The organism is Halopenitus salinus (assembly GCF_042662125.1).
Classification (GTDB): Archaea; Halobacteriota; Halobacteria; order Halobacteriales; family Haloferacaceae; genus Halopenitus; species Halopenitus salinus.
Genome location: NZ_JBHSXL010000009.1, coordinates 704,174 through 761,095 on the forward strand (window position 1 = coordinate 704,174; position 56,922 = coordinate 761,095).

Here is a 56,922-nt window from a genome sequence, read left to right on the forward strand (position 1 = left end):
GGTTGAGCCCGTCCGATCCGCCCCGCACGGAGAGCACGGGGAACTCCGGTCTGAAGTTGCCGACGGAGCCGCTTGCGCTCGATCGATCGTCCGACTGCACCTCGACGCCGGCCACCACGTCGATCCCGTACTCCTCGCGGAGCGCCTCGAGGTCGCTCGAGACGTTCGATCCCGGATCGCTCGTCGCCGCCCGCGTGCGAACGACGATCCCGTCGTATCCCATACGCGCCGCCGTTTCGGCGAACCGGGCGACGGTCGAGTCGCCGTCGGGATACGCGTGGACCGCCTCGTACATGCCCGCGGATTCGCCGGCGGGGGATTTGGGGGTTGCGCTTGTCGCCGCGTCGGAGGCGATGGATGGATAGATCGTTCCCGGAGAGGCCTCACCCCTCGAGTTCGTCCGGATCGCGTGCGGCCTCGACGACGTCGACCGCGGCGCGGTTCTCGGCCACGTCGTGGACGCGCACGACGTCGGCGCCGCGTTCGACCGCGACCGCCGTCCCGGCGACGGTCGCGTGTTCGCGATCGTCGGGTTCGTAGCCGGCCGCGCCGTACATCGACTTGTGGGAGTGGCCGACCAGGATCGGACAGCCGAGCGCCGCGAACTCGTCCGTCCGTCCGAGCAGCTCGAAGTTCTCCGCCGCGGACTTGCCGAACCCGAGGCCCGGATCGACGATGACGTCCTCGCGGTCGATCCCCGCGGCCTGCGCGCGCAGGATTCGTTCCCCGAGGTCGTCTATCACGTCCTCGACGACGTCGTCGTACTCGACGTCGGTCCCCGGATCGACCGGCGTCTCCACGCTGTGCATGATCACGACCGGACAGCCGGCCGCCGCGACCACCTCCCGCATCTCCGGGTCCTCGAGGCCGGTCACGTCGTTTATCAGGTCCGCTCCCGCCTCCAGGGCCGCCGCCGCGACGTCGGGTTTTCGCGTGTCGACGGAGAGTGCCACCTCCCCCGCCGCGACCGACGGAAGCGACTGCAGCGCCTCGACGACCGGGACGACGCGGTCGACCTCCACCTCGACCGAAACCGGATCCGCGCCCGGCCGCGTCGATTCGCCGCCGATGTCGATGACGCTCGCGCCGTCCTCGATCATCCGGCGGGCGGCCTCGACGGCCGCCTCCGGCGAGTCGTGCTCGCCCCCGTCGTGAAACGAGTCGGGCGTGACGTTGAGGATGCCCATCACGACCGGCCCCTCCTCCCAGGGACGGTCGCGGCCGTCCCCCCCGGCTTTCGAATCGGTCTCCGGTTCGATCCGGGCGCGGATCGAGTTCGCGATCCCCGAGAACTCCGGTCCGGTGGCCGCGAGCGACTCGATCGTCTCCCGAAGCTGCGCGAGGGTGCCCGAGAGGACCACGTCGATGAGCTCGCCGTCCGCGCCGCCGGAGACCGCACACGACCCGCCGGCGGCGATCACCTCACGACGAACGGTCTCCACGCGGGAGCTGGCGAGCCGAAGCGTCACGACGCGGTGTGGAATCTCGCCGCGGCGTCGGTCCCGTTCCGTCGTCGGCACGTTCGCGTCCTCGAGGACCGCCTCGGCGTCCGAAAGGGACGCGACGCGTTTGGGTACGGCGTGTCCGGTGTAGCCGGATCTGGCCTCCGCCACGGCGAAAAGCGATCCGGTGAGGAGCACGCAGTCGTCAGTATCGGCGCGGTGCCGTGCGGCCGCGAGCGCGGCCTCGACCGACTCGACGGCCTCGACCGACCCCGCACCGACGTCCGAGAACGCCGCTGCGAGCACCTCCGGGTCCTCCGCCCGCGGCACGTCCGGCGCGCAGGTGTGAACCGAGGTCGCCTCCGGCAACGCGTTCGCGATCCCCCGGTGGTCCTTCTCGTGCATCGCCGCGAGAACGATGTGGAGGTCCTCGTAGTCGTACTCCGCGAGCGTCCCGGCCAGTCGCCCACATGCGTCCGGGTTGTGCGCCCCGTCGAGGACGACCAGGGGGTCCGTCCCCACGACCTCGAACCGACCGGGCCAGTCGGCGCGCGCGAGCCCCTCCAGAACGTGCTCGTCGGTGAGTGTGACTTCGTGATCGCCCGATTGCTCCGCATCGAGTGCCTCCCCATGTCCCGGTTCGATCCGATCGACCGTCTCGTGGGCGAGCGCGGCGGCGATAGCCGCGTTCGTCGCCTGCGCCCTCCCGACGAGCGGGATTCGGGCGTCGTAGTCCCACTCGTCGCAGCGGATCTCGATCCGGGCGTCCGTCGGGCTTTTCGCTCCCGTACGGGTTTCGAACCTGCCGTGGTAGACGGCCGTAACGTCGGCACGTTCGTCGGGGATCGAGCCGTCGCTCACCGACTCACCCGCCGTCGAGTTGCGTCCCGCATCGGCCACGGTCGTCACCGTTCCGCCGGCGTCGGCGACCACCTCCCGGACGACGGCGAGCGCCTCGCCGTCGCAGGCGGTGACGAGCGGAACCCCCTCGGCGGCGATCCGCGCCTTCGTGCGGGCGATCTCCTCGATCGTGTCGCCGAGGACGTCGGTGTGTTCGAGCGAGACGTTCGTCACCGCCGTCGTTATCGGGTCGACCGCGCTCGTCGCGTCGTGTTCGCCGCCGAGGCCGACCTCGAGGACGGCGACGTCGACGTCCCGGCGTGCGAAGTCCCAGATCGCCATCGCCGTGACCACCTCGAAGAAGGTGAGCGGGTCGCCGTCGGCGGCACGATCGACGAGCCACTCGCGCGTCTCGGAGATGAACGCGGCGACGGCCGCCTCGCTCATCGTGCGGCCGTCGACGCGCACGCGCTCCGTGAGGTCCTCGAGGTGCGGCGAGGTGTACAGCCCCACGGAGAGGCCGCTTCGTCGGAGGATCGACTCCGCGATCCGCGCCGTGCTTCCCTTCCCGTTCGACCCGGCTATCTGGACGAACGCCAGGTCGTCCTCGGGGTTCCCGAGGTGATCCAGGAGCGCTCGAACCGACGCCGTCCCGGGATCGACGGAGAAACGGCGGAGGCCGAACAGGAAGTTCGATGCCTCGTGGTAGTCCATACGTCCGGGGTGGCCCGGGGTTCGCTTGAGGGTGACGGTGTGGGATCGTCACCGTCGCCAGAACCCGCCGGTGAAGACGACGAGGGCGGGCAGGATCTCCAGGCGGCCCACCCACATCAAAAAGACCATCCACAGCTTGGTCGTCGCCGGGAGCGCCAGATAGGACCCGAACGGACCGAGCCGGCCGAACGCCGGACCGATGTTCCCGATGGCGGCGAGGCTCGCGCCGATCGCCTCGAGGGCGGTCAACTCGAGCCCCACGCGGGCGGCGTCCAGCGCGATCACGAGGACGCCGAGCGCGAACAGGACGATATAAAGCAGGGTGAAGCCGATCACGCCGCGGATCGCGTCCTCGTCGACGACGTGGCCGCCGAGGCGGATCGGCTGGACGACGTCCGGGTGCGCGGTCTCCAAGAGCTCGCGGCGAAGCACCTTGAAGACGATGAGCCATCGGACGATCTTGATCCCGCCGCCCGTCGACCCGGCGGACCCGCCGACGAACATGGCGAAAAGCAACGTCAGCTGTCCGTAGGTACCCCACTGGGCGAAGTCGCTCGTCGCGAACCCGGTGGAGTTCAAAAGCGAGCCGATCTGGAAGGCGGCGTGTCGAAGTGCGGGCTCCGCCGTCCCCTCGGTGGTGCCGCCGATCTCGAGCGGCGGCGCGACGCCCGCGTACAGCAGGCCGAAGACGACCGCGACGAACGTCGCGACCGCGCCGGCGTAGGTCCGAAGCTCCGTGTCGCGCATCAGATCGCGCGTGTCGCCCGCGAGCACGTGCCAGAACAGCGCGAAGTTGACCCCCGCGACGACCATGAACGGGATGATCGCCCACTGGACCGCGGCCGAGAAGGCCGCGATGCTCTCGGACTGCGGGGAGAACCCGCCGGTCGGCATCGTCGAGAAGGCGTGGGCGACGGCGTTGAAGAGGTCCATCTCCGGCGCGAACCCGAGGAGGTGGAGCCCGTACAACACGACCGCGAGCCCGACGGTGAACGCGAAGTAGACCTTCCAGAGGACCCGCGCCGTCTCCTGGATGTGCGGGGTGAGCTTCTGGAGCTGCGGTCCCGGCGCCTCGGCCTGGATCAGGTCGGCCCCGTTGACCGCGAGCTCCGGAAGGATCGCGACCATGAGGACGATGATCCCCATGCCGCCGAGCCACTGGGTGAGCTGGCGCCACATCAACAGCGCGTGCGAGTGGCGGTCGGTCGAGATCTCGCCCATCACCGTCGCGCCCGTCGTCGTGAACCCGGAGGTCGACTCGAAGAGCGCGTTGACGGGATGTGCGAGCGTCGATTCCGTTCCGTAGCCGGCGAGCAGGTAGGGGATCGTGCCGACGACCGCGACCGCGAGCCACGCGAGCGCGACGAGCAACAGCGCCTCCCTCGGGCCCAGATCCGGGTCCGGATCGAGCCGTTCGAGCAGGGCGCCGGCGGCGAGGGTACAGAAGATCGACGCGCCGAAGACGAGGAGGTCCTCGCCGTAGACGAGCGCGACGACGAGCGGGATCGCCATCGCCACCGCCGTGTACTTGACGACGGTCCCCGTGACCGCCACGCTCGTCCGCCACTCGACCTTCAGCGACGCGGACATACGTCCCTCCGCCAACGATGGTCGTTCCGGCGACCGCGATCGGCGTTCGACTCCCCGCTCATACCCCATCCGACCGAAGGAACGGGCAAGAATCCATCGGGTCGCGATCGACGCCGTCTAGCCGGGAGCGGCTGGCGACGGCGTCTCAAGAGCGCCAGTAGCCGGGGGTCAACAGCACGAAGACGGGAATGATCTCGATCCGACCGACCCACATCAACGCGATCATCGCGAGCTTCGTGAGGTCCGAGAAGGGGTGATAGCTGCCGAACGGTCCGGCGATCCCGAACGCCGGACCGATGTTGAAGAAGGTCGCGGCGGCCGCGCTCATCGCCTCGAACTCCGTCAACTCGAGTCCCGTTCTGGCGCCATCCACGGCGATGAACGCCGTGAGCCCGAAGAAGATCACGATCGACACGAGCGTGTAGGCGTAGACGTCCCGGACGGTCTCCTCCTCGACGACCCGGTCGCCGAGTCGGATCGGACGGATGGCCGAGGGGTGGGCGGCCGTAAAGAGGTCCCGGCGAAACCCCTTGAGGACGATGATCCATCGCAGGAGCTTGATCGAACAGGTCGTCGATCCGGCCATCCCGCCGAGGAACATCAACAGGAACAGGACGTGTTTGGAGGCCGCCGACCAGCCGTTGAAATCGATCGTCGCGAACCCCGTGGTGGTGAGGATGGAGACGACCTGGAAGCTCGCGTGGCGGATCTTCGCCTCGATCGGCAGCGACGTCTCGGGATCGACGAGCAGGAGCAGCGCCAAAAGGACCGTCGTCCCGATCACGACGCCGACGTAATAGCGGAACTCCTCGTTTCGAACCGGACGCAGCCAGTCGCCGCGAACGAAGTGGTAGATGAGGATGAAGTTCGTCGCCCCGATGAACATGAACGGAATGATCGTCCACTGGGCGGCCCGCGAGAACGCTCCGACGCTTCCGGGGTCCGGCGAGAACCCCGCGGTCGCCACGGCGGTGAGCGCGTGGGCGAGCGCGTTGTACGGCGTCATGTTCGGCGCGACGCCGAGGTGGGAAAGCGCGTAGAGCGTGCCCGCACACGCGAGGGTGATCCCGGCGTAAAGCGACCACAACATTCGCGCCGTCTCCTCGATGTGCGGGGAGAGCTTCTGGACGTCCTGGGTCTGCGTCTCCGTCTCCATCAGCTGGGTGCCACCGATGGAGAGCTGGGAGAGCACGGAGATGGCGAGCACGAGGATCCCCAGCCCGCCGAGCCACTGGATGAGTTGCCGCCACATCAGGATCGATCGGTCGTGGACCGAGAAGTCGACGAGCACCGTCGCGCCGGTGGTCGTGATGCCCGACATCGACTCGAAGAGCGCGTCGATCGGGTGGGCGATGACGCCGTTCCCGGCGACGAGAAAGGGGATCGCACCGATCAGCCCGACCGCGAGCCACGCGAGCGCGACCATGAGGAACGCCTCCCGGCCGCCGATGTCCGCGTCCCCGGAGAGTCCCTGGAGGCCCCGTCCGACGACGAGGGTGACGGCGATCGCCGCGAGAAACGGACGCAGCGGCTCGCCGTAATACGCCGCGAGCAAAAGCGGGAACGCGAGGGGCGCCGCGAGCCACAGGAGGATGCTCCCGACCACGCCGAGGCTGGCGCGCCAGTTGACCCTGACCGGGCGGCGTCGAAAGCGGGCGATCCGGCCGAGAGGGTCGGGCATCTACAGCTTCTCCGTCGCCTCCTCGAGCACCGACGTCTCGATGAACGCGACGACGTGGTCGCCGGGGTGGATCTCGGTGTCGCCCCGGGGAACGACGAACTCGCGATCCCGTGTGATGGCGCCGATGACGACGCCATCGGGGAGGTCCGCGACCGCGTCGCGGATCGCCTTGCCGGCGAGCGCGCTCGAGTCGTCGATCTCCACCTCGATCACCTCGGCCTTGTCCGACTCGATGAACGCGATGTTCTCGGCGGATCCCGACTGGGTGAACCGGGTGATCTCCTCCGCGACGACCTCCCGCGGGGAGATGCCGACGTCGACCCCGACGGTCTCGAAGAGGTCGACGTAGGAGCCCCGATCGACGACGGCGACGGTTCGTTCGACGCCGAGGCGACTCGCGAGCAGACACTCGAGGAGGTTCTTCTCGTCGGAGTCGAGCGTGGAGACGAGGATGTCGGCGTCGCCGACGTGCTCGCGCTCGAGAAAGCCCATGTCGGTCGCGTCGGACTCCATCACCACGGTCCCCGGCAGCTCCTCGGCGAGCGTCCGCGCGCGGTCGTGATCCTGCTCGACCAGCCTGGGGGACAGCCCGCGCTCCTCCAGGAGCCGACAGACGTGATAGCCGATCTCCGATCCGCCGATGACGACCACCTCCGCCGACTTCTCTGGCGATTCCTTCGGGGCGATCTCACGCGCGAACGTCTGGACGCTGCGCGGCGAGCCGATGACGACGACCCGGTCGCCCGCGAGGATGCACGCGTCGCCGCGCGGCACCTCCACGTCGCCGTTCCGAAGGATGGCGGCGAAGGTGAGCGAGTCGAACCGGTCGGCCTCCTCGACGGTCTGGTCGACGATCGGCGACTCCTCGTCGATCTGGAACTCCGCCATCTGGACGCGCCCGCCGGCGAAGACGTCGGCGTCCCGCGCCGCCGGCAGGCCGACCACGCGGACGATCGACTCGGCGGTGAGGAGGTTCGTACACACCATGAGGTCGATGCCGAACGCCCCCTCGTCGTGCTTCCAGGTGCGGAGGTACTTCGTGTGTTTGATACGCGCGATCGTGAACGCCTTCTCACAGAGCGCCTTCGCCGTCGAGCAGGCGACGATGTTCGTCTCGTCGTCGTCCGTGGTCGCAAGAACCATGTCGGCCTCCCCGACGTCCGCCTCCTCCAGCGTCTCCACCTCAGTCCCGTCGCCGGTGATCGTCAACACGTCGAGCGAGTAGGTCAACTCGTCGGCACGCTCGTCGCGGCTCTCGACGACGACGACGTCGTGGTCGTGTTGCAGATCGGCCGCGATGCTCTCGCCGACCTGGCCCGCGCCGATGATGACTACGTGCACGGACCGGTCCCCTCGGGTCTCATGCGCCGGCGTTCTCGCGGAGGGGGTAAATGGGTTACCTTCGCGAATCACGCCGTCGCGGCGCTCCTCGTCTTCGATCCCCCCCGATCACTCGCAGTTCGGACACTCGAGATGCTGGACGCCGTCGACGTCGAGCGTCCACTCCAGGGTCGCACCACACTCCGAACACGTCTTCGAGTCGTCCCGATTCGCCTCGGCGGCCTCGGACCGCTCGTCGTCCGCTCCGGGTGCGGGTTGCATACGTGAAATCGGCGGCGGCTCGCGGAAAAGGCTGGCGGCGATCCACGTCGAGGGTTCGGAGGCGGCGGTCCGAAGGGAGCGGTTCGACGTCGACGGTTCGATGCCGACGATTGGACACGCTTAAGAGTGCCCACGAGGAGGATACGGTGGGAACAGCACAGCCGTAACTCCGACTCGCCGAGGTCGCCACGCGACCCACGGCTCGGGATTGCGGCAGTGCACCGCCGGCTCCCACGGCGCGATCACCGGTTCGACGCTCGCGGTCGTCGCGAGCACCGATCGCCGGTCCGCCGCCGGGAGTCGCGGTCACGCTTTTGCGGTTGTGCCGTTCCAAGGACAAACGATGGCACGAATACACACACGACGCCGCGGCTCGTCCGGTTCGGACAAGCCCGTGGCAGACGACCCGCCGGAGTGGAGCGACGTCGACGCCGACGCGATCGAATCCCGCGTCGTCGAGCTGGCCGACCAGGGATACGACCCGAGCCAGATCGGCATGAAACTGCGCGACGAGGGCGTGAAAGGGACCTCGATCCCGGACGTCAAGCTCGCGACCGGAAAGAAGATCACGGAGATCCTCGAGGAGAACGACGCCGCCGGCGAGGTGCCGGAGGACTTCTACAACCTCCTCGAGCGCGCGGTCCGCCTCCGCGAGCACATGGACGAGAACCCGCAGGACCACCAGAACAAGCGGGCGCTCCAGAACACCGAATCGAAGATCCGCCGTCTCGCCGACTACTACCGCGGCGACAAGCTCGACGAGGAGTTCAACTACACCTACGAGACCGCGGCCGAGATCGTCGAGGACTAAAGACGCGTCCCGAGCGCGACTCCCCGTGACCACGACAATGCCCGGAACCACCGCCGCCGAAACCACGACTGGGACGCTCGCCGACGCCGTCGGTGACGCGCCGTTCGTTCGGCTCGTCGCCAGCGACGACGGCGACGCGCTGGCAGCGGCGGCGCTGCTCGCCCGGGTCGCACGCGCTATCGACGTTCCCTACCAGGTCCGCGTGAACGCGGACCCGATCCGCGCGCTCCGTTCGGTCGCGACCGAGGGATCCGAGGCCGAGTCGGCGGACGTCTCGATCGCGATCGGCTCCGGCGCACGAACGGCGGACGTCGACGTGGGATCCGACTCCGGGATCCGCGCCATTTCCGGGACCGACTCCGCAGCGAGCGCGAGCGCGTTCGCGGTCGCACGGAAACTGGGACTCGATCCGGACCCCGTCCTCGCGCTCGCCGGCGTCGTCGCCTCGGACGGCCCCTCCGACTCCGACGAGGTCGGGGACGTCCTCGAGGCCGGCGAACGGCGTGACCTGGTCGAGCGACGACCGGGAGTCGCGCTGCCGTCCCTCGAGTCCGTCGAGGGGATGGCGACGGGACTGGCCGCCTCGACCCTGATCTTGGCGCCCACCTCCGGCGATCCGGAGGCCGCGCGAGAGGTCATCTCGGAGGCCGGGATCGACGAGACGACGGCGTCGGGATCGATGCCAGTCGACGATCACAGGCGGCTCGCCTCGTTGCTCGCGGTCGACGTCTGCGGCGCGCCGAGCGCGAGCGACCGTTCGGCGACCGCACTCGATCGCGTGCTTCGTCCCTACGCGATCGCCGGCTCCGCTCCGTTCGCGACCGTCGGCGGCTACGCCGACGTGCTTCGAGCGCTCGCTCGGGAGGCCCCCGGAACGGGAATCGCGCTCGCCATCTCCGAGAGCGACCCCGACGAGGGGCTTCGCTCGGCCGCGCTCGAGACGTGGCGGTCACACGGCATGGCGGTCCACCGCGCGCTCGACGGCGGGACGGCGAACCGCTACGACGGGGTCTACGAGGTCCGCCTCGAGGCCCCGGACGGCGTCCTCGCGACCGCCGCCGAGGTGGTTCGCGATTTCCGCTCGCCGGAACCGATCGCGATCGCGGCGGACGTCGACGGCGGCCGGATCGCCGTCGCGGCGACGCGATCCGACGGCGTCGGGAACACGCTCCGCTCCGTGGCCGACGAGTTCGACGCCGCGGGTTGGGGCGGCCCGGCGCGCGGCGGCGTTCGAGCGACGGACGCCACCGACGTGGCGCCCGCGGAATTGCTCGAGGCGACCAGGGAGGCGCTCCGCGGATGAGCGAGCCGACCGATTCACACGACACGTCGGACGAGCCGCGACGGACGGCGACGGTCAGAACCCGCCACGACGACCCCACGGTCGTCGACGCCGCGGTCGCCCCGGACGACACCGAGTCGATGGACGGAACCGTCGACGGCGACGCCACGGTCGTCCGCCGGGTGGACCGCGAGACGACCGGCGGCCTGCAGTCGACGGTGGACGACTACCTCCGGAACCTGCACGTCGCCGATCGCGTCGCGGAACGCGGTCGTTCCCACGCGAGCGCATCCGACGGGACGGACGGCGGCCGGAACGCGGACGGGGGAGGCGCGGACGCGGTGGCGAACAGACACGCAGACGAACACGACACCACACCAACACACGACACATGAGCGAACGATCCGTATCCAGACAGAAACAGGGGAAGCGATGGTACTCGGTGCTCGCGCCCGAGCAGTTCGACAGGGCCGAGATCGGCGAGACCCTCGCCGAGGAGCCCGAGCAGGTCGTCGGCCGGACGATCACGACCACGCTCGGCGAACTGAACCAGGACAGCGGCGCGAACAACACGAAGCTGACGTTCAAGATCACGGACGTCGGCAGCGACACGGCCTACACCGAGTTCGTGAAGTACGAGCTGACGCGCGATTACCTGCGCTCGCTCGTCCGTCGCGGCTCCTCGAAGGTCGAGGCGTCCATCACCGTGTTGACGACGGACGACTACCGCGTCCGCCTCCAGCCCGTCTCCTTCACGACGAAGAAGGCCGACCGCTCCCAGGAGCAGGCCATCCGCCGCGTGATGATCGACCAGGTCCACGAGGCCGCCGCCGAGCGGACCTTCGAGGACCTCGTCGACTCCGTGGTCGAGGGACGGCTCTCCTCTGCGATCTACGGCGACGCGAAGACGATCTATCCGCTTCGCCGCGTCGAGGTCCAGAAACTCACCCTCGAGGCGCGTCCCGAGGAGGTCGCCGCCGAGGAGGAGGCCGCGGTCGACGTGGACTCCGAGGACGTCGCCGTCGACGAGTAGGCGACGACCGCACCGCGACCCGATTCTCGTTTTTTTTTCGGCTCGATAGCTACGCCGGCGCGACCGCCGCCGTCGATCGCCGACCCGGAGACGAAACGTTGAAACGCCGCTCCGGCCTACCCCAGGCCATGGAACTGCGGGTCATCGACAAGAGCGAGCAGGAACTCCGCATCGAGATCGCCGGCGAGGACCACACGTTCATGAACGTCCTGAAGGGCGCGCTGTTGGAGACCGAGGAGGTCACCGCGGCGACCTACGACGTCAACCCCGAGCAGTCGGGCGGCCAGACGGATCCGGTTCTCACGGTCAAGACCGATGGCGCCGACCCGCTCGACGCCGTCGCGGACGCCGCCGGGTCGATCACGGACCAGACGACCGCGCTCGCGGACGCGGTGCGGGCCGCCTGAAGCCGGCGCCCCACCTGAAGCCGCGGAGCGCCTGAGGCCGCGATCCCCTCATAGCTACGGCCCGTCCGACCGTCCGGATCCGAGTGCTGCCCGACGCTCGCGGCGGATTCGATTCGGCTCGACTCGCGGACCGCTTCTCGCGAGATCGTGGTCCCCATCTACAGTCGAACCGGGACGCCCCGCTCGTCGAGATACTGTTTGACCTCCTCGATCGTGTACTCGCCGAAGTGGAATATCGACGCCGCCAGCGCCGCGTCCGCGTCGGCCTCCGTGAACACCTCGTAGGCGTCTTCCGGGCCCCCACACCCGGAGGAGGCGATCACGGGCGTCGAGACGCTCTCGGTGACGGCGCGCATGAGCGGGACGTCGTAGCCGTCCTTCGTCCCGTCCCTGTCGATCGAGTTGATGAACAGCTCGCCGGCGCCGCGCGATTCGGCCTCCCTCGCCCACTCGATCGCGTCGATGCCGGTCCCCTCTCTGCCGCCCTTCTTCGTACACTCGAACCAGACCGACTCGCCGTCGACCTCGACGTAGTGTTCGCCCCCGTCGTCGTGGCGGCGGCGGGCGTCGATGGAGATGACGATGCACTGCGAGCCGAAGGCGGCCGCCCCCTCGTCGATGAGTTCCGGCCGCTCGAGGGCGCCGGTCGTGATGGAGACCTTGTCGGCGCCGGCGCGCAGGGTCTCCTTGATGTCCTCCGTCGTCCGGATGCCGCCGCCGACCGTGAGCGGGATGAAACACTCGTCGGCGACGCCGCGGACGACGTCGAGCATGGTCTCCCTGCCGTCCGCCGAGGCCGTGATGTCGAGGAAGACGAACTCGTCGGCGCCCGACTCGTTGTACTTGCGCGCCAGCTCGACGGGGTCGCCCGTGTACTCCAGGTTCTCGAAGTTGACCCCGGTGTAGACGGCCGCGTTCCCGTCCTCGTCGAGGTCGACGTCGATGCAGGGGATGATCCGTTTCGTGAGTCCCATTCGTTGCCGACACTACCCGCCGGATGGGTTAAAAGGGTCCGGGGTCGGCGGGCTGGAGCGAACGGACGGCGGTCCCGACTCGACGGGGAGTGACGGTCAAAGCTCGACGCCGGAGGGGATGAGGCTCTCGCCGCGGAGCAGGTTGCCGTCGGGGTCGTAGACGAGGAACGTGCGCTTGTCGTACGTGACGAGCACCTCGCCGTCGATCGCGATCTCGACGCGGTAGCGTCCCTCCTCGTCGTCGTCAGTGGCCCGCCCGTACTCGCGGGCGGCCCGAATGAACCCGAGGACGTCCTCGGCCGCCTCGTTCAACTCGAGGACGAACTCGCCGGTGACGCGGTTCGTCACGGCGACGACGCCCGTCGCGGACTCATCCTCGATCGGCTCGCGAAGCCGAAAGGCGACGTCCGTCTCCTCGGCCGCGAGCAGATCGCCGTCGGGACCGGTGAGCCGGTCCGTCAACAGTCCCTCGGGGCCGTGAAAGTCGATCCGCACGAACGGCTTTCGCGGATCGCCGTCGCCGCCGTCGCGCTCGACGCCCTCGACCGTCAGTTCGAAGTGGTCCCGCCGCATTTCCCGTTCGACGGTTGGCGGTCTGTGGGTATGAACGTAACGCCCGACGGGTTCGACGCCCGACCGGTTCGACGCGCACCCACCGGTCGTTTTAACCTCCCCTCCGCGTTCGGTAGGGACATGGTCTGGGTCCGCTCGGAATACGTCGGGGAGCTCGCGGTCGTCTCCGCGTGGCTGGCCGCGTTGGTCCCCTGGAACGTGACGTACGCCTCGATCCCGGGGTACGGGAACGCGCTGTTCCTCCGGTATCCGTTCCTCGAGGTGCAGTACCTGATCGGCTGGACGATCGAGGAGCGGTCGTTCTTCCTGCGTCCCATCGGTCGAGCCATCCGCACGCAGGCGGGAGAGGTCGTCTACGACGCCTACATTGCGTGGGCGATCGGCTCCGCGCTGATAGCGCTCGCCGTGTTCGTCTCGATCCTCTATTACCTCGAGGAGGAGCGTCTCGAGGCCGGCCCGGTCGACCCCGCGAAGGTCATCGGCGCCGCGTTGCTCGCCGCCGGTATCGTCCTCGGCGTGACGAACTACCTCCTCGTCGCCCTCGGCGTGCCGGGGATCCCGATCCCAGTTGGGACGGTCCTCGTCATCGGCCTCGGAGGCACGTTGCTGCTGGCCGAACGACGCGAGGAGTGATCCGTCCGACGGATCTCCGGCGGTCCGGTGGTGGATTCTCGGCCGTCTGGCTGCGGGTTCTCGGCGTGCTATCGGCGCCTTCCCGCCCGCGCCCGATCGACGGGACGCCTTTATGGTCCCGGATGGAGTACGCCACACGCACGAAGGATGTCGGGGGAAACGCTCGCCGGCGGGATCGAGGGGCGCATCGAGACGCTTCGCCGCCGCGCGAGGTACACCTGGGAGCTGCTTCGCGGCGTCGACGTCGCGGTGCGTCCGTTTCGACCGGGCGAGGACGGCCCCCTCGGGTCGTTCTCACCGCCGGCGGACGAAACCGAAGTGGACCGCTACTGGGTGAACGCGCCGTTCGCCTACGTCGTCATCACCCACGACGACGAGGAGAGCGAGTACCGGTATCACGCCGTCGAGCCCGACCTCGACGAGTTCGCGGCCTCGCTGCTCGAGCGCATCGTCGAGGACATCCGCGATCCGCTGTTGTACCGCTCGGGAACCGACGCCGCCGAGGAGGAGACGCTCCGCGAGGAGCTCGAGTCGCTGCTCGAACAGTACGGCACCAACGTCGACATGGCCACGTTTCACGCCCTGTTTTATTACCTCTACCGCGACTTCCGGGCGTTCGGAAAGGTCGACCCCCTCCTGAACGACGCCCACATCGAGGACGTCTCCTGTGACGGCTACGACCTGCCGATATTCGTCTATCACGACGACTACACCGACCTCGAGACGAACGTCACGTACGGTCGCAAGGAGCTCGACAACTACGTGATCCGCCTCGCCCAGCAGTCCGGCAAACACATCTCGGTCGGCGAGCCGATCGTTGAGACGACGCTGCCGGACGGCTCGCGGGCCGAGCTCGCGCTCGGCGAGGAGGTCACCCCGCGCGGGTCCGCGTTCACCATCCGCCAGTACGCCGAGGAGCCGTTCACGCCGATCGACCTGATCGACTACGGGACCTTCTCGATCGAGCAGATGGCCTACTTCTGGCTGTGTATCGAACACAACAAGTCGCTCATCTTCGCGGGCGGGACCGCGTCCGGAAAGACCACCTCGATGAACGCGGTCTCGATGTTCATCCCGCCGCGAGCGAAGGTGCTCACGATCGAGGACACCCGCGAGCTCTCCTTGTACCACGACAACTGGCTCTCCTCCGTGACCCGCGAGCGGCTCCACGAGGGGACCGACATCGACATGTACGACCTGCTCCGGTCGGCGCTGCGTCACCGCCCGGAGTACATCCTCGTCGGCGAGGTCCGCGGCGAGGAGGCGGTGACGCTGTTTCAGGCGATGAACACGGGCCACACCACGTTCTCGACGATGCACGCGGACTCGATCGAGACGGTCATCAACCGCCTCGAGAACGACCCGATCAACGTCCCGCGGGCGATGGTCCAGTCGCTCGACATGTTGTCGGTTCAGACGCTCGTCCGGTCGGACGACGAGCGCGTTCGGCGGGCGAAGGTGATAGGCGAGATCGGCGGCATCGACCAGCGGACCGGCGAGCTGGACTACTCGTCCGCCTTCGAGTGGCGGCCGGGAAGCGACGCGTTCGTCGCCAACGACTCCGAGCTCCTCTCGGAGATCCAGGAGGAACGGGGCTGGAACCGCGGGTCCCTCCTCTCGGAGATCCGCCGCCGGGAGCGGTTCCTGGAGATCCTGGTGGATCTGGAGATAACCGGATACAAGCGTTTCACGGCGCTCGTAAACGAGTACTACGCGAACCCCGATCGGGTGATGAACCGCCTCGAAACGGAACTCGAGGGTGCGGACGCATGAGAACGCCGCCGTGATCTGGACCGTCCCCCTCCTCGTGACCGTGGCCGTCCTCGGCGTGCTCGCGCTCTCGTTCGTCCACCGGCGGGTGAACCTGTTCGTCTCGCGGATCGCGCTTTCGGCCTTCGGCGACTACGTCGTCGACTCTCCACGCTCGAACCGGCAGCGCGACCGCATGCGTGCGGCCCACGCGGGCGGGACACATCGGGTGTACGCCGCCCGAACGCTGTTTTACGCCGCGGTTCTCGGCGTCTCCGGGAGCGTTCTCGGGATCTATCTCGCGGCCGGAACGCTCGTGTTCATGGACGTCAACGCCGAAACGATCCGGGGGACGCTACCGGAGCCGCTCTCCTTTTTGGGCGAACTCGCCCGGTTGTCGGCCATCGAACCGCTCGAGCTGTTCGGTCTCCTCCTCCTCTCGTCGGCGACGATCGGCTCCGGGCTGGCGATCGGCGTCTACGTCCTTCGATGGGGCCTCCTGTCGGAACGCGCGAGCTCCCGCGCGGCGGCGATCGACGCCACGCTGCCGCGGACGGTCGCGTTCGTCTACGCCCTTTCGCGGTCCGGGATGGCCTTCCCGACCGTGATGCGGACGCTCGCGGAGAACGAGGACGTCTACGGCGAGGCCGCGACCGAACTCGCCGTCGCGGTCCGTGACATGAACACCTTCGGGACGGACGTGTTGACCGCGCTGCGGCGGACCGCACGCCATACGCCGAGCGAGAACCTCGAGGAGTTCGCGGAGAACCTCGCGTCGGTGCTCGGCTCCGGGCGGTCGCTACCGGAGTACCTCCACGACCAGTACGAGCGGTACCAGGAGGAGTCGGAGTCGAGACAGGAGCAGTACCTCGAGCTGCTCTCGACGTTCGCGGAGGCGTACGTGACGGTCCTCGTCGCCGGACCGCTCTTTTTCATCACCATCCTCGTCGTCGTCGGCCTCGTCCTCCAGGACACGATCCCGATCCTGCGTGTGATCGTCTACGCCGGCCTCCCCCTTGCCACCGCCGGCTTCGTCGTCTACGTCGACAGCGTCACACGCACGATCGGGACCGACCGAACGTCCCTCTCGGACGCGACGGACGCGATCGTCCCGGGGCGATTTACCGCTCTCGGGGCGATCCGTGGCGGTTCCGGCTCGAACGTGGGCGCGACCGACGGAGGAGTCGAGGACTCACGGACCGGCGGCGAACGACGAGCGCACGACCACCAGCGCGAACGGCTCGAACAGTACGACCGCCTCCGACGGACGTTGGGATGGGCACGGCGGCCGGGGGAGCTACTCCTGCGGCGGCCGATCCTCTCGCTCGCGTTGACGCTCCCGGTCGCGGGCGTGTGGATCTGGACGTCCACGACGCCGCTTTCCGCCACGTCCCCGATCGGCGTCGTCCGGGCCGTCGACGACGCGGTCGTTCAGTCGACGATCCTCGTCGGGCTCGTCTACGCGGCGCTCTATGAGGTACAAAAGCGGCGGACGCGTCGCATGGAGTCGGCCGTCCCCGACTTCCTTGATCGCCTCGCGTCGGTCAACGACGCCGGGATGACCGTCGTCGAGAGCCTCGAACGCGTGGCCGACTCCGACCTGGACGAGCTGACGCCGGAACTCGAGCGGACCTGGCGTGACGTCCAGTGGGGTTCGGACGTCGAATCGGCGCTCTACCGGCTCGAGCGACGCGTTCGATCCCCGCTCGTCTCCCGATCCGTCGCGCTGATCGTCAACGCGATGAGCGCGAGCGGCGACGTGGCGCCGGTGCTTTCGATCGCGGCCGACGAGACCCGAGCCGCCCGGCGGCTCAGACGGGAGCGCCGGCAGGTGATGTTGACCTACCTGATCGTGATCTACATCTCGTTTCTCGTCTTCCTCGGGATCATCGCCTCGCTCACGCTCGCGTTCATTCCCGCGATCGAACAGGCCGCGGGATCCGGGGTGGGCGAGGGCATAAGCGGCGGAACCCCCGGCGGAGTCGGCGGCGTCGGCAACATCGCGGAGGGATTCGGGGACGTCGACATCGCGGGCTACGAGCTGATCTTCTATCACGCCGCCATCATCCAGGGGATCTGCTCGGGAGCCGTCGCCGGACAGCTCGGCGAGGGCGACCTCCGGGATGGCGTCAAACACGCCGTCATCCTCCTCGTGTTGACCTTCGTGTCGGTCGTCGCGATGGGCCTCGCGTGATCGGCGGCGGTTCCCGTTTCGTCGCTACCACTTATGCACGTCCGGGCCGTCACTCGATCCGTGGTCCACCTCACCCGTGATCTGTTGGCCGTCCTCCTCGAACACGCGGCGGAGGCGGAGCCGACGTCGACGAACGTTCTCCTCTCCGCGACGCCCGCGGAGGAGCTGATCGGGGAGACGGACGATGTCGACCCGGGAACCCCGGTCTTGACGCACTTCACGCTGCCGGACGTCGGGAGCTCCGTGAACTCGGTCTTCGGGATGGATCTCTCGACGCCCTCCGAACGCGGCCGTGCCCGCTTCCTGTCGCACCCGGCCGGCGGGCTCCGGATCGACGAGACCGACGATCTGTCGGCGGTCGTGATCGTGGCGGTGCCGCCGTGGGAGGCGGACTGCGTCGCGGCGTTCGATCGGGCCGGTCGAAAGCTCCCGTTGACGATCGTCGATGCGGTCCCGCCCGAGGAGTCGATCCCGGAGTGAGACCCGTGGGGACGGCTCGTCCGGACGGTCGCTCCGGGACGAGTCGCCTGGATTTTTGAGGCAACGGATCGAACGGGGACACAATGGCTGTCCGGCCCCCAGGAAACGACGACGAGACGCCGGAGGCGATCGAGTTCGGGATCGCGGCGCTCGACGCCCGCCTCGAGGAGTCGGACCTCTCGTTCCCGGCGACGAGCGAGGAGGTCCTCCGGGGCATCCCGGCTCGTGAGATCCCCTACGACGCGTCCGGACATACCCTCGATCTTGGTGACGCGCTCGAGCGTGCGGGTCCCGAACGGTTCGAGACGAAGAGCGAACTGATGAACGCGTTACACCCGATCTTCGAGGAGCGTCGCCGCCGGGGCGGCGGGTCGATCCTCGAGCGGCTCCGCGACGCCTTGCCCTTCTAACTCTGAGACGTGGTGGACGCGGTCTGCTCGCTCACTCCGATCGACGGTCACGTCCCTCGATCTCCTCGCGGTGAAGCGTGAGGATCATGTCCGCGAGCACGCCGAACATCAGAAGCTGAATCCCGAGTAGGATGCCGGCCGCCGAGACCACGGCGAGGATCTCGTGGCCCACGCTCCGAGTGATCCACTCGTAGAGGACGTAGGCCGCCACGAGCGCTCCCGAGAGCGTCGCCGCCAGACCGACGCTGCCGAAGTAGAAAAGCGGGTTGTTCGTCTTCGCCTTCCGGTAGAGCTCCAGGAAGATGATCCCGCCGTCGCGGACCGGACGCAGGTTCGTGTCCGACCCCTCGGGACGCGGCCGGTAGGTGATGTCGACGACGGCGACCGAGACGTCGTGTTTGACGCACTCGACGGCCATCTCGGTCTCGATCCCGAACCCCTCCGCGGTGAGGTGGAGGCGCTCGAAGGACTCGCGGGTGAACGCGCGGTAGCCCGAGAGGATGTCCCGGTAGTCGGTCCCGTGGATCCGGGCGAACGCCCGGTTGATGATCCGGTTTCCGATCCGGTTGAGCCGGGTCATCGCGCCCGGCTTCATGTCGGCGAACCGATCGCCGATGACGTGTTCGGCCCGCCCGGAGCGGAGCGGCTCGAGCATCGTCTCCGCGTCTTCGGCGTCGTACGTCGCATCCGCGTCCGCGAGCAGGACGAACTCCGCGTCGACGTGATCGCGGACCGCCTCCCGGACGGCCTGTCCCTTTCCCTCGCCCGACTGTTCGACCACGCGCGCGCCGGCGTCCGCAGCGAGGTCCGGGGTCCCGTCGGTGGAGCCGCCGTCGATCACGAGCACGTTCTCGAAGCCACACTCGCGGTACTCGCGGACGACGTCGGCGATGGTGGCGGCCTCGTCCATCGTCGGGAGAAGCACGCACACGTCCGGGGACCCCGTCATCGTCGAATCGTGGTCCGTGTGGGTGGTTAAGTATGCGGGTTCCTCGTCGACGGTCCCCGAACGGGGGTCCCGTTTTCACCGCCGGAGCCGCGGTCCCTCGTCGTTCACGCCTCGATGAAGTCCGGCTCGGTGCGCTTCTCCTCGCGCTCGCTCCGGAGGTGCTCGATGAAGTCGTCGAGGTCGACGTCGCCGCGCTCGTTCTCGAAGCGGTCGCGCACCGAGATGGTTCCGGCCTCCGCCTCGTCGCCGCCGACGACGATCATGTACGGGAGCCGGTCGTCGTGCGCCTGGCGGATCTTGCGACCGACCGTCCAGTCGCGGTCCTCGACGGAGACCCGGAAGTCGGCGTCGTCGATCGCGTTCTTCACGCGGTGGGCGTACCCGAGCGCGTCGTCCGAGACGGGGAGCACGCGGACCTGCTCGGGCGCCAGCCAAAGCGGGAAGTTGCCCTTGAAGTGCTCGATCGTCACGCCCATGAACCGCTCGATGCTGCCGAGCAGCGCCCGGTGGATCATCACGGGGTGGTGTTCCTCGTTGTCCTCGCCGGCGTAGGTGAGATCGAGGCGTTGCGGAATGTTGAAGTCGACCTGGACGGTGCCGATCGTCCACTCGCGGCCGATCGCATCGCGGGCGTCGAGGCCGATCTTGGGGCCGTAGAAGGCGGCCTCGCCCGCCTCGACGTCGTACTCGAGCCCCTTCGACTCCAGGGCGTTCCGGAGCGCGTCCGTGGCGTTCTCCCAGATCTCGTCGCTCCCGACCGAGTTCTCGCCCTGCGTCTCCAGCTTGTAGATGATCTCCAGATCGAACTGCGCGTAGACGTCCTCGATCACGCCGATCGTCCGGCGGATCTCGTCTTCGATCTGGTCGGGTCGGACGAACGCGTGGCCGTCGTCCTGGGTGAGCCCCCGGACCCGGAGCAGCCCCGAGAGCTCGCCCGACTGCTCGTTGCGGTAGACGGTTCCGAACTCGGAGTAGCGAAGCGGGAGGTCGCGGTAGGAGTGCTGGGAGTCGTCGAAGACGTGCGCGTGGTTCGCGCAGTTCATCGGCTTGAGGCCGTACTCCGTGTCGTCCTGCTCCCACGCGAACATCTCGCCCTCCTCCTTGAACGCGTCGTAGTGGCCGGTCGGCTTCCACAGTTCGGCCTTGTTCAACTCGGGCGTCCAGACCTCCTCGTAGCCCAGCTCGTCGTTCTTCTCGCGGATGTACTCCTCGAGCTCGCGGCGGATCCGCATCCCGTTGGGATGGTAGTGGGCACACCCGGGCGAGTGGTCGGGGATGGAAAAGAGATCCATCTCCCGGCCGATCTTCCGGTGGTCGCGCTCCTCGGCCTCGGCGCGCATCTCGATGAACTCCTCGAGGTCCGACTCCGACTCGAAGGCGGTCCCGTAGACGCGCGTGAGGCTCTCGTTGTCCTCGTCGCCGCGCCAGTAGGCCGAGGAGATGTTGAGGAGGGTGACGGCGCCGATCTCGCCGGTCGAGTCGACGTGTGGCCCCTGACACAGGTCCTGCCAGTCGTCCTGGACGTAGAAGCTGACCGTCTCCTCGCCGGCGGCCTCGGTCTCGAGGATCTCGCGTTTGAACGGGTTGTCGGCGTAGATCTCGAAGGCCTCCTCGCGGTCGCGTTCGACGCGATCGATGTCGTAGTCGGCCTCGAGTATCGCCTCCATCTCCGCTTCGATCGCCTCGAGGTCGTCCTCGTCGAGGTCGACGCCGGTGACGTCGTAGTAGAACCCGTCGTCGGTCGGCGGGCCGATCGTGAGCTTCGCGTCCGGATACAGCCGCTGGAGCGCCTGCGCGAAGACGTGGGCCGCCGAGTGGCGCAGGACCGTGAGGTACTCGTCCGAGTCCTCGGTCACGATCTCGATCTCCGCGCCGTCGTGGACCGGGTCGTGTTTGCTCGCGAGTTCGCCGTCGATCTTCCCCGCCACGGTGTCGCGACCGAGCCCGGGGCCGATCTCGTAGGCGACGTCCTCGAGTGTCGACCCGTCCGGCACGGTCAACCGCGATCCGTCCGGAAGGACGACCGTCACGTCGGCCTGCGCATCGGTCTCGCTCATACGTTCGGGAAGCCGGAGGATCGGGATAAGTGTTGTTGGATGGCGGGACGCCGACGAATTCGCGGACCGGAGGTCGACCGCCACGCCCTCGATTTTCGATCGCGCCTCGGTTCCGCAGTCGCTGGGACCTACTTACGCCTCGGCGCCGTAGTCGGCCGGCAGGCCGTCCTCGGGGACGACGCCGTCCTCCCAGCCGCGGGCGTCGTAGTACTCGTCGATCGCCGCCTCGAGATCGGGGATGTCGTAGGGGAGCGTGTCGTCCTCGCCGTCGACGCCGCGCCGGTTGTTGAAGTGACGCTCGAGGGTCACGATTCGGGCGCCGACCGCGAGGAGATCATCGAAGTCCTCGCCGAAGAGCGCCTCGTACCGCTCGGGGTTCATGTAGTCGCGAGAGAACTTGCAGACGACGCCGGCGTCGTTGAGCGCCATCAGGTTCTCGCGTTCGACGAGCCGGCCGGCCTTCCCGAGGGTCCCCTCGGGATCGAGGGCGTCCTCCTCGGGGACGAGCGGGTACTCCACGGAGTAGAAGGTCGCGTACATGTGGTCCGCGCCGCGGTTCGAGACCGCATACGAGAGCCCCTGTCCGTGCAGGACGCGGCCCTCGTGGGCGGCGAAGTCCATTCCCTTGACCGACCAGTTCTCGACGCCGAGCTCGTCGTGACACCGGTCGATCCCCTCCGCGAGCAGATCGCCGATCCCCTCCCGACGAGCGATCCTCTCGACGGTCTCGTGGATCAACTCGACGTCGCCGAAGGCGTCCTCGCTCGCGAGGTAGGCAGCCACCGTGTTGCCCGCGGAGATGGCGTCCAGGCCGTACTCGTCACACAGCCGGTTCGACTCCATCACGTCGACGATGTCGTCGACACCGGAGTTCGACCCGAACGCCATCGCGACCTCGAACTCGGGGCCCTCGGTCTCGACGCCGCGCTCCTCGTCGCGGGTCGGCAGCTTGCAGGCGAACGCGCAGGCCGAGCAGGTCCCCTTCTTGTACTTCTTCTTCTCGACGGCGTCGCCGTTTATCCCCTCGACGCCCGCGAACTCCCGCTCGGAGAAGTAGTAGGAGGGAAGCCCCTCCATCGCGTTCGCGAGGTCCATCACGGCGACGGTTCCCTGCCGTTTCATGATGTTGTCGTCGGTGGCGGCCTCGCGGTGGATCTCCGACTGGGCCGCGGGGATCTCGATCTCCGGGGCCGAGTCGCCGTCGAAGGTGATCGCCTTGACGTTCTTCGCGCCGAGGACCGCGCCGAGCCCGCCGCGGCCGAACGCGCGCTCCTTCGTGGTCATGATCGACGCGAACCGGACCCGATTTTCCCCGGCCGGGCCGATGATCGCGGTCTGATCGGGCGAGATCCCGCGCTCCTCCTCGAGGTGATCCGCCGTCTCGCTCACGGTCGCGCCGGCCAGATCGGGGATCGCCTCGAACTCGACGCCGTCGTCGCGGACGTGGATCGCGAGCAGCTCGTCGCTCTCGCCGGCGATCTCGACGGCTCCGTAGCCCGTCGCCGCGAAGTTCCGCGACATGAACCCGCCGGCGTTGCTCGAGAGCAGGCCGTCGGTGAGCGGCGAGACGCCGGTGCAGTTCATCCGGCCGGTGAAGCTCATCGTCGACGCCTGCATCGGGCCGGTGGCGAACACGATCCGGTTTTCCGGGCCGAAGGGGTCGACGTCGAAGGGGATCCGCTCGTGGGCGAGCCGGGTGCAGACGCCGCGCCCCCCGATGTAGCGCTCGTGGATCCCGTCGATGTCCGTCTCCTCAGTCGACTGATCCCCGACGTCGACCGTCAACAGCGGACCGCGATTGTGGAGCATGGATCGATCTTGCCCCGGATCCATCAAGAAGTCACCGGACGGAGGGGACGCGTCACCCCGGCCAGGTGGCGCCTCAGCTGCCGCGAACGATCCACGTCAGGTGTCGCGATCACTCCGAGAGCAGTCGTCCGGCGATCGTGTTCTTCAGGACCTCGGAGGTCCCCTCGTAGATCTCGTTGAGCTTGGCGTCGCGGTAGTATCGCTCCATCGGGAACTCGGTCGTGTAGCCGTAGCCGCCGTGGATCTGGATCCCCGCGTTCGCGACCTCCCGGGAGATCTCGGAGGCGTACAGCTTCGCCTGGGCGGCCGCCTTGACGTACGACTCGCCGCGCTCCTTGCGGTCGGCGGCCTCGTGCATGAGAAGCCTCGCCGCCTGCACCTTCGTGTCCATCTCCGCGAGCTCGTGTTGGATGGCCTGGAAGTCCGAGATCGGTCGGTCGAACTGCTCGCGATCCTGCGAGTACTCGAGGGCGTCCTCCAGCGCCGCGCGGGCGATCCCGACTGACCGGGCCGCGATCGTGATCCGGCCCGCGTTGAGCGTTTTGAGGGCGTGCCGGAATCCCTCCCCCTCCGCGCCGATCAGTCGGTCCTCGGGGACGTACATGTCCTCGAAGCGCAGCTCGGCCGTCGGACAGCCCTTGTCGCCGAGCTTCGATTCAGTTCCCTCGACGTGGAACCCCTCGTCCGTATCCGGCCGCACGAGGAACGTGGAGATGCCCTCCCGGTCCGCGTCGGGATCCGTCTTCGCGAAGACGACGATCGAGTCGGCCACCGAGCCGTTCGAGATCCACACCTTCCCCCCGTCGATGACGTAGCCGTCACCGTCGCGCTCCGCGGTGGTCGACATCGCGGGAACGTCGGAGCCGGCCTCGGGCTCCGAGAGCGCGAACGCGCCGAGGTCCTCCCCGCGATTCAACGGCGGGAGGTACTCCTCGCGGACGGACTCGTCCGCGAACTCGAAGACCACGTTGCCGGCGAGACTCGTGTGGGCGGCCACCACCGTCGCGAGCCCGCCCGATCCACGGGCGATCTCACAGAGCGCCAGCGCGTAGGCGTGGTAATCCAGTCCGGCGCCGTCGTACTCCTCGGGAAACGGCATGCCGAGGAACCCGAGTTCGCCCATGCGATCGACGAGGTCGGCGGGGAACTCGTCCGTCTCGTCGATGTCGGCCGCTCGCGGGACGATCTCGTCGTCGACGAACTCCGAGACGGCCTCCCGCATCCGCTGCTGTTCCGCGGAAAGGGACAGATCCATGTCCACCCATCGACGAGCCGGGACTTAGTGGTTTTGCGCTTCCGCGCGTTCGCCTTCTTGACAGTTCGTTGAATAGTCCCGCGTCTGGGAGCCGCGAAGTCGGGCGAGCAACCCCACGAGACTTTTTATCCTCCGTTTCATAGAGGAGGACAGTTGAATGAGCGGACGTGATCCATCTACCGGCGAGGCCGACCTCGAGTGGTGCTACGAGGCGGTCCAGGGCGTCTCCCGCACCTTCGCGTTGACCGTCGACGTGCTCGACGAGCCGATGTCGAGCCACATCTGTCTCGGCTACCTGCTCTGTCGGGTCGCCGATACGGTCGAGGACGCCGGACACGTGCCGCCTGCGGCCCAGACCGAGCTGCTTTCGACCTACGATGCGGTCCTCGACCCGGAGGACTCAACCGAGGTCGAGGAGTTCCGGGCCGCCGTCGACGAGTGGATCCCGGAGGAGTCGGAGCGGAACGCGGACTGGGAGGTCGTCGCCCGCTCGCCGACGGTCATCGCGACCTTCCTGTCCCTCCCCGAGGACGTTCGCCGGGCCATCGTCCCGCCCGTCCGCGAGATGGTGGACGGGATGGCGATGTTCGTCGAGCGGCACGCCGACGCCGGCGGCCTCCGGATCGACGACCGCGCGGAGCTCGAACAGTACTGTTACTACGCGGCCGGGACGGTCGGCAACCTGATCACGAACCTGTTGACCCGCGCCGACGTCGACGACGAGCGGGTCCGTCGCCTCTACGATACCGCCGAGGAGTTCGGGTTGCTCCTCCAGCTCGTGAACGTCTCGAAGGACGTCTACGACGACTACGAGGCGGAGAACAACGTCTACATCCCCGCGGAGTGGCTCGACGACGAGGGCGTCGACCAGGACGCGATCGTCGACCCGGAGAACCGCGAGTCCTCCGCTCGCGTGGTCGACCGGACCGCCGAACACGCACACTCGTTCCTCGACGATGCCCAGGCGTACCTCGAGACGATGCCGCTCGAACACGGAAACACGATGGCCGCCTGGAGCGTGCCGTACCTCCTCGCGGTCGGGACGCTGCGGGAGCTCCGATCGCAGCCCGAGGACGCGCTCACCGAGACGGGCGTGAAGGTGTCCAGACAGGAGGTCTTCGCCGTGATGTCGGCCGCCAGCGAGACGGGCCGCGACTCGCTCGCCGAGCTTCGCGAGACGATCGCGAAAAAGCCGTTCCACCGCGTCTCCGGCGTCGCGGAGTAGGCCGAGGTGACTGCCGCCCGATCGTGTAACTGACGCCCAAGCCACCGGTCCGGATCCGCGTCCTTTTACCTGCGCCGTTGATACCGACGGACATGAGCTTCGAGAAAGACGACCGCGTCGTGTTCCGCGACGAACACAGCGAACACGACGGCGAGGTCGGCACGGTGACCCAGAAGATGGAGACGATGTTCGGCGAGGCCACCTACACGATCAGCTTCGAGGACGGCCAGGAGACCGGCATCGCCGCGGACGCGTTGGAGGAGGCCGACGAGGACGACGTCGACGCTGCGGACGCCGACGCCGAGTAACCGCCGGGTCGATCCGGAGCGACCGCCCGCACGAGACCGGCGAATCGATCAACTCGCGACGAGCCGAACCGCACGCCGACCGAACCCCGATCCCAGAGAGGAAACCGAACCGCATGGCCAGGGTCCCGCTGCACTACGTCGACCTCCGCACGTTCAGCTACGCCACCGAGGACGAGAAACGCGTCAGGCAGGCGCTCGAGACGTTTCTGCCGGAGGACGCGTCGATCGATCGCGCGGAGAGCGTCGGCCACCACGGCGACCGGATCGTCGTCCTCTCGGCGCGCGTCGAGAACGCCGACGACATGCGACACGTCCTCGATCGGTTCGGCGAGCTCGACGATCTCGATCGCGTGATCGAGGAGCTCGACGATCGGGTGGACGACAACTGTTCGTTCTTCTGCCGGCTCGACAAGCAGGCGGCCTTCCGCGGTGACGTCCGGCTCGGCCCCGGCATCACGCTACGCGCGAAGGTGGAGGCCTACCCGGCCAAGAAGTCGGCCGCGGTGGAGAACGCGCGGGAGTTGCTCTCGCGACACGACGCCGATTCGGGCGACGCGACCGACGCCGAGACGCGATGACGTCGGAATCGGGACGGCCGGTCGGCCTGCCGCCCGATCACCGCCTCCGCCCTATGAATCGCCCGGCCACTTGATCGAACAGCCTCTGGAGGGCCGATCCGGAATCTCGACGTCCTCCCCCGCGAGCACCGACTCGATGGCGTCGCGGACGTGGATCGTCGTCGGTTCCGCGTCGGGGTTCAACGCGTCGTCGAGGCGGCCGTGGTACGCGAGCGTCCAGGCGTCGCCCTCGTGGGAGAGCAGGAACGGGTCGGGCGTACAGACCGCGCCGTAGGCGTCCGCGACCGCGGCGGACTCGTCGCGCAGGTAGGCGTCGTAGGCGATGGTGCCGTCCTCGACGAGCTCGCGCATTCGATCGAAGGAGTCGTCCGGATACTCCTCCGCGTCGTTGGGGTTGACTCCGACGACGGCGACCTCGTCGTAGTCGGCCGCGAGCTCGTTGAGGAGGTCGAACTTCGCCTGCGCGTACGGACAGTGGTTACAGGTGAACACGAGCAGGATCGCCTCCGCGTCGAAGGAGTCGAGCGAGTACGTCCCCCCGTCGACGCCGGGGAGTTCGAAGTCGGGAACCGTCTCGCCGCGGGCCAGCTCGGAGTCGGATTCCATGGCGACCATGCCCGACGGTTGACTCGCCAGGAGCAAAAGCGACCGGGTGGCGTCGAGATCGTTCCACGACGCCCCCGAGTCGGGGATCGCCGGCGGACGCGGTGATCGCGAGTCGTCGTCTTTATGTGTGTTCTGGCGACACACACCGTCAATCGCCCGCAGGCCGCGGGCGGGATCACCAATGAGCGCAGACACCACGGACACGACGACTGACGGGGGGACGAGCGCCACGCCGGAGGGCGGCCGGGCCGGCGAGCGCGAGGCCGCCTCGTTCGTCGAGTACGGGATCGAGGACCGCCCGCCGGCCGGGGAATCGTTCTTCCTCGGGATCCAACACTACCTGACGATGGTCGGCGCGAACATCGCCGTGCCGCTCGTGCTCGTCAACGCGATGGGCGCGAGCGACGCCCAGGCGACGACGCTCATCGGGACGTTCTTCGTCGTCTCCGGCGTTGCGACCCTGCTCCAGACGACGGTCGGGAACCGATACCCGCTCGTACAGGGCGCCTCCTTCGCGCTTTTGGCGCCCGCGGTCACGATCGTCGCGGCGGTCGGCGGCCCCTTCGAACTCGCGATGCGCGAGCTACAGGGGGCGATCATCGCCGCCGCCGCGGTCCAGGTGCTCGTCGGCTACTCCGGGCTCATGGGCCGGATCAAGCGGTACCTCTCGCCGGTCGTCGTCGCGCCGGTGATCGTGTTGATCGGCCTCTCGCTCTTCAACGTCCCGCAGATCGTCACCACCGAGCAGAACTGGTGGTTGCTCGGGTTCACCCTCGTCTCCATCGTCGTCTTCTCGCAGTACCTCGAGTCCTACACCCGCTACGCGCGGCTGTTTCCGGTCCTGCTCGGCGTGATCGCGGCGTACCTCCTCGCCCTCGTGTTGTCCCTCGCGGGGATCTACGGGCCAGAGCAGGTCGGCTTCGTCGATCCGACCACCGCGGCGGACGCGCCGCTGGTGTTGTCGATCACCCCGCTGCAGTGGGGAACCCCCTCGTTCACCGGCGCGTTCATCGTCGGCATGTTCGCCGGCGTCGTCGCCTCGATGATCGAGAGCTACGGCGACTACTTCGCCGTCGCCCGCCTCGCCGGCGTCGGGGCCCCCTCGAAAAAGCGCATCGACCACGGCATCGGCATGGAGGGGATCGGCAACGTCTTCGCCGGGATCATGGGCACCGGCAACGGCTCGACCTCCTACTCGGAGAACATCGGCGCGATCGGCATCACCGGCGTCGCCTCCCGGTACGTCGTCCAGGTGGGCGCGGTCGTGATGTTGATCGTCGGCTTCTTCGGTCCGTTCAGCCAGCTCATCGCGACGATTCCACAGCCCATCATCGGCGGCCTGTTCATCGCGATGTTCGGCCAGATCGCGGCGGTCGGGCTCTCGAACCTGAAGTACGTCGACCTCGACTCCCAGCGCAACGTGTTCACGATCGGCCTCGCGCTCTTCGCCGGGCTCGCGATCCCGGCGTACTTCGGCGCGGTCGACGCGGCGGGCGGCATCCAGGGCTTCCGCGAGGGAATGGCCGGTGTCGCGGTCATCGGCCCCGTTCTCGGGAACCAGATCGTCGCCGACACCGTCTTCGTGATCGGCTCGACCGGAATGGCCGTCGGCGGCATCATCGCGTTGATCCTCGACAACACGATCCCGGGCACCCGCGAGGAGCGCGGGCTCGACCAGTGGGAGGCGATCTCCGAGGAGGAACACGAGTTCCAGACCGCCCTCGAGCGGTACTCCGAGTGAGGGTGACGGGACGAGACGTCGACGCGAATTCGTCGGAAGGGGATTCGTGGGAGGAGGACTCGCCGGACGAGGATTTATCGGATACAGATTCGCCGGACGCGGGTTCGCCCGATTCCGTCGAACATCGCGACGCCGGCCGTCTCGGTGGCAGCCTCCGGGTGAGCGACGGTCGGATCGTCGTCGACCCGGCGGGAACCGATCCGATCCTCGTCGATCCGTCGACGGTCTCGGAGGTCACCCATCGATCGATCGCGTGGTTTCAGCTGGTCATGGGCGTCGGGATCGTCGCGTTCGGTCTCCTCTCCGTCTCCCGGCACCTCCTCGGCGCGTTCGCGTTCGTCCTCGCGGGGGCCGCGGTCCTCCTCGTCACCTGGCGGCGACGCGATCGCGTCCGGATCCACGTTCACGGGCGGGCGAAGCCGCTTTCGGTGTATCCCGAGGAGCCGGAGACGTTCCTGTCGGCGGTCGAGGAGGCGTTGGAGGAGGCCTCACCTACGGAGGAGCCCTCCGGGGATTCACCGCCCGCGGAGACCCGGTCTCCGGAGGAGTTGTGACCCCGTTGGGTCGATCACGCGCGGACGGGCGTCAGATCACGCGTCGACGGGCGTCAACTCGCCCGCCTTCGAGCGCGCCTTCGAGACGATGGCGGGCTTCGCCTCGAACTCGACGGTGACCTGATCGCCCGCGTACGACTCCGTCTCGACGTGGCCGTGATCGTGGATCCACGAGACCACGCTCATGGTCTCATCGGTCATGGGCAACACGAGCCGCTCGCGCTCCCAGTCCGGAAGTTCCGCCTCGACGCGCTCGCGGAGGGCGTCGATCCCGGTTCCCTCCGTCGCGGAGACGGCGATCGGGTTCGGAGCCAGCGTCGACAGCGCCGAGCGCTTCTCGGCGAGTTCGCCCTCATCCAGGCGGTCGACCTTGTTGAACACGGTGCAGATCGGCGCCCGGTTGCGCTCGTGGAGCGTGTCGTGGCAGGTCACGAGCTTCTCGCGCATCTCCCGGACCGGCTCGCTGGCGTCGACGACGAGCAACACGAGGTCGGCCCGATAGACCGAATCGAGCGTCGACTCGAAGGACTCGACGAGCCAGTGGGGGAGATCGGAGATGAACCCGACGGTGTCGGTCAAGAGGACGTCCCGCCTGTCGAGTTCGGCCCGCCGGGTGGTGGTTCCGAGCGTCGTAAACAGCATGTCCTCGGACTCCGCCGTCGTCCCGAGGTCCGGGTGGCGGTCCGCGTTCTCCTCGACGTCGAGTTCCGCGGCGAGCCGCCGCATCAGGGTCGACTTGCCGGCGTTCGTATAGCCCGCGAGCGCGACGAGATCGAACCCCGAGGCCCGACGTTCCTCGCGGCGGGCCCGCTCCGTCTTCGCGATCGACGACAGCTCCTCGCGGATGTCGGAGATCCGCCGTTTGATGTCGCGCTCGACGCTCTCGTCGTACTCGCCGAGACCCATGAACCCGGGGCGCTCGTCGCGTTTCGCGAGGCTCGCCTTCGCCTCCGCTCGCGGCAGCTCGTAGCGGAGTTCGGCCAGTTCGACCTGTAGCTGCGCCTTCCGTGTCCGGGCCCGCTCGGCGAAGATCTCCAGGATGAGGGTGAACCGATCGACGACCTCGACGCCCTCCGGGAGCTTCTTCCCCACGTTGAACGTCTGGTAGGGACCCATGTCGTTGTCGACGACGACGTGGGTCGCGTCGGTCCGCGAGACGAGCTCGGCGAGCTCCTCGACTTTCCCCTCGCCGAGGAGATAGGCCGCGTCCTCCTCGCGGGTCTGTGTGATCCGCCCGGCGATCTCGTAGCCTGCCGCCGCGGCCAGCTGTTCGATCTCCTCCAGGTCGGCCGTTCCGGCGTCGACGCGCTTCGCGAGGACGGCGCGTCGGTTCGCGTTCGTCTCCCGTCCGTTCGGACGGTCCGCGTGCTCGCCGCTCATCGTCGAAGGAGCTCGCGAGCGGCGTACGCGGCGTGGTGTGCTGCCTGCACTGTTTCGCGTTCGCCTATGGTCTCGACGTATTTAAACTCCTCCTGGAAGTGTAGCCCGACGGTTCCCTCCGGCTCCTCGTAGAACTCGCCGCGCTCGGAGACGACCGGTCCGGACGGAACCTCCGGGAGGGACCCGACCGCACGCGCGACGAGATCGAGGACCGCATCGAGGGTCGGCCCCTCGCGAACGCTCGCGAGCCCCATCCCCTCGATCGAGACGATCCGCGTCGAATCGATCCGGGCGTGGACCGCCGCCGCGACCATCTGGTACTCGCCGTCCTCCTCGTGGCGACCGCTGACGTCGACGCCGACGATCTCGGGGATGGATCGGTCACCTCCGTTGGCGGCCGGTCTCCACGACCTCGATCGACGTCACGGCTCGATCTCCGAGGTGAACTCCGGCGTGCCATCGACGCCGGGATCGAGGCGGAACAGCGCGCCGGCGTGTTCGTCCTCCGGATCGGCGTCGATCGCGGCGCTCGTCACGTACATGTCCGCGAGCGACTCGCCGCCGAAGGTGGGCGCTGTCACGAACTCGGCCGGGATCTCGAACCGCTCTGCGATCCCGCCGTCCTCGTCGTGTCGCACGACGGCGTTTCCCTCCCAAAGCGCCGACCAGACGCGTCCCTCCGAATCGACCGTGAGCCCGTCGTACATGCCCTCCCCGTCCGGAAGCTCGGCGAACGTCTCGGGGTCGGAGATCTCGCCCGTCTCCTCGTCGTAGTCGTAGCGGTGGATAACGTTCGCGTTCGATTCGGTCAGGTACAGCCCGCTTCGATCCGGAGTGAACCCCATGCCGTTCGGCAGCTCGAGCGACTCGACGACCTCCGTGATCGTCCCGTCGGGGTCGATCCGGTAGAGGCGTCCGACCGAGAAGTCGTCCATGTCCATCGTCCCTGCGAAGACGCGTCCCTGCGGGTCCGCGATGACGTCGTTGAAACGCATCCCCTCCTCGCCGGCGATGCCGTCGATCACGGTCTCCATATCACCGTTGCGAAGGACCGCGACGTGGCCCTCGGTCAGAAACAACGCCAGCGACCCGTCCGACTGGATCGTGAACCCGCCGACGGACTCGCCCTCGTAGAACCGCTCTACGTCGCCGGTTTCCGGATCGTACCGGTGGAGGTGTCCCGCCGGAATGTCCGTCCAGTAGAGGCGCTCGTCGGCGACGTGCCAGAGCGGTCCCTCTCCGATCTCGAAGCGTCCGTCGACGACCGCCGTCGCGTCCGTTGGCATGCGCTCACGTATCACCGGGGGCGGCATAATACATGCGGGTCCACACGCTCGACGTCCCGTTCATCGTGGTTTTGTCTCTCCCGTCCATCGCGGTCCTGCTTCTCCCGTTTTGTCCTTCCCTTCATCGCGTTTCGTGCGCGTCGCGGTCGTCCGCCGTGAGCCGCCAGAGCGCGCGCCGGACCGTCCAGGGATCGCGGTCGGTCCCCTCGGCGATCGACAGACATGCGGACAGGTACTCGCGATATTCCTCGACCGTCGGAGGATCGGGATAGGAACGATCGAGGTAGCCGGCCTGCCGAAGCGCCTCCCACTCGCGGGCGCCGCAGACGACGCATCCGTCTGGATCCATGAACGCGAGGAACGCGGTGGCGACCGGGACGTCCACGCCGTCGAGGGCCGTGAGCCGATCGATCGCCGCCTCGAGGTCGCGATCATCCGCGTCCCCGGGGGCGGTCGTGTCCGCGTCCCCGGTGTCGCTCGTGACCGCGTCCTCTGCCGCCGCAGTGATCGCCTCGAGGACGTCCCCGAAGGGGTTGTCGGCGAACCGCTCCTCGATCACCCGCCGCTCGGCGTGCGACTGTTCCCCGAGGTGCCGCCGGAAGTACCACCGGACGACCCACTCCGCGTCCCGTCTCCCGAACTCACCGCGCCGGAGGACCCTCGGCAGGGTCTCCTGCTGTTCGCGTTCGACGGGATAGAACGGCTCCCGCTCGCGATATTCCTCGGCCAGTTCGTCGACGTCCGCGGGCGTGAGAACCATCCCTGTCGGAGGATCGAACTCCGGACGCAGAACGGTTCCGGTCCGCTCGACTCCCCCACGCCACCTACCAACGTCTTCGTCAATCACCAACACACTCATACGCGGAGAGCGAGATGATTCGGGCATATGCACTCGTTCCCGGAGGGGTCCTCGGATGTCCAGTGAGGACGCGGAGCCGACGAAGACCATCTGTCCGTACTGCGGCGTCGGATGCGGGATCGCGATCGACCGCGAGGCGGGCGGCGACGACGTGCAGTTCCGACCGTGGGGTGACGCCCCCGTCAACGAGGGACGGATCTGCATCAAGGGCGGCGCGGCGACGCAGGTCGTCAACCACGAGGACCGGCTGACCGACCCGCTGATAAAGGAGGACGGCGAGTTCCGCGAGGCAAGCTGGGAGGAGGCGCTCGGACGTGTCGTCGAGGAGCTCTCGCGGATCCGCGAGGAACACGGCCCCGACGCCATGGGGTTTTACGGCTCCTCGAAGACGATGAACGAGGAGAACTACCTCCTCCAGAAGCTCGCGCGGCGGTACGGCACCAACAACGTCGACAACTGCACCCGGATGTGTCACGCCTCGACGGTCTACGCGCTGCGGACGAGCCTCGGCACGGGCGCGATGACGAACAGCATGGCCGACCTGGCCGAGGAGACCGACGTCTTCTGGATCCAGGGGGCCAACCCCGGCGAGCAGCACCCGATCGCCAACAGCCAGTACTTCCGCCAGGCGGTCCTTGAGGGCGCCACCGTCATCCAGGTCGATCCACACGCGAACAAGACGACCCGGTCGTTCGAGATCGACGAGACCGACCGGCACATGCACCTCCAGCTGGAGCCAGGGACGGACATCCCGCTCCTCAACGTGGTCCTCAAGACCGTCCTCGAGCGCCACGAGGAGGAGCCCGAGGCAGGCTGGATCGACGAGGCGTTCATCGAGGAGCGCACGGAGGGGTTCGACCACCTGACGGAGACGCTCGCCGACTTCGATAAGGAGGCCGCCGCCGAAGAGTGCGGCGTCCCCCTCGAGGACATCGAGCTTGCGGCCGAGAAGTACGCGAGGGCGGACAACGCCGCCATCTTCACCGGAATGGGGATGAGCCAGCACACCTGCGGCGTCGACAACGTCCAAAACGAGATCAACCTCGCGCTCGTCACCGGCAACCTCGGCAGGCCGGGCACCGGCGTCAACCCGCTTCGCGGCCAGAACAACGTCCAGGGGACCTCCGACGTCGGCGCGATGCCGAACGTCCTGCCCGGCTACCAGCTCGTCGACGACGACGAGGCCCGCGAGAGCGTCGAGGACGTCTGGGGCTTCGAGGTCCCCGACGAACCGGGACTCACCAACGTCGAGATCTCCCACGAGGCGGGAAAGTCCGTCCACGGGCTATACGTCATGGGCGAAAACCCCGTGATGTCCGAGCCGGACGCCAACCGCGTCGCGGAACGCCTCGAGCGACTCGATTTCATGGTCGTCCAGGACATCTTCATGACCGAGACCGCGGAGTACGCCGACGTGATCCTGCCGGCGACGACCTGGGCCGAACGCGGCGGCACCGTCACCAACACCGACCGGCGCGTCCAGCGGATGCGCGGGGTCGGAAAGATCCACGAGAACACGAGACACGACCTGGAGATCGTCTCGGAGGTCGCCACGCGCCTGTTCGGCGAGGACGCCGGATTCGACTTCGAGGACCCCGAGGCGGTCTTCGAGGAGCTTCGGGAGGTCTGTCCGATCTACCACGGGATGACCTACGACGGCCTCGGCGAGGTGGGCCTCCACTGGCCCTGCTACGAGGAGGGCGACGAGGGCGACCCCTATCTGTACGCGGACACCTTCGACACCGAGAGCAGCCTCGGACGGATCGAGGGCGTCCGCCACCAGCCGCCCAAGGAGACGCCCGACGAGGAGTACCCACTGATCCTCACGACCGCGCGGCTGGAGGAGCACTACAACACGGGGACGATGAGCCGGCGCTCCCCGCGGCTCAACGACCGACACCCGGAGAACTTCGTCGACGTCCACCCGAACGACGCCGAGCGGTACGGGATCGAGGACGGCGACTACGTGCGGATCACCTCCCGACGCGGCGAGATCGAGGTGAAAGCGCAGGTGACGGAGGACATCAAGGAGGGCGTCATCTGGACGACGCCGCACTTCGCGGCCGCCTCCGGAAACGTCCTCACGAACGACGTGCTCGACGAGCGGGCGAAGATCCCCGAGTACAAGGCGGCCGCCGCGGAGATCGAGGTCGCCGTCGGACCCGGGTCGAACGAGGAGAACGCGGAAGACGCCGAACCCGCCGACGACTGATCGGCTGGCCTGTCACTGAACAGCCGTTTTCTCCTTGTCGCGGACCTCGACGCCGGCGATCCGCGTGTCGGGGTACTGTCCGTCGTCGTCCTTCTCCGCGGCCTTCACCATGTCCCAGACGACGTTGAGGCCGGTTGTGACGCCCTCCAGCGCCTCCATCTCACAGCCCGTCTTGCCGGTCGTCTCGACGGCGACGGTGAGCGTGACCCGATCGCCCGCGACCTCGAAGTCCGTCTCGACGTTCGTGATCGGTATCTGGTGACACATCGGGATCGTCTCCCAGGTGTGTTTGACCGCCTGGACCGCTCCGATCCGGGCGGTCGCGAGCACGTCGCCCTTCCCGATCGCGTCGGCCTCGATCGCCTCGATCGTCGAGGGGGTGAGACGTATCTCGCCGCGAGCGACCGCGCGCCGCTTCGTGTCCGGCTTGTCCCCGACGTCGACCATCTGGACGTCGCCGTCATCTGTCGTGTGTGTCAACTCGTCGGTCGCCTCGGAGTCCGCCGGGCCCTCACTCATCGGTACGAAGGGCCTCCGGGAGCCGGTCGATTAAGTCCGTCGCCACCAGTCCGTACCCCCGCTCGTCGACGACCAAGTCCCCCGCTCGACCGTTCGCGTAGGCGCCGATCGCCGCGGCCTGAAGCGGCGACTGGGTACACGCGAGCGCGCCGACCGCGCCGGCGAGCACGTCGCCGGTCCCGCCGACGGTCATGCCGGGATTCCCGGTTCGGTTGACGCGAAGGGCCTCGCCGTCGGTGATGACGTCGTAGGCCCCCTTCACGAGGACGGCGTGTCCGAGGTCGGCGGCGAACGACCGGACGAGGTCCGCACGCTCGCGCCAGTCCTCTGCGCTCGGCCCGCCCATCCTCCGGAGTTCGCCCTGGTGTGGGGTACACACCAGCGTCGCGTCCGTCTCGACCTCGGGAACGACCTGTAGCGCGTCGGCGTCGACCACGGCGCGTCCGTCGTAGGCTCCGAGGAAGCGCTCGACGAACTCGAGGGTCGCGTCGGCGTCGCCGAGTCCCGGTCCGAAGACGACGACGTCCCTGCCCTCGGCGAGTTCGGAGATGCCATCGAGGTGGGACGGAGCCAGCGTCTCGCCCGCGAAGCCGTGAACGATCAGGTTCTCCGAGAAGCCCTGCACCTCTCGGGCGACCGACTCGGGGCAGGCGACCCGAACGAGGTCGGCGCCGGCACGTAGGGCGGATCGCGCGGCGAGCGTCGGCGCGCCGGTGTAGGGACCGCCGCCGACCACGAGCACCTCGCCGTGGTCGCCCTTATGGCTCTCCGGCTCGCGTCCGAGCGCGAGCAGGTCGCCCGGCCCGGTGAACAGCTCCGCCGCCTCCGGGATCCCGATGTCCGCGACCGTCACGGGGACGCCGAGAGTTGCCAGTCCGGGCTTGCCGTCGTGGAACGTGACGACGCGATCCGCCTCCACCGCGAGACGCTCGCCGTCCGGACCGGGTTCGACCTCGCCGGTATCGGCGTCGACGCCGGAGGGGACGTCCACGGCGACGACGGTCGGCGCGCGCGCGTCGGCGTGGGACCCGCTCGTACTCGCGTCAGCATCCGATCCGCGACCGCCGCCGACCTCGTTGATCCGTCGGATCACGGTACGCTCGGGCTCGCGCACGGCGCCGGTGACGCCCGTTCCGAGCATCGCGTCGACGATCACGTCCGATCCCTCGAGATCGAGCGACGCGGGCTCGGCGGCCGGCGCGGCGACCGCCCGTGCGTCGATCTCGGCGGCCGAAAGCGCATCCCAGTTCTCGCGGGCGATCCCGGTCGAGACCGATTCGCGACGGCCGAGCAGGCGCACGCGAACCTCGAAGTCGGACAGGAAGCGAGCGGCGACGAGGGCGTCGCCGCCGTTGTTTCCGCGTCCGCACACGAGCGTCACGGTCGATCCCGGATCGGCGATCGAACGGATCTCGCGAGCGATGGCGTTGCCCGCCGACTCCATCAGCTTCGCGCGGGGGACGCCGAGGGCGGCGGCGTTGGCGTCGACCGAGGCCATTCGCTGTGCGGTGATCATTCAGGGTTCGCTTCGGCGGCATCCGAATTAAACGTGGGGTGTCCACCCTCCGGTCCGCAACCACTCCGTTCCCCGCTGCTCCGCTCCGCACACAATCTTTTCCCCGGTGCCCTCGCGAAGAGGGATCATGGGACCATCGCGTCCGATATCGCCGTGGATCCGCGAGTTCTGGGGATGGACGGGCGCGACCCTGTTCGTTTTGATCACCCTCGATCTGCTCACCACGATCTACGCCGTCGCCGTGGTGGGGATCGAACACGAGTCGAACCCGGTCATGGCGTGGCTGCTCTCGCGTTCGCTCGTCGTTCTCGTCGGGGTTCACCTGCTCGCCGTCGTGCTGCTCGCCGTGTTGTTCTACGGTCTCGCCGAACTCGTCCGGGAGACCCCGGAACCGTATCGGCGTGGATTGAAGCGCGCGATCGAGGCCTTTCTCGGGATCCTGCTCGCGATCGGCCTGTTCGTGTTCGCGAACAACCTCGCCGTGATCGTCCACGGTCGTAGCCTGCTTTGAGGGCCACTTCCTGGATTGCCGGCCGCCGTCGGTTCGGTCCGACCGCCGTGCCATCGATCGCCGTCCCGTTCCGCGAGGGTTTAAACCGGAAACCGAACAAGCCTCTCCCAGTGAGCACCGACGCACCCTGGTCGGACGTCTTCGGCCACGAGACGCCCTACCCCGAACAGGCGGAGGGGATCGACGCCGCGATCGAGGCGGCACGGGACGGCGGGTTTCTCGCGTTGGAGGGCGCCTGCGGCACGGGCAAGACGATGCTCGCGTTGACGGCGGGGATCGACCGGGTTCGGGATCCGGACTCCCCGTTCGAGCGCGTGTTCGTCCTCACGAGCGTCAAACAACAGTTGCGACAGTTCGAGGACGACCTCGAGACGATCAACGCGAACCTGCCCGACGACTACCGACCGGTCTCGGGACTGACGCTCGTCGGGAAGGCCGACGTCTGTCCGTACGCCCGCGAAAACCGCGGCGGGATCGACCGCGAGAACGTCTACGACCGGTGTGAGGGGCTACGTGAACGAACGCGGAACCTCGTCGGCGACGGCGGAACGACCACGGCCGGCGCGTTGGCCTCGGAGGCCCGAAGCCAGCAGGTGGGGCTGGCCGATTCCGGCGCGAGCTCCGGCGGTGCCGGAACGGATTTCCTCGAGGTGGACGGCGAGGCGACCCCGTATCGACCCGACACGGAGGAACACGAGGGGACCGAATTCTGCCCGTTCTACGCCGGGTTCCTCGAGGACCTCCCGGAGGACGGCGACCCGGTCGAGGCGGTGCCCTTCGATCTGACGTCGCGCGGTCACGTCGACCCCGGGGAACTGGTCCGACTCGCCGCCGGCGCGGGGTCGTGTCCCCACTCCGTCATGGGCGCGCTCGTTCCCGCGGTCGAGGTCGTCATCGGCAACTACTACCACGCCTTCGATCCCACGACGACGGGGACGTTCACCGGCGCCCTGCTCGAGGAGTCGACGTTCGTCGTCTGTGACGAGGCGCACATGCTCGAGCCGCGGGTTCGGGATCTGGTGAGCGACGCCGTCGCCGATCGAAGCCTCCGGGACGCGACCAACGAGCTCACCCGCGTCGTCCAGCCCGTCCGGTTCGACGAGGAGGGGAGGCACAACGACGACGCCGAGGTCGTTCGCGCGGAACTCGCCGACAGCGACGTCTCGATCGAGGAGGTCGAGCGAGTTCGGGAGTTCTACGAGGATCTGCGCGGGGAGCTCGACCGCCGCGTGACGGCCCACCTCGACCGGGAGCGTCCGGACTGGAGAGCGGATCCGAACCGGCTCGAGGACGCGGAGATCCCGCTTCGCGATCCCGAGTCGCCGGGCGTCGACGAGATCTCCGAATGGGCGAGCGAGGAGGGATACGGCGACCGCGTGTGGTCCCGCGCTCCGGCGGTCGGGGCGGTCGCGGAGCGCATCCTCCAGGAGCTGGAGGGCGAGGACCAACAGCGGGCCGCGCCGGGGGTCGGACGCACCGTCTCCGCGTGGTACCGGGAGGACCACGAGACGTTCTTTCGGGCGATAGATCTCGAGCGGACCTGGGACGAGACCGAGCCTCCAGACAGCTGGCGGCGCGCGTACAACGCGCGGTACGCGCTGTTCAACTGCCTGCCGAGTCGAGCGATCGGCGATCGGCTCGACGAGTTCGGCGGCGGCGTGTTGATGAGTGCGACCCTCGAGCCGATGGACGTCTTTCGGGAGGTGACCGGACTCGAACACCTCGCCGAGTCCGGCCGTCCCGTCCTCGAGCGCACGCACGGACTGACCTTCCCGCCGGAGAACCGCGAGAGCCTCGCGGTCGACGCGCCGAAGTTCACCCACGACAACCGCGGCCAGCCCGGCGAGGAGACGGAGACCCGGCTCGCCCACCTCGATGCGTCGATCGAGGTCGCCGCTCGACCGGGGAACGTCCTCGTCGGCATGCCGAACTACGCCGAGGCGCGGTGGATGGCCGGCGAGCTATCGGAACGCCTGGATAAGCCGGTCCTGCTCGACGAGTCGTCCGGCGATCGCGTCACCGAGTCGCTCAAGGACGACTTCTTCGCCGGCGACGGGAAGGTACTCGTCACGAGCCTGCGCGGCACGCTCACTGAGGGCGTCGACTACCGCGGCGACCGGCTCCACGCGGCGGTGGTCTGTGGCGTTCCGATCATCAACACCGCCCGGCCGCGGACGCGAGCGGTCGTCGCGGCCTACGACGAGCGGTTCGGCGACGGGTTCGAGACCGCACTCACCGTTCCGGCCGTTCGAAAGGCCAGACAGGCGATCGGTCGAGTCATCCGTGGTTCGGACGAGCGCGGCGTCCGAGTGCTGCTCGATGCGCGGTACGCTCGCGACACCTGGGACGGCGTCAGGGAGTACCTGCCGGAACACGAACGCGAGGAGTTCCAGCCCGTGAGCACCGACATGCTCGAGTTCGCTCTCGATCGGTTCGAGCGGGGCGATCGTGGGACGTCCAAAGGGGACGATCAACCCACCTCGTAGGAGAGGACGACCCCGTCGTCGATCCGTTCCGTCTCGACCAGATCGAGCGTCGGGAAGTCGTCGATGAACCCCTCGCCGTCCGCCAGCGTCGGCGCCTCCCGTCCGCCGATCACGAGCGATCCGACGTAGACCGACAGCTCGTCGACGAGGCCGGCCTCGAACAGCGAAAAGATCACCTCGCCGCCGCCCTCGACCATCAGCCGGTCGACGCCCCGCTCCCCGAGGGCGTCGAGGCCGGCGACCAGATCGACTCGCTCCGATCCGGAGCGTCCGGTCTCCCGAGCGTCCTCCGTCGACGACTTCGCGTGGGCGTCCTCGTCCGATCGGGGGTCGGTCCCCGCGACGATCACCTCGGCGCCGGACGACTCCAACCGCTTGCGTCGATCGTCGGGGGTGGCTCCGCCGACCAGCAGATAGGTCGTCGCCTCGTCGTCGAGGATCCGGGCGTCGGTCGGGGTTCGGCCCGCGGAGTCGACCACGACGCGGGCGGGATTTCCGGGACGTCCGTTTCGCAGCCGCTGGACGCGACGGTCCTCCTCCTCGAGCGTGAGGTGTGGATCGTCGGCGAGCACCGTTCCGACGCCGACGAGAACGGCGTCCGCCGCCGCCCGAACCCTGTCGACGCGGTCGAAGTCCTCGGGACCGGAGATACGGAGCTGCTCGCGTCGACGCGTCGCGAGCTTCCCGTCGACGCTCTGGGCGGCGTTGACGACGACGTGCATACGCCGGCGTCAGCCCGCGGAATCATGGGCGTTACGGTCGTCTCCGGTGGCAGCCCCTCGATCTTCTCCGTGTGCTGTACGAAATCTCCGGTGTGCTGCGAGCAACCCTTTTGTGCGGTGGCGCCGAATCCCGCCCCGATGGACGTAGACAAGCATGCCGAGGAGCTCGCCTCCGCTCTCGGCGTCGACAAAACGGAGGTCAAAGCGGATCTCGAGAACCTACTCGAGTACAGCGTGCCGATCGACGAGGCCAAACAGAGCGTCCGACGCAAACACGACGGCGGCGGTGGCGGGTCCTCGCCGACGCCGGAGTCCGTCGATCTGGACGAGATAACGACCGACCACGGCAACGTCACGGTCACCGCACGGGTGCTTTCGGTCGGGACACGAACGATCCGGTATCAGGGCGACGACATCACGATCCGCGAGGGTGAACTCGCCGATCCGACCGGGACCATCTCCTATACCGCCTGGCGCGACTTCGGCTTCGAGCCGGGCGACTCGGTGACGATCGGCAACGCCGGCGTCCGCGAGTGGGAGGACGCGCCCGAGCTGAACCTCGGCGACTCGACGACCGTCGCCATGGCCGACGAGCCGGTCGAGACGGACGAGCCGATCGGCGGCGACCGCTCGCTGATCGACCTCGAACCGGGCGATCGGGGTCGAAACATCGAGGTCCGCGTACTCGAGGTCGACTCGAAGACGATCTCCGGCCGCGACGGCGAGACGCCGATCCTCGAGGGCGTCGTGGGCGATTCGACCGCGCGGCTCCCCTTTACGGACTGGCAGCCGCGGTCCGAAATCGAGGAGGGTGCCGACCTCCGGATCGAGGACGTGTACGTCCGCGAGTTCCGGGGCGTCCCGTCGATCAACCTCACCGAGTTCTCCGCCGTCCAGCCGCTTTCGGACCCGGTCGCGGTGAACGACGACGCGCCGCGGCTGTCGATCGCCGAGGCAGTCGATGCCGGCGGCATGTTCGACGTCGAGCTGGTGGGGACCGTTCTCGACGTCAGGGACGGATCGGGATTCATCGAGCGATGTCCGGAGTGCGGTCGCGTGCTCCAGAGCGGCCAGTGTCGCAGTCACGGCGAGGTCGACGGCGAGGACGACCTCCGGACGAAGGCCATCCTCGACGACGGCACCGCGACGGTGACCGCGATCCTGGACCGGGAGCTCACCGCCGAGATCTACGGCGGCGGCATCGAGGCAGCCCGCGAGGCGGCCCGCGACGCGATGGACCGGGAGGTCGTCGCGGAGGCGATCGCCGAGGAACTCGTCGGTCGTTCCTTCCGCGTGCGCGGCAGTCTGTCGGTCGACGACTACGGCGCGAACCTCGACGCCTCGGCGTTCGAGCCCGCGACGGAGGATCCGGCCGCGGTCGCGAGCGACGTGCTCTCCGATCTTCGCGAGCCCGCAGCCGCGACGGACGGCGGGGCCGACGCCGCAAGTCGGGGTGGTGAGCGATGAGCGAGTCCCCGGGGACCGCGGGAACTCGCGAGGTCGCCTTCCGCGTCTTCGCCGCCGAGTTCGACGACGCGACGGTTTCGTACTCACAGAGCGACGAGGAACGGGCGCCGAACTACGTCCTCACGCCGCTCGGCGCGCGTGTCAATCGGCTGTTCGCGGTCGGCGTGTTGACCGAGGTCGAACGCGTCAACGAGGAGACGCGTCGCGGTCGGGTGGTCGACCCGACCGGCGCGTTCGTCACCTACGCCGGCCAGTACCAGCCGGACGAGCAGGCGTTCCTCGAGCGCGCGGAGCCGCCGGCGTTCGTCGCGTTGACCGGCAAGGCGCGGACCTTCGAGCCGGAGGACTCCGATCGCGTGTTCACCTCGGTCCGTCCGGAGAGCCTCAACGCGGTCGATTCGGACACCCGCGATCGGTGGGTCGTTCGGGCCGCGGAGACGACCCTCTCGCGGCTCGCGGTCTTCGCCGCGGCCCTGCAGTCGGATCTCCGGGGCGAGGAGCTTCGCTCCGCGCTCGAGGCGGGCGGCGCGGCCGAGGCGCTCGCGGAGGGCATCCCTCGCGCGATCGACCACTACGGGACGTCCGCGGCGTACCTCGAGGCGACCCGCCGGATGGCCGTCGATGCGCTCGAGCTCGTCGCCGGCGAACGTGACGACGTCCGAGCGCCGGAGATCGAGCCCGGCGAGGACGCCCCCGCCGAGATCGGCCCGCTCCCGGAGACGGACGTGACGATCGCGAAGCCGAGTTCGGTTGGCGACTCGGCGATCGACGATTCGCCGACCGACGACTCGCCGACAGACGGCGAGAAGCCCGCTTCGACTGGGGACGGCTCCGTCGAATCGTCGGGAGGGGACGCCACGATCCGGAGCGCGGACACGGACGGGGACACAGACGCGCAAACGGATACGGACGTCGACGCGGACGCGGTCGGATCGGGCGACGTGGACGAACCGGGCGCGGCCGACGAACCCGAACACGACTCGGCGTCCGATTCCGGCGTGGAGGCGCCATCCGGCTCGAGCACGTCGATCGAGGAACCGGAGCCACGGGACGAACTCGGGGATGTGGACGACGACTCTTCCGAGGATGTCGGCGACGGAGCCGCCGGAGGGGACGCGAGCGCCGACGGGCAAACCGGCGGACTCGGCGACTTCGCCGACCCCTCCGAGACGGGTGATTCGGGTTCGACGACCGATTCGGACTCAACGACCGGTTCGAGTTCGACGGATCCATCGAACGAATCCGCCGACTCAATGGACCCGTCTCCCGCCGGCGGATCGTCGAACACCGACGAGATGTACGAGATGGACGAGGAGGAGCGCTCCGAGGTCCTCGAGGAGTACGGAACGGACTTCTCGACGGGGACCGAGGTCGACGACCCCGGCGAGGCGGACATCGACGTGCCGGACGCGGACGAACTCGCCGACGAGGACGTCCGGAATCCCGGCGCCGACGGGACGGGACCGACCGACGACATCGACGTCGACGCGAGTCCGTCCGAGGGGGACGAATCCGCCGCGTCCGAAACGCCGGAGACGGATACGCGGGCGCAAGCGGATGACGAGCCCGGGGGCGACACCGAGTCGGAGAGCGAAGCGGGGAGCGAGGGTGAAGCCGAGACGGAAGGCGGAGAGGACGTCAACCTCACCGAGGCGGCGATCGACGCGATGGACGACCTCGACGAGGGCGACGGCGCGGACCGCGACGCCGTGATCGCGGCGGTCGTCGACCGGGTCGGAGGTGACCCGGACGCCGTCGAGGAGGCGATCGACGACGCGCTCATGAGCGGCAAGTGCTACGAGCCGACCGAGGACCGGCTGAAGGCGATCTGAGCGGCCGAATGTCCCTCGTCGATCCCGTCTCGAACGCGCCGGCCGCGGTCCTCGATCTCCCCGACGAGCGCGCGCTGGCTATCGCCGATTACCACGCCGGCATCGAGGCCGGACTCCGGTACGAACGCGGCGTCGAACTGGAGAGCGCGGCCGCGAGACGCCGAGAGCGCCTGCTCGACCTGCTCGATCGCACGGACGCGGACCGGCTCGTCGTCCTCGGCGATCTCGCCCATCGCATCTCGGCACCCGAGGGAACGGAACGGACGGAGATCGACGCGCTTCTCGACGCCGTTGCCGACCGCGTGACGGTGACGCTCGCGGCCGGCAACCACGACGGCGGCGTCGCGGAGGCGTTCGGGGACCGATTGGAGGTCCTCCCGCCCGCCGGAGGGCGGATCGGTCCGGTCGGGATCGTTCACGGGCACACCTGGCCCGACCCGTCGGTGCTCTCGGCCGAGGTGGTCTGTGTGGGACACGAACACCCCCGGATCCGGCTGGTCGATTCGGTCGGAGGCGGGCGAAGCGAACGCGCCTGGCTCCGGGGATCCCTGCGCGCGGAGCCGTTTCGCGCGGAGCTGGGCGAGGCGATTGACGCGCGGTGGGCCGACCCGGACCTCGTCGTCTTTCCGGCGTTCAACGATCGCTCGGGGGGGACGTGGATCAACGTCGAGGAGGAGTCGTTCCTCTCGCCGTTCCTCCCGGCGGCCATCGGGGACGGCGAGGCGTACCTCCTCGACGGGACGCGGCTGGGGCCGTATCGAGCCGTGTGACCCCCCGGTGCGACGCGTTTAATCGCGTCGATCCCCAAACGCGATCGATATCGATGCCGGAGGGTAGCTCCGCGAACGCAGAGGAGGATCCCGAGCGTGGCGAGCGTACCACGGAGGCGGACGCCGAGCATGTCGGCAAGGTAGACGCCGAGCATGCCGGCGGGACGGACGCCGAACGTGCCGGCGAGACCGACGCCGGGATGGACGCGTTCACGCACCTCGGATCGACGGTTCGGGAGGCCCTCTCGGAGCGGGGATTCACGCGCCCGACGGAGCCACAGCGCAAGGCGATTCCCCCGCTCGCCGAGGGACGAAACGCGCTGGTGCTCGCGCCGACGGGGACGGGAAAGACCGAGACGGCGATGCTCCCCGTCTTCGACCACCTCGTTCGCGCACGCGACGACCCGGACGACCCTCCTCGGTCCGGGATCTCGGCGCTCTACATCACCCCGCTTCGGGCGCTCAACCGCGACATGATGGACCGCCTGGAGTGGTGGGGCGACAGGCTCGACCTCGAGATCGCCGTCCGACACGGGGATACGACCCGGTACGAGCGATCGAAACAGGCCGACGACCCGCCGGACGTCCTCATCACCACCCCCGAGAGCCTCCAGGCCATCCTGACGGGATCGAAGATGCGAACGGCCCTCGCTTCGGTCGCGCACGTGGTCGTCGACGAGGTCCACGAGATCGCCTCCGCGAAGCGCGGCGCACAGCTCACGGTCGGCCTCGAGCGGCTTCGGGAGCTCGCCGGTCCCTCCCAGCGGGTCGGGCTGTCCGCGACGGTCGGGTCGCCCGGGGAGGTCGGCCGCTTCCTCGTCGGACACGGAGAACCGGATCCCTCGGTGCCGAACGACCGATCGTTCGACGTGGTCGAGGTCGATGTCGGGACGCGCATCGACGTCACCGTTCACCGTCCCGAGATAACCGAGGTGGACGCCCGGCTCGCGGGGCGGCTCGCGACCACGGAGGAGATCGCGAGCCACGTGCGGGCGATCCGCGAGATCGCCGCCGAGAACCGATCGACGCTCGTGTTCGTCAACACCCGACAGACCGCGGAGGCGCTCGGATCGCGGTTCAAGGCGCTCTCGTCCGACGGTGGGGAGGAGACCGGGGCGGAAGGCGAGGGGACCGGAACGGAGGGCGAGAAGACCGGGACGGAGGGCGAGGAGAGCGAATCCGGCGACGCGATCCCGAGCGTCGACGTCGAGGTCCACCACGGCTCGCTCTCCAGCGACGTCCGGGTGGACGTCGAGGACCGGTTCAAGGCGGGCGAGATCGACGCGCTGATCTGCACCTCCTCGATGGAGCTCGGGATCGACGTCGGGCGCGTCGACCACGTCGTCCAGTACGGAAGCCCCCGCGAGGTCGCCCGGCTGCTCCAGCGCGTCGGACGCGCCGGCCACCGGAGCGATCTGGTCTCGCGTGCCACCGTGATCGCGAGCGATCTCGACGACACCCTGGAGGCGATGGCGATCGCTCGACGCGGGGAGGCGGGGCTGGTCGAGCCCGCGAACGTCCACCACGGGAGCCTCGATACGGCGGCCAACCAGATCGTCGGGTTGACCATGGACTTCGGGGAGCTGCACGCGCGCAGGGCCTACCGGATCCTCACGCGTGCCCACCCGTTCCGGGAGCTGGACGAGGACACGTTCCGCGAGGTCGTCCGCGAGCTGGACGGCAACCGCGTGGTCTGGCTCGACGAGGAGGCCGACTCGATCGAGCGGTCGGGCGGCACCTGGCAGTACTTCTACGCGAACCTCTCGATGATCCCCGACGAGGCGACCTTCGAGGTCCACGACCTCTCCTCGCGGACGCGGATCGGGACGCTCGACGAGCGCTTCGTGCTCGATTTCTCGGGTCCCGGCGAGACGTTCGTCCAACGCGGCGAGATGTGGCGGATCGTCGACGTCGACGAGGAGGACGAGCGCGTGAACGTCTCGCCGGTCGAGGACCCGGGCGGCGAGGTCCCGGCCTGGGTCGGATCGGAGATTCCGGTTCCGCGGCCGGTCGCTAACGAGGTCGGTCGCCTGCGCGGCGAGGTCGCGGCGCGGATCGCGGAGGACGCTCCGCTCTCGGCGACCGCCCGCGGACTCGCGGAACGATATCCGGCCGACCCGTCGACGATCGAAGCCGCCATCGAGCCGATCGTCGATCACGCCGAGACGGCCCATCCCGTCCCGACCGACGAGCGGATCGTCGTGGAGGGTGCGGGCCGGTCCATCGTCGTCAACGCCGCGTTCGGTCACCGGGTGAACGAGACGCTCGCCAGGCTGCTCGCCGCGCTCGTCGGCCAGCGAACGGGATCGTCGGTCGGCATGGATGTCGATCCCTACCGGATCGAACTGGAGGTCCCCCGGTCGGTCGATCCGGGAACGGTCATCGAGATCCTCGAGTCGACCGACCCGGACCACCTCGAGGCGTACCTCGAGCTGGCGTTGAAGAAGGCCGACACCCTGGCGTTCACCCTCGCGCACGTGGCCGCGAAGTTCGGGACCCTCAAGCGCTATCGCGAGGGGAAGGGACGGTTCGGCGGCGACAGGCTCATGGCGGCCCTGGAGGGAACGCCCGTCCACGAGGAGGCGCTCCGTGAGGTGTTCCACACGGATCTGGCGGTCCCGGAGACGGCCGCCCTCCTCGAGCGGATTCAGGACGGGACCGTTGCCCTCGTCGCCGCCCGCGATCGGACTCCGATCGGGACCGCGGGCGACTCCTCGGGCCGGGAGTTCCTCGTGCCCGAGAACGCGGACGCGAGCGTCATCGAGACCATCCGCGAGCGGATAGCGGATGACTGCGTCCTCCTGTGTTGTCTGCACTGTCACGACTGGACCCGCCGGACCATGGTCCGACGCGTCGGCGAGCAGCCGACCTGTCCGGAGTGCGGATCGACGCGGATCGCGGCGTTGAATCCCTGGAACGACGAGGCGGTGAAGGCGGTTCGAGCGGACGGGAAGGACGACGAACAGGAGCGACTCACGGAGCGGGCCTACCGGTCCGCGAGCCTCGTGCAGGCCCACGGTAAGCGGGCCGTGATCGCGATGGCCGCGCGGGGGGTCGGCCCCGACAACGCCGCCCGGATCATCTCGAAGCTCCGCGAGGACGAGGACAACTTCTACCGCGACCTGCTCGAACAGGAGCGGCGATACGCTCGCACGCAGTCGTTTTGGGACTAGGGCGAGACCGGGTCGGAGCACGACCCGGACAGTCCGACCAACGCCAGCGAGACGGCGAGCCCGACCACGTATCCCGCGAGGTGTGCCCACGCGTTCGATCCCATCGGAACGATGACCATCGATCCGAGCAGTCCGGCGAGGAGGACGCTCGCTCCGACGACGAGGACGAACTCCGGGACCGGATCGAGAGCGACCCGCCGTGGAACCGCGCCCGCACGAACCAGCACCACCGCGATGACGGCCGCGAACGCGAGACACGCCGCGGCGACGCCGCGAAGCGGCGGGAAGTACGCGACGGTCTCGGGCGCGGCGAGGACGGCGCCGACGGAGGCCGGCGCCGCGACGAACGCGAGCCGCCGATCGACGGCTCCCGCGGTGAGGCGTTCGGCGGCGGCGAACCAGACGACGAGGAGGTAGCCGAGGAATCCCGCGTTCACGTCCGAAAATCCCGATGACGGGACGTCCGTGATCGCACCGAGGGTCACGAGCGAGGTCCACGCCGAGGCGAACGGAACGACGAACAGACAGCACACGGCGATCGACGGGAGTCGACGCCGCCAGCCGGCAAGCATCGAAAGCGGGTAGGCGACGCCCATCACCATGAGGTAGGCGGCGACGTTGTTGAGCAGGTGTCCCGGATGCGTGTGGACGTAACTCGACGCGAACGCGGTCCAAAGCGTCCAGCGGTTCGACAGGAGGCTCTCGGCCCCGAGCGACAGCGACCACGCGTCGGTTCCGGGAAGGAGATATAGCCCCGTCAAAATCCCGGGAACGGCGAGATAGACGATGGCGAACTCGATCGCGGAGATCGACCGAACGGCTTGGCCGACTGCGGTCCGGATCTCCGCGGCGACCTCCCGAAGCGACGGATCCTCGCTCACGGACGCCGATCGACGCTCGAGGGGCAAAAGCGCTCCTTCGTCGTCGATATGGGCACAGATCGAGAACGGACCTCGAGGAGGGGGACCGCTACGAGCGCGACCCGGAGACGGACTTCACGGCCGCCTCGTAGTGGGCGGCGGTCACCTCGAGCGCCTCCGGGTGCTCGGCGGCCTCGTCGCCGTGTTCCCGGGCGACGTCCTCGATCGCTGCGAGCGCGGCCTCGCGGCAGACCGCGGCGAGTTCGGCCCCGGAGAACCCCTCCGTCGCCTCCGCGATGGCGTCGAGATCGACGTCCTCGCTCCGGGGTTGGCCCCGCGCGTGAACTCGCAGGATGGTCTCGCGGGCGTCCCGATCCGGGAGGGGAACCTCGAGGTGGGTCTCGATCCGGCCGGGGCGAAGCAGCGCCGGATCGAGGGCGTCCTTGCGGTTCGTCGCCGCGATCACGGCGAGGTTCGGGTTCCCGGCGGCGCGATCGAGCTCGGTGAGGAGCTGTGAGACGACCCGCTCGCCCACCGCGGAGCCGCCCCCGCCGGATCCGCCGTCCCGAGCGGTCGCCACGGCGTCGATCTCGTCGAGGAAGACGATCGCTGGCGCGGCCTGCCTCGCGCGCTCAAAGACCTCGCGGACGGCCTTTTCGGACTCGCCGACGTAGCGGTCCAGAAGCTCCGGGCCGGCGACCTGGATGAAGTTGACGCCGCTTTCCCCCGCGATCGCTCGCGCGAGGAGCGTCTTGCCGGTCCCCGGCGGACCGAAAAGCAGGAGCCCCGTCGGCGGGTCGGTGTTCGCCGCCTCGAAGAGCGGCGCGTGGGAAAGCGGCCAGGTGACGGCGCGCTCGAGCCGCCGTTTGGCCTCCTCGAGCCCGCCGACGTCCGCGAAGGTCGTCTCGGGGGTCTCCGCGACGTACTCGCGCATCGCGCTCGGCTCGACCCCGGCGAGCGCCCGGTCGAAGTCCGACCGGGTCACCTCGATGCCCTCGAGGTACTCGTCCGTCTCGCGAGCGCGACGCAGCGATGTCATCGCCGCCTCCTGTGCCAGACTCTCGAGGTCCGCGCCGACGAACCCGTGGGTGCGACCGGCGATGCGATCGAGGTCGACGTCGTCGGCGAGCGGCATGTTCCGCGTGTGGACCTCGAGGATCTGTCGGCGCCCCGCCTCGCCCGGGACGCCGATCTCGATCTCCCGATCGAAGCGCCCGCCGCGACGCAAGGCCGGATCGAGGACGTCCACGCGGTTCGTCGCGCCGATGACGATCACCTCGCCGCGGGCGTCGAGGCCGTCCATGAGCGAGAGGAGCTGGCCGACGACGCGGTTCTCGAGGTCGCCGCCGTCATCGCGTTTTCCCGCGATCGAGTCGATCTCGTCGAAGAAGACGATGGCCGGCGCCGACTCGCTGGCGTGCTCGAAGACCTCCCGGAGCCGCTTTTCGCTCTCGCCTTTGTACTTCGAGGTGATCTCCGGCCCGTCGATCGTGATGAACTCCGCGTCGACCTCGTTGGCCACCGCCCGGGCGATGAGCGTCTTGCCGGTCCCCGGGGGGCCGAAAAGCAGGACGCCCTTCGGCGGGTCGACTCCCAGGCGTCCGAATGTCTCCGGCTCGGAGAGGGGCAACTCGACCAGCTCACGAACGAGGTCCAGCTCCTCGTCGAGGCCGCCGATGTCCTCGTAGGTCGCGCCGCGACCGCTCTCGCTTCCGGCCGGGCGATCGTCGGTCCGGACGGTCGTGCTCCCGTCGCCCGACGATTCCGATCGGTTCGGGGAGCCGCCGCCCGTTTCGTCGCTCGTCTCGTCGACCGTCCCGTCGCCCGCACTCCCGTCCGTGCCGTGGGCCGCCCCTACGTTTGTCGTCCCTGTGTGTGTCGTCCCTGTGTGTGTCGTCCCCGTGTTTCGGTACCGTACCGAGAGGTCCGTCCTCTCCCCCACTCGAACCGTTCCCTCGGGGTCCGTGGCCTCCACCTCGAACCGGAGTCCGCCGAGGCGCTCGACGTGGACCGCCTCCCCGGCCGTGAGCGGGCGATCACGGAGCGCGCGAGCCAACGTCCGCTCGAGGGAGGCGTCATCGACGTCGAGCTCCCCACGCTTTGCGGGTACCTGAAGGGTCACGGACCGGGCGTCCTCGACGTCCACCGGTGCGACGGTGACCGTGTCGCCGACCTTGACGCCGGCGTTCGCCCGAGTGTCGGCGTCGATCCGGACGGATCCCGGCTTGGCGTCGGGACCGCCCGGCCACACCTTCGCCACGGTCGATCCCGCTCCCTCGATGCGGACCGTATCGCCGCTCAAGATCCCGAGTTCGCGCCTCGCGTCCTCGGGGAGCCGGGCGATCCCCCGGCCGGCGTCGCGCTTTGCGGCCGCCCGAACCGTGAGATCGACGTCCGCGAGATCGTTCATGCGGGTCCGTTCCACGCGGCCGGTCTTGAGGCTTGCCCGGTGGCGGCACCGTCGGGCGATGCGTCCCCGGGTGGCCGACCGTCACTCGATCCGGAACGGAGCCACGTACTCGACCCGGGTCGAGTCTTCGGATTCCGATCCGACGGTGCCGACGATCCCGAAGACGTACGTTCCGGGGTCGAGCGCGTGGGCGATCGGCATCGGTCGATCCTCGCCGCCCCCGTCCTCCGGCGGCGTCCGGTCTTCACTTCCGGCGGGCGTCTGGTCTCCATCCTCTGAGGGCGTCCGGTTCCCGGGCCACAGCTCCCACGCGTAGCTCGAGCCGGGCTCGATCGTCGTCCACGGTTCCACGTGCGCGTCCGGCGCCACGTGCTCGTACCCCTCCTCGGTCCGTCTCTTGATCGCCCACGCGTAGGGGTTCAACCCGACCGGCGTCTCGGAGCGGTTGGACAACACGAACTCTATCGACGCCGGTCCGTCGCCGGAATCGAGATCGAGGACCGCCGGCGAGGGCACGAGCCGGATCGGCTCGGCGTCCCGATCGCTCGTGTGCCAACAGACCGTCCGGTCGGCGTTCTCGGCGAAGGACGGACACTCGATGTCATCGAAGATCTCCTCGTTCCTGTTCCCGCCATCGTTCCCATCTCCGTCGCCGTTCCCGTTCCCGTTCCCGTCGCCGTTCTCCGGTGGGGATCCCGCACTGGGCGCGAGACAACCAGCCGCGGCGACCGGTGCCGCGGCTAACGAGCTACCGATCGCGACCAGGGCCCGTCTCCGGTTCATGTACCTACGGAGGGCCCCGACGGGAAACTGCGTTTCGGAGGCTCAAACGGACGCTTGCGTCACGAGGGGATCACAGCTTCCCCTCGGGATCACATCTTCCCTTCGGCGTCGTCGGCGAGCTCCTCCATTCGCTTGCCGACGCGGCCGGCCGCCGAGAACTCGTCCTCGCTCATCGCCGCGGCGAGCGCGTTGCCGAGCACGAAGACGGCGTGTTTGTGCTCGCTCTTCGATTTGTGGACGTGTGAGGGATCGATGTCGAGCTGCTCGTAGGGGTCGAACAGCTCCGAGTCGACGTCCTCGCGCTCGCGAAAGTGTTCCATGATCGTGACCATCTGCTCGTGAAGCTCCAGAAGCTCGTCTTTGTGCATAATCGTGGTAGGACCGATGTCGGTTTAAGCGTTTTTGGCGATCCGTGCCATAGACGGGACGATACCACGTTTCGAACGTCACCGTCGATCCGCGTCTCTCGGATCGAAACGGGCCGGCGTCGACGTCGCCGTGATCAAAAGACGTACTCGTCCTCGTGGCCCATCATCCCCTCGTCCTCGAACCCGGGGCCCTCCTCCTCGTCGGTCGGTCCGCTCGTCTTGTACGCCTTCATCCCGGTCGAGAGGAGTTCCTCTATCGCCTCCTCGCGGTTGAGGAACTCGCCCTGCTCGACCATCTGGGCGATCTGCATCTCGAGGTGTTCCGGGACCGTTATTTCGACTTTCGGCATTCTCTATCGGGTCGTTATGGCAGGGGATATATAAACTTACGGTCGTTCTCCCGGTATCCGGAAAAACGAATCGGCGATCGTTGGAAGTTTCATTCGTGATATCCAAAGAACGATTCCGTTTCGGGAAGTTCTATCGGGACATCGGTAACCATAGGTAAATCGACCCCGTACGGCCGTCATGGTCGAAGACGTCACGGACCTCTATCGGGAGTTCGGCTCCGATCGTCTGCCGCCCGGACAGCGGCGGACCGACCGGTTCCCCGTGCTCTCGAAGGGCGAGACGCCGTCGTGTGATCCGGAGGAGTGGCGCTTCGAGGTGTTCGGCGCCGTCGATCGCCGGCTGGAGTACGACCTCGAGGAGTTCCGGGACCTGCCGGCGACCACCCAACAGCAGGATTTCCACTGTGTAACCGGCTGGAGCCGGTTCGACTGTGCGTTCACCGGCGTTCCGTTCCCCGAGATCGAGGAGCGTGCCGGCGTCGACGACGACGCCGTCCACGTGCTGTTTCACGCCCTCGACGGCTACACGACGGACCTCCCGCGTTCCGACTGCTCGCGCGGTGAGGTGCTTTTCGCCTACGGCCTCGACGGCGAGGACCTCCCCGCGGACCACGGCGGGCCGGTCCGCGTCGTCACCCCCCACAAGTACGCCTACAAGGGCGCGAAGTGGGTGACCGGCGTGGAGTTTCTGACGGAGCCGGAACGGGGTTACTGGGAGAAACGCGGCTACTCGGGCACGGCGAACCCCTGGAGAGAGGAGCGGTATAGTTAGGGTAAAGGCCCTCGCTCCCCGAGGACGTGTCGATGGATCCCTCACCCGCCGCCGACGCCGTGCGGCTCGTGAGCCGTACCCGCCGGATCGACCGGCCGGCGTTCCGGGCGGCCTTCGAGGCCGTTCCACGCCCGCGAACGGTCTGGGGGGCCCCGACCGAGGCGACCGTGGTCGCCGGCGGCAGCGCGGCCACGCTCACCGCCTCCGGCCCCGACCGGTTCGCGTCGCTCCGGGAGGCGGCGGCGGACGTCTTCTCCTCCGGCGACGTTCACGCGGGGACCGAGGCCGCCTGTCCCCGGCTGTTCGGCGGGTTCGCGTTCCACGAGGCGGCGACGGACGGGGACCCCTGGGGTTCGTTTCCGGAGGCCCGTTTCGTCCTCCCGCGGGTGCAGGTGACGGAGGCCGAAAACGGGACGTGGCTCACCGTCAACGCTCTCGATCCGGACGCGACCGCTGTGGACGTCGAGGAGCGCCTCGATCGGGCCGTCGAGACGTTCGACCGGCTCCGACGGTCGGGTGAGCTCGATCGGCGGCCCGACCGTCCCGGAATCGCCGGGCTCCGTCCGACGACGAGCCGGGAGGAGTGGCGACTCGGCGTCGAGTCCGCGACGGACCGCATCCGGGAGGGCGAACTCGACAAGGTCGTGTTGGCACAGGCCCTCTCGGCCGATCTCCGCCGTGATATCCCCCTCGCCGCCACGCTCGAGCGGCTCCGCGAGACCCACCCGAACTGTTACCCGTTTCTGATCGAGACCGACTCGGATTCCGACACCAACGTCGACAGCAGCCCCGATTCCGACGGAACCGCGTTTCTGGGAGCCACTCCGGAGCGGCTCGTCTCGCTTCGCGGACGGACCGTCGAGACCGACGCGCTCGCGGGCACCACCGGGCGCGGCGAGACGCCGGAGGAGGACGAGTGGCTCGCCGCCGAACTGGCCGCCGACGCGAAGAACGTCCACGAACACGACCTCGTCGTCGAGGCCATTCGCGAGCAGCTGTCGCCGATGGCCGCGTCGATCGCCGCCGGCGACCGCCGGGTGAAACGCCTCGCGACCGTCCAGCACCTCCACACGCCGATCACGGCCGAACTCGAGGGGAACGCCCACGTCCTCTCTCTCGTCGAGGCGCTCCACCCCACGCCGGCCGTCGGCGGGCTCCCGCCGGCGGCGGCGCTGTCGACCATCCGGGAGACGGAGCCGTTCGACCGTGGGTGGTATGCGGCTCCGATCGGCTGGTTCGACGCCGCCGGAAACGGAACGTTCGCCGTCGGAATCCGTTCCGCGGTCGCCGAGGGCGATCGGGCCACCCTCTTTGCCGGCGTCGGGATCGTCGCCGACTCCGACGCGGAGACCGAGTGGGACGAGATCCAGCTCAAGTACCGGCCGATCCTCGACGAGCTCGAGGCCGGCTGACTCCGCGACGGTCCACCCGAATGGGGACGCCCGCGGATCGAGTCATCCTACTGGTACATCCGGAGCGGACGCGCCTCGGTGCTCTCGTTCTCGACGTTCTGCATGCGGCGGGCGAGCTCCTCCTTCGCGCGCTGGATCTCGTCGGCCCGATCGACGAGGTCGTCGGTCGGGACGTCGACGTCCGCGAGCGGTCCGATCGCGTTGGCGAGAAGGGCCCTGGCGCCTTCCGGATCCGGAAACTGCGGGTCCGACTCCACGACGAGACCGACTGCCGTCGTGTCGTGTTCGACCGCGTGCGAGAGGAGTGCGCCCGTCGGTCCGCTGATGAGTCCCATCTCCGTGGGCGCATCGAGCCCGATCCGTTCCAGGTGGGCCCGTCCCCCGCCGGCCGCGATCCCGTAGAGTGACGGGGGTTCGGCGCCCTTATCCGCCGGGCGTCCGGACAGGTACACCGGCGTGACGCCGCGGTCGTCGAACCACCCGGACAGGCAGTCCGCGAACTCGATGGCGGCAGGGGGAGCGATCGGGATGTCGCTTTGTAACACGAGCAGGTCGCGGTCCGTGTCGGCGTAGACGCGGACGGGAGTCGTGAGTTGGGAGTTCCCCTCCATGTAGGTCACCACCGGGGGGATCCCCTCACAGTGGACGTTCGCGTAGTGGACCATCTCGAACGTCTCGACGAGGTGGTCCGACGCGATCTTGCCCACCAGGCCCACACCCGGCAACCCCTCGATCAGGAACGGGGCGTCCAGCTCGAGGTCGTCTTCGAGAACGTTGATCCGTGCCATGGCGGATCGTTTCGAGCGGAACTACTTATAAGCGGCCGCGTCACCCCGCGTCGGGCCGCCTCGGCGAACGAGCGGCGTTGGACGCGTCGACGATCAGCCGCAGTGTCGCGCAACGGTGACGGCCGACCCGAGTCGAAATGGACAAACCCGGCGTCCCCGAAGGAGCGGTATGAATCCGCTCGAGCGGTACCTACCGCTCGTCGACGACGAGGAGGCGTTTCTCTCGGCCTGCGATCGGGCGCTCCCGTCCGTGGTTCGCGTCAACACGATCAAGGCGACGCCGGATCGCGTTCGACGGGCGCTTCGCGAGGAGGGGATCGACGTCGATCCCGTCGACTGGCACGAGGGGCTGTTTCGGCTTCCCGACGGGAGCCCGGGACGAAACTGGCCGTACGTCCACGGTTGGATCCACGGTCAAGAGGAGGTGTCGGTCCTGCCGGCGCTCGCGCTGGAGGCGGAGCCGGGCGATCGGGTCCTCGACGCCTGTGCCGCGCCGGGGAGCAAGACCACCCAGATCGCGGCGGCCGTCGACGACAGGGGGACCATCGTCGCCAACGACAACAACCTCGGTCGGCTCTCGGCGCTTCGACACAACGCGGAGCGTCTCGGCGCGACGAGCATCGCCGTCACCAACCAGGACGCCCGGAACGTCTCGTTGTCCCCCTTCCCGTTCGAGGCGTTCGACCACGCGCTCGTCGACGTCCCCTGCTCGTGTGAGGGGACCTGCAGAAAGAACCCCGACGTCCTCGAGGAGTGGACCTTCGAACACGTCGAGGCGGTCGCTGGCGTACAAAAGGGGATCGCCACGCGCGCCGTCCAGGCGACCCGGCCGGGCGGCACCGTGGTCTACTCGACGTGCACCTTCGCTCCCGAGGAGAACGAGGCGGTCCTCCAACACGTCCTCGAGAACGAATCCTGCGAGCTCGTCGAGTTCGACCTCCCGGTCCGG

The 56,922-nt window shown here is 68.6% G+C and carries 51 protein-coding genes (2 of these 51 only partly in view); 25 read left to right on the plus strand and 26 right to left on the minus strand.

Annotated features, from left to right (window positions below):
• The 6 genes from ACFQE9_RS13055 to ACFQE9_RS13080 form a co-directional block, all read right to left on the minus strand.
• On the minus strand, window positions 1–295 hold the 5' end (the start) of the coding sequence (locus ACFQE9_RS13055) for an RNase P subunit p30 family protein (protein WP_379745417.1). It extends 473 nt beyond the left edge of the window; 295 of the gene's 768 nt are visible here — the first part of the coding sequence; its start codon is at window positions 293–295; its stop codon lies off the left edge, out of view.
• Window positions 296–383: 88 nt separating this feature from the next.
• Entirely contained in the window at window positions 384–2,996 is a 2,613-nt protein-coding gene (gene folP / locus ACFQE9_RS13060) for a dihydropteroate synthase (RefSeq protein WP_379745420.1), read from the minus strand.
• Window positions 2,997–3,044: 48 nt separating this feature from the next.
• Window positions 3,045–4,586: a TrkH family potassium uptake protein gene (locus ACFQE9_RS13065; protein WP_379745423.1), complete on the minus strand. Its 1,542-nt coding sequence runs from the start codon at window positions 4,584–4,586 to the stop codon at window positions 3,045–3,047.
• A 145-nt stretch (window positions 4,587–4,731) separates the two neighbouring features.
• Window positions 4,732–6,267 carry a TrkH family potassium uptake protein gene (locus ACFQE9_RS13070; protein ID WP_379745426.1) on the minus strand — a complete coding sequence of 512 codons (1,536 nt, stop codon included), beginning with the start codon at window positions 6,265–6,267 and terminating at the stop codon, window positions 4,732–4,734.
• Window positions 6,268–7,608, minus strand: a complete 1,341-nt coding sequence (gene trkA, locus ACFQE9_RS13075; RefSeq protein WP_379745429.1) for a Trk system potassium transporter TrkA — start codon at window positions 7,606–7,608, stop codon at window positions 6,268–6,270.
• Window positions 7,609–7,716: 108 nt separating this feature from the next.
• Complete coding sequence (locus ACFQE9_RS13080) at window positions 7,717–7,869, minus strand: hypothetical protein (protein ID WP_379745431.1); 153 nt, start codon at window positions 7,867–7,869, stop codon at window positions 7,717–7,719.
• A 343-nt stretch (window positions 7,870–8,212) separates the two neighbouring features.
• Here ACFQE9_RS13080 and ACFQE9_RS13085 point away from each other — a divergent pair, with 343 nt between their 5' ends.
• The 5 genes from ACFQE9_RS13085 (at window position 8,213) to ACFQE9_RS13105 (ending at window position 11,402) form a co-directional block, all read left to right on the plus strand.
• Window positions 8,213–8,680: a 30S ribosomal protein S15 gene (locus ACFQE9_RS13085; protein WP_379745433.1), complete on the plus strand. Its 468-nt coding sequence runs from the start codon at window positions 8,213–8,215 to the stop codon at window positions 8,678–8,680.
• A gap of 37 nt (window positions 8,681–8,717) precedes the next feature.
• Window positions 8,718–9,983: an exonuclease RecJ gene (locus tag ACFQE9_RS13090; protein ID WP_379745613.1), complete on the plus strand. Its 1,266-nt coding sequence runs from the start codon at window positions 8,718–8,720 to the stop codon at window positions 9,981–9,983.
• Window positions 9,980–10,357 (plus strand): KEOPS complex subunit Pcc1, encoded by a 378-nt coding sequence (locus tag ACFQE9_RS13095; RefSeq protein ID WP_379745436.1) that lies wholly within the window; start codon window positions 9,980–9,982, stop codon window positions 10,355–10,357. Before ACFQE9_RS13090 ends, ACFQE9_RS13095 begins: the two co-directional genes overlap by 4 nt.
• Window positions 10,354–10,995, plus strand: a complete 642-nt coding sequence (locus tag ACFQE9_RS13100; protein ID WP_379745438.1) for a 30S ribosomal protein S3ae — start codon at window positions 10,354–10,356, stop codon at window positions 10,993–10,995. Before ACFQE9_RS13095 ends, ACFQE9_RS13100 begins: the two co-directional genes overlap by 4 nt.
• 128 nt (window positions 10,996–11,123) lie before the next feature.
• Window positions 11,124–11,402: a DNA-directed RNA polymerase subunit L gene (locus tag ACFQE9_RS13105; RefSeq protein WP_379745441.1), complete on the plus strand. Its 279-nt coding sequence runs from the start codon at window positions 11,124–11,126 to the stop codon at window positions 11,400–11,402.
• 158 nt (window positions 11,403–11,560) lie between these two features.
• Here ACFQE9_RS13105 and hisF read toward each other — a convergent pair whose 3' ends face one another.
• A complete protein-coding gene (gene hisF, locus ACFQE9_RS13110) occupies window positions 11,561–12,376 on the minus strand; it encodes an imidazole glycerol phosphate synthase subunit HisF (RefSeq protein WP_379745444.1) in 816 nt (271 codons plus the stop codon).
• 96 nt (window positions 12,377–12,472) lie between these two features.
• The gene (locus ACFQE9_RS13115; RefSeq protein ID WP_379745447.1) at window positions 12,473–12,949 is read right to left on the minus strand and encodes a DUF5793 family protein; all 477 of its coding nucleotides are present in this window, start codon (window positions 12,947–12,949) and stop codon (window positions 12,473–12,475) included.
• Window positions 12,950–13,069: 120 nt separating this feature from the next.
• Here ACFQE9_RS13115 and ACFQE9_RS13120 point away from each other — a divergent pair, with 120 nt between their 5' ends.
• From ACFQE9_RS13120 to ACFQE9_RS13140, 5 genes are all read left to right on the plus strand, one after another.
• The gene (locus ACFQE9_RS13120) at window positions 13,070–13,582 is read left to right on the plus strand and encodes a DUF7549 family protein (protein WP_379745450.1); all 513 of its coding nucleotides are present in this window, start codon (window positions 13,070–13,072) and stop codon (window positions 13,580–13,582) included.
• 147 nt (window positions 13,583–13,729) lie between these two features.
• Window positions 13,730–15,355, plus strand: coding sequence for a type II/IV secretion system ATPase subunit (locus ACFQE9_RS13125; protein ID WP_379745453.1), 1,626 nt, complete (start codon window positions 13,730–13,732; stop codon window positions 15,353–15,355).
• A gap of 10 nt (window positions 15,356–15,365) precedes the next feature.
• Window positions 15,366–17,525 carry a type II secretion system F family protein gene (locus tag ACFQE9_RS13130; RefSeq protein WP_379745616.1) on the plus strand — a complete coding sequence of 720 codons (2,160 nt, stop codon included), beginning with the start codon at window positions 15,366–15,368 and terminating at the stop codon, window positions 17,523–17,525.
• 60 nt (window positions 17,526–17,585) lie between these two features.
• Window positions 17,586–18,005 carry a hypothetical protein gene (locus tag ACFQE9_RS13135; RefSeq protein WP_379745456.1) on the plus strand — a complete coding sequence of 140 codons (420 nt, stop codon included), beginning with the start codon at window positions 17,586–17,588 and terminating at the stop codon, window positions 18,003–18,005.
• Window positions 18,006–18,088: 83 nt separating this feature from the next.
• Window positions 18,089–18,415, plus strand: a complete 327-nt coding sequence (locus tag ACFQE9_RS13140; protein ID WP_379745459.1) for a hypothetical protein — start codon at window positions 18,089–18,091, stop codon at window positions 18,413–18,415.
• Between the two features lie 31 nt (window positions 18,416–18,446).
• Here the strand turns inward: ACFQE9_RS13140 and aglJ are convergent, their stop codons facing one another.
• The 4 genes from aglJ to ACFQE9_RS13160 all read right to left on the minus strand — a co-directional run bounded on the left by aglJ (window position 18,447) and on the right by ACFQE9_RS13160 (window position 24,485).
• On the minus strand, window positions 18,447–19,364 hold the full coding sequence (gene aglJ, locus ACFQE9_RS13145; RefSeq protein ID WP_379745462.1) for an S-layer glycoprotein N-glycosyltransferase AglJ: 918 nt from the start codon (window positions 19,362–19,364) through the stop codon (window positions 18,447–18,449).
• Between the two features lie 104 nt (window positions 19,365–19,468).
• Window positions 19,469–21,421, minus strand: a complete 1,953-nt coding sequence (gene thrS / locus ACFQE9_RS13150) for a threonine--tRNA ligase (protein ID WP_379745465.1) — start codon at window positions 21,419–21,421, stop codon at window positions 19,469–19,471.
• Between the two features lie 132 nt (window positions 21,422–21,553).
• Window positions 21,554–23,230: an aldehyde ferredoxin oxidoreductase family protein gene (locus ACFQE9_RS13155; RefSeq protein WP_379745468.1), complete on the minus strand. Its 1,677-nt coding sequence runs from the start codon at window positions 23,228–23,230 to the stop codon at window positions 21,554–21,556.
• Window positions 23,231–23,339: 109 nt separating this feature from the next.
• Window positions 23,340–24,485 carry an acyl-CoA dehydrogenase family protein gene (locus tag ACFQE9_RS13160; protein ID WP_379745471.1) on the minus strand — a complete coding sequence of 382 codons (1,146 nt, stop codon included), beginning with the start codon at window positions 24,483–24,485 and terminating at the stop codon, window positions 23,340–23,342.
• Between the two features lie 157 nt (window positions 24,486–24,642).
• On the opposite strand from ACFQE9_RS13160, the gene ACFQE9_RS13165 reads away from it, so the two are divergent.
• The 3 genes from ACFQE9_RS13165 to ACFQE9_RS13175 all read left to right on the plus strand — a co-directional run bounded on the left by ACFQE9_RS13165 (window position 24,643) and on the right by ACFQE9_RS13175 (window position 26,596).
• On the plus strand, window positions 24,643–25,710 hold the full coding sequence (locus tag ACFQE9_RS13165; RefSeq protein ID WP_379745474.1) for a phytoene/squalene synthase family protein: 1,068 nt from the start codon (window positions 24,643–24,645) through the stop codon (window positions 25,708–25,710).
• 92 nt (window positions 25,711–25,802) lie between these two features.
• Window positions 25,803–26,018: a DUF1918 domain-containing protein gene (locus ACFQE9_RS13170; RefSeq protein ID WP_379745477.1), complete on the plus strand. Its 216-nt coding sequence runs from the start codon at window positions 25,803–25,805 to the stop codon at window positions 26,016–26,018.
• 113 nt (window positions 26,019–26,131) lie between these two features.
• Window positions 26,132–26,596: an RNA-binding protein gene (locus ACFQE9_RS13175; protein ID WP_379745480.1), complete on the plus strand. Its 465-nt coding sequence runs from the start codon at window positions 26,132–26,134 to the stop codon at window positions 26,594–26,596.
• Window positions 26,597–26,647: 51 nt separating this feature from the next.
• Here ACFQE9_RS13175 and ACFQE9_RS13180 read toward each other — a convergent pair whose 3' ends face one another.
• Complete coding sequence (locus ACFQE9_RS13180; RefSeq protein WP_379745619.1) at window positions 26,648–27,211, minus strand: thioredoxin family protein; 564 nt, start codon at window positions 27,209–27,211, stop codon at window positions 26,648–26,650.
• A gap of 172 nt (window positions 27,212–27,383) precedes the next feature.
• Between ACFQE9_RS13180 and ACFQE9_RS13185 the strand changes: the two genes are divergently transcribed.
• Both ACFQE9_RS13185 and ACFQE9_RS13190 read left to right on the plus strand, forming a co-directional pair.
• A complete protein-coding gene (locus tag ACFQE9_RS13185) occupies window positions 27,384–28,943 on the plus strand; it encodes a uracil-xanthine permease family protein (RefSeq protein WP_379745483.1) in 1,560 nt (519 codons plus the stop codon).
• Between the two features lie 2 nt (window positions 28,944–28,945).
• Window positions 28,946–29,497 carry a hypothetical protein gene (locus tag ACFQE9_RS13190; RefSeq protein WP_379745486.1) on the plus strand — a complete coding sequence of 184 codons (552 nt, stop codon included), beginning with the start codon at window positions 28,946–28,948 and terminating at the stop codon, window positions 29,495–29,497.
• A 36-nt stretch (window positions 29,498–29,533) separates the two neighbouring features.
• Here the strand turns inward: ACFQE9_RS13190 and hflX are convergent, their stop codons facing one another.
• From hflX to ACFQE9_RS13210, 4 genes are all read right to left on the minus strand, one after another.
• Window positions 29,534–30,877, minus strand: a complete 1,344-nt coding sequence (gene hflX, locus ACFQE9_RS13195; RefSeq protein ID WP_379745489.1) for a GTPase HflX — start codon at window positions 30,875–30,877, stop codon at window positions 29,534–29,536.
• Entirely contained in the window at window positions 30,874–31,242 is a 369-nt protein-coding gene (locus ACFQE9_RS13200) for a DUF2209 family protein (RefSeq protein WP_379745622.1), read from the minus strand. The genes hflX and ACFQE9_RS13200 overlap by 4 nt, the downstream gene beginning before the upstream one ends.
• 57 nt (window positions 31,243–31,299) lie before the next feature.
• Window positions 31,300–32,163, minus strand: coding sequence for an SMP-30/gluconolactonase/LRE family protein (locus ACFQE9_RS13205; protein ID WP_379745492.1), 864 nt, complete (start codon window positions 32,161–32,163; stop codon window positions 31,300–31,302).
• Window positions 32,164–32,284: 121 nt separating this feature from the next.
• Window positions 32,285–32,923: a hypothetical protein gene (locus ACFQE9_RS13210; RefSeq protein ID WP_379745495.1), complete on the minus strand. Its 639-nt coding sequence runs from the start codon at window positions 32,921–32,923 to the stop codon at window positions 32,285–32,287.
• Between the two features lie 154 nt (window positions 32,924–33,077).
• Here ACFQE9_RS13210 and fdhF point away from each other — a divergent pair, with 154 nt between their 5' ends.
• Window positions 33,078–35,234, plus strand: a complete 2,157-nt coding sequence (fdhF, locus tag ACFQE9_RS13215) for a formate dehydrogenase subunit alpha (protein WP_379745498.1) — start codon at window positions 33,078–33,080, stop codon at window positions 35,232–35,234.
• A gap of 12 nt (window positions 35,235–35,246) precedes the next feature.
• On the opposite strand, the gene moaC is transcribed toward fdhF, so the two are convergent.
• Together moaC and ACFQE9_RS13225 are read right to left on the minus strand one after the other, a co-directional pair.
• Entirely contained in the window at window positions 35,247–35,753 is a 507-nt protein-coding gene (gene moaC / locus ACFQE9_RS13220; protein WP_379745502.1) for a cyclic pyranopterin monophosphate synthase MoaC, read from the minus strand.
• The gene (locus tag ACFQE9_RS13225) at window positions 35,746–37,269 is read right to left on the minus strand and encodes an NAD(P)H-hydrate dehydratase (protein ID WP_379745505.1); all 1,524 of its coding nucleotides are present in this window, start codon (window positions 37,267–37,269) and stop codon (window positions 35,746–35,748) included. Before ACFQE9_RS13225 ends, moaC begins: the two co-directional genes overlap by 8 nt.
• Before the next feature lie 127 nt (window positions 37,270–37,396).
• On the opposite strand from ACFQE9_RS13225, the gene ACFQE9_RS13230 reads away from it, so the two are divergent.
• Both ACFQE9_RS13230 and ACFQE9_RS13235 read left to right on the plus strand, forming a co-directional pair.
• The gene (locus ACFQE9_RS13230) at window positions 37,397–37,780 is read left to right on the plus strand and encodes a DUF5658 family protein (protein WP_379745507.1); all 384 of its coding nucleotides are present in this window, start codon (window positions 37,397–37,399) and stop codon (window positions 37,778–37,780) included.
• A gap of 110 nt (window positions 37,781–37,890) precedes the next feature.
• The gene (locus ACFQE9_RS13235) at window positions 37,891–40,266 is read left to right on the plus strand and encodes an ATP-dependent DNA helicase (protein WP_379745510.1); all 2,376 of its coding nucleotides are present in this window, start codon (window positions 37,891–37,893) and stop codon (window positions 40,264–40,266) included.
• Here the strand turns inward: ACFQE9_RS13235 and ACFQE9_RS13240 are convergent.
• Window positions 40,251–40,988, minus strand: a complete 738-nt coding sequence (locus ACFQE9_RS13240; protein ID WP_379745513.1) for a 2,5-diamino-6-(ribosylamino)-4(3H)-pyrimidinone 5'-phosphate reductase — start codon at window positions 40,986–40,988, stop codon at window positions 40,251–40,253. The genes ACFQE9_RS13235 and ACFQE9_RS13240 overlap by 16 nt on opposite strands.
• A gap of 138 nt (window positions 40,989–41,126) precedes the next feature.
• Between ACFQE9_RS13240 and ACFQE9_RS13245 the strand changes: the two genes are divergently transcribed.
• The 4 genes from ACFQE9_RS13245 to ACFQE9_RS13260 all read left to right on the plus strand — a co-directional run bounded on the left by ACFQE9_RS13245 (window position 41,127) and on the right by ACFQE9_RS13260 (window position 48,230).
• Entirely contained in the window at window positions 41,127–42,455 is a 1,329-nt protein-coding gene (locus ACFQE9_RS13245) for a Single-stranded DNA binding protein (protein ID WP_379745516.1), read from the plus strand.
• Entirely contained in the window at window positions 42,452–44,287 is a 1,836-nt protein-coding gene (locus tag ACFQE9_RS13250; RefSeq protein ID WP_379745519.1) for a hypothetical protein, read from the plus strand. The genes ACFQE9_RS13245 and ACFQE9_RS13250 overlap by 4 nt, the downstream gene beginning before the upstream one ends.
• A gap of 8 nt (window positions 44,288–44,295) precedes the next feature.
• Window positions 44,296–45,057 carry a metallophosphoesterase gene (locus ACFQE9_RS13255; protein ID WP_379745522.1) on the plus strand — a complete coding sequence of 254 codons (762 nt, stop codon included), beginning with the start codon at window positions 44,296–44,298 and terminating at the stop codon, window positions 45,055–45,057.
• Between the two features lie 200 nt (window positions 45,058–45,257).
• A complete protein-coding gene (locus ACFQE9_RS13260) occupies window positions 45,258–48,230 on the plus strand; it encodes a DEAD/DEAH box helicase (protein ID WP_379745625.1) in 2,973 nt (990 codons plus the stop codon).
• Here ACFQE9_RS13260 and ACFQE9_RS13265 read toward each other — a convergent pair.
• The 5 genes from ACFQE9_RS13265 to ACFQE9_RS13285 form a co-directional block, all read right to left on the minus strand.
• Window positions 48,227–49,111 carry a hypothetical protein gene (locus ACFQE9_RS13265; protein ID WP_379745525.1) on the minus strand — a complete coding sequence of 295 codons (885 nt, stop codon included), beginning with the start codon at window positions 49,109–49,111 and terminating at the stop codon, window positions 48,227–48,229. The genes ACFQE9_RS13260 and ACFQE9_RS13265 overlap by 4 nt on opposite strands.
• 88 nt (window positions 49,112–49,199) lie before the next feature.
• Entirely contained in the window at window positions 49,200–51,500 is a 2,301-nt protein-coding gene (locus ACFQE9_RS13270; RefSeq protein WP_379745528.1) for an AAA family ATPase, read from the minus strand.
• A gap of 81 nt (window positions 51,501–51,581) precedes the next feature.
• On the minus strand, window positions 51,582–52,283 hold the full coding sequence (locus ACFQE9_RS13275; RefSeq protein ID WP_379745531.1) for a hypothetical protein: 702 nt from the start codon (window positions 52,281–52,283) through the stop codon (window positions 51,582–51,584).
• Window positions 52,284–52,372: 89 nt separating this feature from the next.
• The gene (locus ACFQE9_RS13280; RefSeq protein WP_379745534.1) at window positions 52,373–52,651 is read right to left on the minus strand and encodes a UPF0058 family protein; all 279 of its coding nucleotides are present in this window, start codon (window positions 52,649–52,651) and stop codon (window positions 52,373–52,375) included.
• Between the two features lie 134 nt (window positions 52,652–52,785).
• Window positions 52,786–53,001, minus strand: a complete 216-nt coding sequence (locus ACFQE9_RS13285) for a DUF7120 family protein (RefSeq protein WP_379745537.1) — start codon at window positions 52,999–53,001, stop codon at window positions 52,786–52,788.
• A gap of 178 nt (window positions 53,002–53,179) precedes the next feature.
• Here ACFQE9_RS13285 and ACFQE9_RS13290 point away from each other — a divergent pair, with 178 nt between their 5' ends.
• Together ACFQE9_RS13290 and ACFQE9_RS13295 are read left to right on the plus strand one after the other, a co-directional pair.
• A complete protein-coding gene (locus tag ACFQE9_RS13290; RefSeq protein WP_379745540.1) occupies window positions 53,180–53,773 on the plus strand; it encodes a sulfite oxidase-like oxidoreductase in 594 nt (197 codons plus the stop codon).
• A gap of 32 nt (window positions 53,774–53,805) precedes the next feature.
• Window positions 53,806–55,185, plus strand: coding sequence for an isochorismate synthase (locus ACFQE9_RS13295; protein WP_379745543.1), 1,380 nt, complete (start codon window positions 53,806–53,808; stop codon window positions 55,183–55,185).
• Window positions 55,186–55,232: 47 nt separating this feature from the next.
• On the opposite strand, the gene ACFQE9_RS13300 is transcribed toward ACFQE9_RS13295, so the two are convergent.
• Window positions 55,233–55,973, minus strand: a complete 741-nt coding sequence (locus ACFQE9_RS13300; RefSeq protein ID WP_379745546.1) for a proteasome assembly chaperone family protein — start codon at window positions 55,971–55,973, stop codon at window positions 55,233–55,235.
• Window positions 55,974–56,142: 169 nt separating this feature from the next.
• Here ACFQE9_RS13300 and ACFQE9_RS13305 point away from each other — a divergent pair, with 169 nt between their 5' ends.
• Window positions 56,143–56,922: the 5' portion of an RsmB/NOP family class I SAM-dependent RNA methyltransferase gene (locus ACFQE9_RS13305; RefSeq protein ID WP_379745549.1), read on the plus strand. The gene runs 150 nt beyond the window's last position; 780 of the gene's 930 nt are visible here — the first part of the coding sequence; its start codon is at window positions 56,143–56,145; its stop codon lies off the right edge, out of view.

Bases quoted from the DNA above. Each gene is read 5' to 3' on its own strand.
- folP (WP_379745420.1), bottom strand. From the start codon at position 2,996: ATGGACTACCACGAGGCATCGAACTTCCTGTTCGGCCTCCGCCGTTTC.
- ACFQE9_RS13065 (WP_379745423.1), bottom strand. From the start codon at position 4,586: ATGTCCGCGTCGCTGAAGGTCGAGTGGCGGACGAGCGTGGCGGTCACG.
- ACFQE9_RS13070 (WP_379745426.1), bottom strand. From the start codon at position 6,267: ATGCCCGACCCTCTCGGCCGGATCGCCCGCTTTCGACGCCGCCCGGTC.
- ACFQE9_RS13080 (WP_379745431.1), bottom strand. From the start codon at position 7,869: ATGCAACCCGCACCCGGAGCGGACGACGAGCGGTCCGAGGCCGCCGAG.
- ACFQE9_RS13085 (WP_379745433.1), top strand. From the start codon at position 8,213: ATGGCACGAATACACACACGACGCCGCGGCTCGTCCGGTTCGGACAAG.
- ACFQE9_RS13090 (WP_379745613.1), top strand. From the start codon at position 8,718: ATGCCCGGAACCACCGCCGCCGAAACCACGACTGGGACGCTCGCCGAC.
- ACFQE9_RS13095 (WP_379745436.1), top strand. From the start codon at position 9,980: ATGAGCGAGCCGACCGATTCACACGACACGTCGGACGAGCCGCGACGG.
- ACFQE9_RS13100 (WP_379745438.1), top strand. From the start codon at position 10,354: ATGAGCGAACGATCCGTATCCAGACAGAAACAGGGGAAGCGATGGTAC.
- ACFQE9_RS13105 (WP_379745441.1), top strand. From the start codon at position 11,124: ATGGAACTGCGGGTCATCGACAAGAGCGAGCAGGAACTCCGCATCGAG.
- hisF (WP_379745444.1), bottom strand. From the start codon at position 12,376: ATGGGACTCACGAAACGGATCATCCCCTGCATCGACGTCGACCTCGAC.
- ACFQE9_RS13115 (WP_379745447.1), bottom strand. From the start codon at position 12,949: ATGCGGCGGGACCACTTCGAACTGACGGTCGAGGGCGTCGAGCGCGAC.
- ACFQE9_RS13120 (WP_379745450.1), top strand. From the start codon at position 13,070: ATGGTCTGGGTCCGCTCGGAATACGTCGGGGAGCTCGCGGTCGTCTCC.
- ACFQE9_RS13125 (WP_379745453.1), top strand. From the start codon at position 13,730: ATGTCGGGGGAAACGCTCGCCGGCGGGATCGAGGGGCGCATCGAGACG.
- ACFQE9_RS13140 (WP_379745459.1), top strand. From the start codon at position 18,089: ATGGCTGTCCGGCCCCCAGGAAACGACGACGAGACGCCGGAGGCGATC.
- aglJ (WP_379745462.1), bottom strand. From the start codon at position 19,364: ATGACGGGGTCCCCGGACGTGTGCGTGCTTCTCCCGACGATGGACGAG.
- thrS (WP_379745465.1), bottom strand. From the start codon at position 21,421: ATGAGCGAGACCGATGCGCAGGCCGACGTGACGGTCGTCCTTCCGGAC.
- ACFQE9_RS13155 (WP_379745468.1), bottom strand. From the start codon at position 23,230: ATGCTCCACAATCGCGGTCCGCTGTTGACGGTCGACGTCGGGGATCAG.
- ACFQE9_RS13160 (WP_379745471.1), bottom strand. From the start codon at position 24,485: ATGGATCTGTCCCTTTCCGCGGAACAGCAGCGGATGCGGGAGGCCGTC.
- ACFQE9_RS13165 (WP_379745474.1), top strand. From the start codon at position 24,643: ATGAGCGGACGTGATCCATCTACCGGCGAGGCCGACCTCGAGTGGTGC.
- ACFQE9_RS13170 (WP_379745477.1), top strand. From the start codon at position 25,803: ATGAGCTTCGAGAAAGACGACCGCGTCGTGTTCCGCGACGAACACAGC.
- ACFQE9_RS13175 (WP_379745480.1), top strand. From the start codon at position 26,132: ATGGCCAGGGTCCCGCTGCACTACGTCGACCTCCGCACGTTCAGCTAC.
- ACFQE9_RS13180 (WP_379745619.1), bottom strand. From the start codon at position 27,211: ATGGTCGCCATGGAATCCGACTCCGAGCTGGCCCGCGGCGAGACGGTT.
- ACFQE9_RS13185 (WP_379745483.1), top strand. From the start codon at position 27,384: ATGAGCGCAGACACCACGGACACGACGACTGACGGGGGGACGAGCGCC.
- hflX (WP_379745489.1), bottom strand. From the start codon at position 30,877: ATGAGCGGCGAGCACGCGGACCGTCCGAACGGACGGGAGACGAACGCG.
- ACFQE9_RS13205 (WP_379745492.1), bottom strand. From the start codon at position 32,163: ATGCCAACGGACGCGACGGCGGTCGTCGACGGACGCTTCGAGATCGGA.
- ACFQE9_RS13210 (WP_379745495.1), bottom strand. From the start codon at position 32,923: ATGGTTCTCACGCCCGCGGACGTCGACGAACTGGCCGAGGAATATCGC.
- fdhF (WP_379745498.1), top strand. From the start codon at position 33,078: ATGTCCAGTGAGGACGCGGAGCCGACGAAGACCATCTGTCCGTACTGC.
- moaC (WP_379745502.1), bottom strand. From the start codon at position 35,753: ATGAGTGAGGGCCCGGCGGACTCCGAGGCGACCGACGAGTTGACACAC.
- ACFQE9_RS13225 (WP_379745505.1), bottom strand. From the start codon at position 37,269: ATGATCACCGCACAGCGAATGGCCTCGGTCGACGCCAACGCCGCCGCC.
- ACFQE9_RS13230 (WP_379745507.1), top strand. From the start codon at position 37,397: ATGGGACCATCGCGTCCGATATCGCCGTGGATCCGCGAGTTCTGGGGA.
- ACFQE9_RS13240 (WP_379745513.1), bottom strand. From the start codon at position 40,988: ATGCACGTCGTCGTCAACGCCGCCCAGAGCGTCGACGGGAAGCTCGCG.
- ACFQE9_RS13245 (WP_379745516.1), top strand. From the start codon at position 41,127: ATGGACGTAGACAAGCATGCCGAGGAGCTCGCCTCCGCTCTCGGCGTC.
- ACFQE9_RS13250 (WP_379745519.1), top strand. From the start codon at position 42,452: ATGAGCGAGTCCCCGGGGACCGCGGGAACTCGCGAGGTCGCCTTCCGC.
- ACFQE9_RS13255 (WP_379745522.1), top strand. From the start codon at position 44,296: ATGTCCCTCGTCGATCCCGTCTCGAACGCGCCGGCCGCGGTCCTCGAT.
- ACFQE9_RS13260 (WP_379745625.1), top strand. From the start codon at position 45,258: ATGGACGCGTTCACGCACCTCGGATCGACGGTTCGGGAGGCCCTCTCG.
- ACFQE9_RS13270 (WP_379745528.1), bottom strand. From the start codon at position 51,500: ATGAACGATCTCGCGGACGTCGATCTCACGGTTCGGGCGGCCGCAAAG.
- ACFQE9_RS13275 (WP_379745531.1), bottom strand. From the start codon at position 52,283: ATGAACCGGAGACGGGCCCTGGTCGCGATCGGTAGCTCGTTAGCCGCG.
- ACFQE9_RS13280 (WP_379745534.1), bottom strand. From the start codon at position 52,651: ATGCACAAAGACGAGCTTCTGGAGCTTCACGAGCAGATGGTCACGATC.
- ACFQE9_RS13285 (WP_379745537.1), bottom strand. From the start codon at position 53,001: ATGCCGAAAGTCGAAATAACGGTCCCGGAACACCTCGAGATGCAGATC.
- ACFQE9_RS13290 (WP_379745540.1), top strand. From the start codon at position 53,180: ATGGTCGAAGACGTCACGGACCTCTATCGGGAGTTCGGCTCCGATCGT.
- ACFQE9_RS13295 (WP_379745543.1), top strand. From the start codon at position 53,806: ATGGATCCCTCACCCGCCGCCGACGCCGTGCGGCTCGTGAGCCGTACC.
- ACFQE9_RS13300 (WP_379745546.1), bottom strand. From the start codon at position 55,973: ATGGCACGGATCAACGTTCTCGAAGACGACCTCGAGCTGGACGCCCCG.